General features: G+C 67.1%; 41 protein-coding genes (1 of these 41 running past the window's edge). 12 read left to right on the top strand and 29 right to left on the bottom strand.

From position 1 onward, the window contains the following. Positions 1-1,132: 1,132 nt before the first annotated feature. Positions 1,133-1,831 carry a Crp/Fnr family transcriptional regulator gene (locus IT41_RS10620; RefSeq protein ID WP_052081405.1) on the top strand — a complete coding sequence of 233 codons (699 nt, stop codon included), beginning with the start codon at positions 1,133-1,135 and terminating at the stop codon, positions 1,829-1,831. Here the strand turns inward: IT41_RS10620 and IT41_RS19445 are convergent. The 3 genes from IT41_RS19445 to IT41_RS10635 are packed head-to-tail and all read right to left on the bottom strand — an operon-like array spanning position 1,782 to position 5,696. Further along, positions 1,782-2,582, bottom strand: coding sequence for an adenylate/guanylate cyclase domain-containing protein (locus IT41_RS19445; RefSeq protein WP_052081407.1), 801 nt, complete (start codon positions 2,580-2,582; stop codon positions 1,782-1,784). The two genes, IT41_RS10620 and IT41_RS19445, sit on opposite strands and share 50 nt — an antisense overlap. Continuing rightward, entirely contained in the window at positions 2,575-3,468 is an 894-nt protein-coding gene (locus tag IT41_RS10630; RefSeq protein WP_036741009.1) for a hypothetical protein, read from the bottom strand. Before IT41_RS10630 ends, IT41_RS19445 begins: the two co-directional genes overlap by 8 nt. Next, positions 3,465-5,696 (bottom strand): pyridoxal phosphate-dependent decarboxylase family protein, encoded by a 2,232-nt coding sequence (locus tag IT41_RS10635; RefSeq protein WP_052081409.1) that lies wholly within the window; start codon positions 5,694-5,696, stop codon positions 3,465-3,467. The genes IT41_RS10630 and IT41_RS10635 overlap by 4 nt, the downstream gene beginning before the upstream one ends. A gap of 343 nt (positions 5,697-6,039) precedes the next feature. Here IT41_RS10635 and IT41_RS10640 point away from each other — a divergent pair, with 343 nt between their 5' ends. The 4 genes from IT41_RS10640 (at position 6,040) to IT41_RS10655 (ending at position 10,297) form a co-directional block, all read left to right on the top strand. Then, complete coding sequence (locus tag IT41_RS10640) at positions 6,040-6,987, top strand: TAXI family TRAP transporter solute-binding subunit (protein WP_036741011.1); 948 nt, start codon at positions 6,040-6,042, stop codon at positions 6,985-6,987. Between the two features lie 68 nt (positions 6,988-7,055). Next, positions 7,056-9,149, top strand: a complete 2,094-nt coding sequence (locus IT41_RS10645; protein WP_036741013.1) for a TRAP transporter permease — start codon at positions 7,056-7,058, stop codon at positions 9,147-9,149. Then, positions 9,146-9,508 carry a DUF1850 domain-containing protein gene (locus tag IT41_RS10650; RefSeq protein ID WP_036741086.1) on the top strand — a complete coding sequence of 121 codons (363 nt, stop codon included), beginning with the start codon at positions 9,146-9,148 and terminating at the stop codon, positions 9,506-9,508. Before IT41_RS10645 ends, IT41_RS10650 begins: the two co-directional genes overlap by 4 nt. Positions 9,509-9,715: 207 nt before the next feature. Then, positions 9,716-10,297, top strand: coding sequence for a CAP domain-containing protein (locus tag IT41_RS10655; protein ID WP_081967528.1), 582 nt, complete (start codon positions 9,716-9,718; stop codon positions 10,295-10,297). A gap of 87 nt (positions 10,298-10,384) precedes the next feature. Here the strand turns inward: IT41_RS10655 and argC are convergent, their stop codons facing one another. Further along, on the bottom strand, positions 10,385-11,413 hold the full coding sequence (gene argC / locus IT41_RS10660; RefSeq protein ID WP_036741089.1) for an N-acetyl-gamma-glutamyl-phosphate reductase: 1,029 nt from the start codon (positions 11,411-11,413) through the stop codon (positions 10,385-10,387). A 222-nt stretch (positions 11,414-11,635) separates the two neighbouring features. Here argC and panB point away from each other — a divergent pair, with 222 nt between their 5' ends. Together panB and panC are read left to right on the top strand one after the other, a co-directional pair. Further along, positions 11,636-12,466 (top strand): 3-methyl-2-oxobutanoate hydroxymethyltransferase, encoded by an 831-nt coding sequence (panB, locus tag IT41_RS10665; protein WP_036741090.1) that lies wholly within the window; start codon positions 11,636-11,638, stop codon positions 12,464-12,466. Next, a complete protein-coding gene (gene panC / locus IT41_RS10670; protein ID WP_036741015.1) occupies positions 12,463-13,314 on the top strand; it encodes a pantoate--beta-alanine ligase in 852 nt (283 codons plus the stop codon). The genes panB and panC overlap by 4 nt, the downstream gene beginning before the upstream one ends. 55 nt (positions 13,315-13,369) lie before the next feature. On the opposite strand, the gene IT41_RS10675 is transcribed toward panC, so the two are convergent. From IT41_RS10675 to IT41_RS10750, 15 genes are all read right to left on the bottom strand, one after another. Beyond that, on the bottom strand, positions 13,370-14,515 hold the full coding sequence (locus IT41_RS10675) for a hypothetical protein (RefSeq protein ID WP_139221649.1): 1,146 nt from the start codon (positions 14,513-14,515) through the stop codon (positions 13,370-13,372). A 365-nt stretch (positions 14,516-14,880) separates the two neighbouring features. Further along, positions 14,881-15,891 (bottom strand): type VI immunity family protein, encoded by a 1,011-nt coding sequence (locus IT41_RS10680; RefSeq protein ID WP_081967529.1) that lies wholly within the window; start codon positions 15,889-15,891, stop codon positions 14,881-14,883. A 242-nt stretch (positions 15,892-16,133) separates the two neighbouring features. After that, positions 16,134-20,357 carry a DUF6531 domain-containing protein gene (locus tag IT41_RS10690; protein ID WP_036741023.1) on the bottom strand — a complete coding sequence of 1,408 codons (4,224 nt, stop codon included), beginning with the start codon at positions 20,355-20,357 and terminating at the stop codon, positions 16,134-16,136. 76 nt (positions 20,358-20,433) lie between these two features. Beyond that, the gene (locus IT41_RS10695) at positions 20,434-20,868 is read right to left on the bottom strand and encodes a DcrB-related protein (protein WP_036741025.1); all 435 of its coding nucleotides are present in this window, start codon (positions 20,866-20,868) and stop codon (positions 20,434-20,436) included. Positions 20,869-20,879: 11 nt separating this feature from the next. Next, entirely contained in the window at positions 20,880-22,907 is a 2,028-nt protein-coding gene (locus tag IT41_RS10700) for a type VI secretion system Vgr family protein (protein WP_081967530.1), read from the bottom strand. 278 nt (positions 22,908-23,185) lie between these two features. Beyond that, on the bottom strand, positions 23,186-25,075 hold the full coding sequence (locus tag IT41_RS10705; RefSeq protein WP_052081411.1) for a serine/threonine-protein kinase: 1,890 nt from the start codon (positions 25,073-25,075) through the stop codon (positions 23,186-23,188). Then, positions 25,065-25,832 (bottom strand): PP2C family protein-serine/threonine phosphatase, encoded by a 768-nt coding sequence (locus IT41_RS10710; RefSeq protein ID WP_036741026.1) that lies wholly within the window; start codon positions 25,830-25,832, stop codon positions 25,065-25,067. The genes IT41_RS10705 and IT41_RS10710 overlap by 11 nt, the downstream gene beginning before the upstream one ends. Further along, positions 25,829-26,503 (bottom strand): type VI secretion system-associated protein TagF, encoded by a 675-nt coding sequence (gene tagF, locus IT41_RS19450; protein ID WP_052081412.1) that lies wholly within the window; start codon positions 26,501-26,503, stop codon positions 25,829-25,831. Before tagF ends, IT41_RS10710 begins: the two co-directional genes overlap by 4 nt. After that, a complete protein-coding gene (gene tssM / locus IT41_RS10720) occupies positions 26,482-30,126 on the bottom strand; it encodes a type VI secretion system membrane subunit TssM (RefSeq protein WP_081967532.1) in 3,645 nt (1,214 codons plus the stop codon). The genes tagF and tssM overlap by 22 nt, the downstream gene beginning before the upstream one ends. Further along, the gene (tssL, locus tag IT41_RS10725; protein WP_074948085.1) at positions 30,123-31,799 is read right to left on the bottom strand and encodes a type VI secretion system protein TssL, long form; all 1,677 of its coding nucleotides are present in this window, start codon (positions 31,797-31,799) and stop codon (positions 30,123-30,125) included. The genes tssM and tssL overlap by 4 nt, the downstream gene beginning before the upstream one ends. Further along, positions 31,799-33,133 (bottom strand): type VI secretion system baseplate subunit TssK, encoded by a 1,335-nt coding sequence (gene tssK / locus IT41_RS10730; protein WP_036741027.1) that lies wholly within the window; start codon positions 33,131-33,133, stop codon positions 31,799-31,801. Before tssK ends, tssL begins: the two co-directional genes overlap by 1 nt. 109 nt (positions 33,134-33,242) lie before the next feature. Next, positions 33,243-39,446, bottom strand: a complete 6,204-nt coding sequence (locus IT41_RS10735) for a hypothetical protein (protein ID WP_139221650.1) — start codon at positions 39,444-39,446, stop codon at positions 33,243-33,245. A 252-nt stretch (positions 39,447-39,698) separates the two neighbouring features. Beyond that, on the bottom strand, positions 39,699-41,867 hold the full coding sequence (locus IT41_RS19455; protein ID WP_052081419.1) for a M23 family metallopeptidase: 2,169 nt from the start codon (positions 41,865-41,867) through the stop codon (positions 39,699-39,701). Between the two features lie 4 nt (positions 41,868-41,871). Then, on the bottom strand, positions 41,872-42,660 hold the full coding sequence (locus IT41_RS19460; RefSeq protein WP_052081421.1) for a peptidoglycan-binding domain-containing protein: 789 nt from the start codon (positions 42,658-42,660) through the stop codon (positions 41,872-41,874). 9 nt (positions 42,661-42,669) lie between these two features. After that, positions 42,670-43,086, bottom strand: coding sequence for a DUF1036 domain-containing protein (locus tag IT41_RS10750; protein WP_231564732.1), 417 nt, complete (start codon positions 43,084-43,086; stop codon positions 42,670-42,672). Positions 43,087-43,277: 191 nt separating this feature from the next. On the opposite strand from IT41_RS10750, the gene IT41_RS10755 reads away from it, so the two are divergent. Genes IT41_RS10755 through IT41_RS19465 form a run of 5 tightly spaced genes read left to right on the top strand, consistent with a single transcriptional unit; the run spans position 43,278 to position 46,241 of the window. Further along, positions 43,278-43,721, top strand: a complete 444-nt coding sequence (locus IT41_RS10755) for a hypothetical protein (RefSeq protein WP_036741031.1) — start codon at positions 43,278-43,280, stop codon at positions 43,719-43,721. Continuing rightward, the gene (locus IT41_RS10760) at positions 43,721-44,359 is read left to right on the top strand and encodes a MotA/TolQ/ExbB proton channel family protein (RefSeq protein ID WP_036741032.1); all 639 of its coding nucleotides are present in this window, start codon (positions 43,721-43,723) and stop codon (positions 44,357-44,359) included. Before IT41_RS10755 ends, IT41_RS10760 begins: the two co-directional genes overlap by 1 nt. A gap of 3 nt (positions 44,360-44,362) precedes the next feature. After that, entirely contained in the window at positions 44,363-44,857 is a 495-nt protein-coding gene (locus tag IT41_RS10765) for an ExbD/TolR family protein (RefSeq protein WP_052081422.1), read from the top strand. Beyond that, the gene (locus tag IT41_RS10770; RefSeq protein WP_052081424.1) at positions 44,854-45,249 is read left to right on the top strand and encodes an ExbD/TolR family protein; all 396 of its coding nucleotides are present in this window, start codon (positions 44,854-44,856) and stop codon (positions 45,247-45,249) included. Before IT41_RS10765 ends, IT41_RS10770 begins: the two co-directional genes overlap by 4 nt. After that, the gene (locus IT41_RS19465) at positions 45,246-46,241 is read left to right on the top strand and encodes a hypothetical protein (RefSeq protein WP_052081427.1); all 996 of its coding nucleotides are present in this window, start codon (positions 45,246-45,248) and stop codon (positions 46,239-46,241) included. The genes IT41_RS10770 and IT41_RS19465 overlap by 4 nt, the downstream gene beginning before the upstream one ends. Here IT41_RS19465 and tssH read toward each other — a convergent pair. The 10 genes from tssH to IT41_RS10825 all read right to left on the bottom strand — a co-directional run. Beyond that, entirely contained in the window at positions 46,238-48,871 is a 2,634-nt protein-coding gene (gene tssH / locus IT41_RS10780) for a type VI secretion system ATPase TssH (protein WP_036741033.1), read from the bottom strand. The genes IT41_RS19465 and tssH overlap by 4 nt on opposite strands. Then, complete coding sequence (gene tssG / locus IT41_RS10785) at positions 48,868-49,869, bottom strand: type VI secretion system baseplate subunit TssG (protein ID WP_052081429.1); 1,002 nt, start codon at positions 49,867-49,869, stop codon at positions 48,868-48,870. Before tssG ends, tssH begins: the two co-directional genes overlap by 4 nt. Then, positions 49,866-51,776 (bottom strand): type VI secretion system baseplate subunit TssF, encoded by a 1,911-nt coding sequence (tssF, locus tag IT41_RS10790; RefSeq protein WP_036741034.1) that lies wholly within the window; start codon positions 51,774-51,776, stop codon positions 49,866-49,868. The genes tssG and tssF overlap by 4 nt, the downstream gene beginning before the upstream one ends. Next, complete coding sequence (locus IT41_RS10795) at positions 51,773-52,288, bottom strand: type VI secretion system baseplate subunit TssE (protein WP_175496405.1); 516 nt, start codon at positions 52,286-52,288, stop codon at positions 51,773-51,775. Before IT41_RS10795 ends, tssF begins: the two co-directional genes overlap by 4 nt. 173 nt (positions 52,289-52,461) lie before the next feature. Further along, complete coding sequence (locus tag IT41_RS10800; RefSeq protein ID WP_036741038.1) at positions 52,462-52,959, bottom strand: Hcp family type VI secretion system effector; 498 nt, start codon at positions 52,957-52,959, stop codon at positions 52,462-52,464. A 38-nt stretch (positions 52,960-52,997) separates the two neighbouring features. Continuing rightward, a complete protein-coding gene (tssC, locus tag IT41_RS10805; protein WP_036741041.1) occupies positions 52,998-54,488 on the bottom strand; it encodes a type VI secretion system contractile sheath large subunit in 1,491 nt (496 codons plus the stop codon). Beyond that, entirely contained in the window at positions 54,488-55,009 is a 522-nt protein-coding gene (tssB, locus tag IT41_RS10810) for a type VI secretion system contractile sheath small subunit (protein WP_036741043.1), read from the bottom strand. Before tssB ends, tssC begins: the two co-directional genes overlap by 1 nt. Before the next feature lie 65 nt (positions 55,010-55,074). Beyond that, positions 55,075-56,403 carry a type VI secretion system ImpA family N-terminal domain-containing protein gene (locus tag IT41_RS10815; protein WP_036741045.1) on the bottom strand — a complete coding sequence of 443 codons (1,329 nt, stop codon included), beginning with the start codon at positions 56,401-56,403 and terminating at the stop codon, positions 55,075-55,077. A 31-nt stretch (positions 56,404-56,434) separates the two neighbouring features. Continuing rightward, entirely contained in the window at positions 56,435-57,583 is a 1,149-nt protein-coding gene (tagH, locus tag IT41_RS10820) for a type VI secretion system-associated FHA domain protein TagH (protein ID WP_036741047.1), read from the bottom strand. A 6-nt stretch (positions 57,584-57,589) separates the two neighbouring features. Continuing rightward, positions 57,590-57,671: the 3' portion of a DUF6931 family protein gene (locus tag IT41_RS10825; RefSeq protein WP_036741048.1), read on the bottom strand. 503 nt of this gene lie beyond the right edge of the window; 82 of the gene's 585 nt are visible here — the last part of the coding sequence; its start codon lies beyond the right edge, outside the window; the stop codon is at positions 57,590-57,592.

A 57,671-nucleotide genomic window follows, 5' to 3' on the forward strand; every position in this document is an offset into this window, starting at 1 on the left:
CGGTCTGATCCGTCCAGATCCAGCAGTCTGCGCGACCGCAGGTGCCGCTTGCGGCAGAAAATCCTTGTCTAGCGCTCGGATACAGGCGATCTTCACCTCAAACGACACGCCACTTGGGGAATGCAGGATGATATTGCGGTCGGAAGTCAAAGACATGATATGGTCCAGGAATTAGGGCTCCGTCCGGCGACGGAGGCTATCCGCGCCGGCGAACCGGATCAGGTTTGCAGGAGGTTGCTGCCGCAGTTCAAACGAGCGAAGGCATGGGATCGCAGCCCCGCAGGCAGCTGGTGCGATGCCTAGGAAAACGGGATCGGGCCGCGAGAGGCAGTCCGACAGCACCATATTTTCCAACCGCTACGCCGTGATCGTCATATCACCTCCGCGATGTGTGAATTTACCGTCGCCACCGGCCCCGACAGGGATCAATCACAGGTGGCAAGCTGTACAAAACAACAACTTTACGATGACATATGTCCCATGCCCGACCGGAATCATCAAGCGCCTGGCCAGGGCGACCCGACGGCAAATAACTGCAGTTTTAAATAACGGCGTGATAACACGACGAACTTGTCGGAGGGATTTCCGCCGATTCACAAGAATGTCAGCGCAGGACCCCGCGAGGCCGCGCCGGCAAGGCCGGGGAGGCGCGCGGATCGGTGCCATGGACGATATGACCGGGGATCATGTCGGGGAATGACGCGGGCGGAGGGCCTTCTCGCGCCCTGCGAGGCGCCGTCCCGGCGGGGCATACGCCGCATCGCCAATAAGATCAGCGGGACGGGCCACCACACCCCGCCCCGCCGACTGAACAGATTACTCGCAACCTACCCGGAAGCCATGTGCGCGCGCGGGCTCAGCGCCCTGCCCCGCGTCCGGGCCGCCCTCCGTCCGGACACCGAGACCGGGCGGAGGGTGCTTCCTGAACAATGACAACTCGTTAACAACAGGCTTTCTTGCGACAATGCCGGACCGGGAGGCGGCGCAAGTTCAGCTTTCAAAGGTTGCCCGGAAGATTTCGTCCCGGGTAAGAACAAAATGCCCCGGATCGCTTGCGCCGGCAGTGACATTTCCCACATCCGGACCAATAAGACGCGAAACTGGCGATTTTTTTCCGGCGGGGGATCAGGGAATGCAGCTGACCGGCAAGGCGCGCGAGATGTTCATGGCGGTGGCCCGCGAACAGGCCCACCAGCCCGGCGAAACCCTGATCCTCGAAGCGGATGCCGGTCGCGCGGTCTTTCTGATGCTCGAGGGCGAGGCCGACGTGCTCGTGCATTCCCCCGAGGGGCGGATGGTCATCTATTCCCGCGTCAGCCCCGGCGAACTGGTCGGCGTGCTGGCGGCGGTCGATGGCGGCGCGCGCTCGGCCAGCGTGGTGGCGCGCGATGCCGGCCGCGCGGCCTGGGTCGCGCCGCACGATTTCCAAAAGCTGCAGCGGCAGCCGGATTTCGCGCATTGGCTGCATCTGGATTTCGCCGAGCGCATCCGCAGCCTGTCCGAACGGGTCTATGAATTCGGCACGCTGCTGGTGCGCGAAAGGCTGGTGCGCGAATTGCTGCGCCTGGCCCAAGCCGGCAAGCCGGGCGACGGGCCGCATGTGCTGGATCCCGCGCCGGGCCATATGGAACTGGCCGCCCGCATCGCCACCCATCGCGAAGCCGTCTCGCGCGAGATCAGCCGCCTGACCCGGCTGGGCCTGCTGCGGCGCAAGGGCCGCGCGCTGCATATCCCGTCCTGCGCCGCGCTGGCGCAGGCGCTGGATCAGGAGGATCGCCCGGTCACGACAGCGCCGTCACCCGGACCGGCTCGTCAATGCCCTTCAGCGTGACCTCGCGCAGCGCCCCGGGCGCCGCCTTCTGATCGGCGGCATCGCAGACCGCCTCGGTCACCAGGATCTGCCCCGCCTCGGCCAGGGTCGAGACGCGCGCGGCGATGTTCATCGCCTGGCCAAAGGCGCCGACCTCCTGCAGCATGCCGCTGGCGGCCGAAAACGTGCACAGGAATGCCGGCCCGGTATGCAGCCCGATGCCGGCGCGGATCGGGTCGCTGCCCTGCGCTGTCCGGGCCAGCGCCTCGGCCACCTCGCGGGCGGCGGCCACCGCCTTCCGCGCGTGATCGGCACCGCTGAACCCGGGCGGCCAGACGCCGATCACCGAATCGCCCTGGAATTCCAGCACGAAACCGTCATGGCGCCACAGCGCCTCGACCACGGTGTCGCGCATCCGCGCCACCGTCTGGGCATAGGCCGCCGCGCCGATCCTTTCGCCAAGCGCGACCGAGCCGCGCAAATCGCAAAACAGGATGCTCAGCGGCACCTCGGCGCCGCCCGGGAACTGTTCGATGAACCTGTCGCAGGCATTGCAGAAGCGCGGGTTGCGGTTCGAGGGGCGCAGCCCGATCCGCCGCGCCACCCAGCCGCCGAACCCGCCAAAGGGCGCAAAGCACAGCTTGCAGCGCGGCACGCCCGGCAGCATCCGGTAGCGGCGCTGCTTTCCGGCCAGCACCGGATGCCCGTCATGAAAGATCTGCCGCCACAATTCCTCATTGCCGATTTCGGGTTGCGAGGCGTTTTCAGGCATGGCTGGCTCCGACGATATATTCCGCAGGCGGTTTCGAGGCATGGATCGCCTGATCCTCGGGGCAGACCGGCAGTTCCTCGCTGTTGCAGACCCCCGTCGCGCACCAGGGCGAGGGGCCGGCGGTGACGGTCAGCGCCGGCTCGCGCGGCAGGCCGCGATAGTCCAGCACCAGCTCCTCCCCCTCCTTGATCGGGATATCGCAGGGAATGCGGATCTCGCCGGTATCGGGGTCGCGCAGCGTGATCGAGGGCACGCTGACCACGATGCCCGATTCCAGCATCTCGGGCGCGATCCAGTCGGGCGCCGCCGACAGGCTGAGCACATGGTCATAGCCCGGCCCGAACAGCGGCTGGCCGTCCTTTCCCGGCGCGATCAGCGCCGTCTGAAGATTGGTCATATGCGCCTCGGCCCCCTTGCCGAACATCAGGTAGCTGGCCTTTTCCGGCAGCAGATCGGCATGGGAAAACGGGCGGAAGGTGACGATACGCTCGACCGTGACCGGAATTCCGCCGAAAACCGGGCGCACCACGTCCGGCGCCCAGGGAAAGGGCGAATCGGGCGGGAAATCCGGCAGACCCTGAAAGATATTTCCGGTGAATTCCGACCGCAGCCCCGCCGCCAGCGAGGGGATATTGAACGCGTCGCCGTCGTCATTGGCCAGCACGAACAGATCGCGCGGAAACTGCGCCATCACCCGGCGCAGCCCGGCGGCGATCTCGGGCGGCAGCGAAAAGCGCAGCACAAGCTGATATTTATGCACCTCTTCGTGGTACTGCGTCATATGAACGCCGAAAAAGGTTTCCGCCCCCAGAATGGTAAAGGCGTGCTGATGCAGCACATTGCTGACCGGCGGCGCGTCCGGGTCGGGTGCGTGACAGGGTCTCATCTGCGTCCTTTCTGGTCGCTGTGCAGCCGCAAGCCGTGTTCATCGCAGATCCGGGCGGCGGCATCCCGGGCCGTCGCATCAAGGATCTGCATCAGGCGCGGGATGAAATCCCCCTCGGCCGTGGCGGTCAGGAACGGGTTCTGCTGGGTCGAGATCAGAAAGCGCACGCCCATGCCGGGCGGCGCCACGACCCCGGCACGGGCGGCGAAACGGTCGATGAAATCCTGCCCATAGGTATCGGCGGTGAATTCCGAGGCGGTGACGAACATCGGTTTGTCGGGCAGTTCGCCCGGCACCACCCTTTCCAGGCTCAGCGCGTGAAAGATCGCCTCGTTCAGCCGGTTCATCAGGCCAAGATCGCGATTCAGCCCCTGAGACGTGCGGAAATTGAAGGCATAGGTCACGATGCTGGTATCCGAGCCGATTTCGCGAAACAGCCGCATCAGCGCGGGATCGGCGCGCAGGCGCTCCAGCAGGATGTCATCCTCGACGCAGGCGATTTCCTCGCGCAGGCGGCGGGTTTCCAGCGCGACGGCCTCGGCGCCCTGGCCGCGCCGCTCGGCCGGCAGGCGCTGGAACGGGGTGACGGTGATCGCCCCCTCGGGCGGGAAATGCGCCACCAGCGCGGCATAGAAACGGCGGCTGGCAAAGATGCATTTGGCCAGCAGCCGGCCATAGCCCGACTGGTCGGGCGGGATGACGGCATGGGACAGCCAGACCGCGGCGGGCGCGGCGCCGGGTTTAGATCCCTCGATACCATAGACGCCCATGCTGGGCACCACCCCGTCGTGAAACACCACCGGCGCGGTAAAGGTGACCAGATCGCGCATCGTGCCGTCGCGATAACACAGCGCCCCGGCCGGATAGGGGATGAACCCCGCCTTGTGCGGGTCCACGGTCAGCGTCTCGCAGCGGGCGGCGGCGTGGAACCGCCCTTCGACGGCAGCGCCCAGATGCATGCCCGGCGGCGCATCCTTGTCGCTGTCGTCGATGATCAGATCATCCGCCCCGCCCAGCTTCGAGGGCCGCAGCATGGCCGCGAAATAGCCCCCCCAGGCGGCATCGGCATGCAGCGCGAAGGACAGGCCCCGGCCGGTGAATTCGTCGCGCAGATCGGCGATCCGGTCCAGCGGATCGACCGCGCCCTCTTCGGTCGTGCCCAGCACGCCCACCGCCATCATCACCGGCTGGCGGCGGCGCAGGCAATCGTCCAGGATGCGGCGCAGCGCGGGCACCTCGATCCGGCCATTGTCATCGACCGGCAGGCTGACCCGCGCCGCGCGGCCCAGCCCCAGCAGCGCCGCGCCCTTGGGCCAGGAATAATGCGCGGTCGCCGGGGTCAGGATCAGCGGCGTCGGCAGATCGGGCGCATAAAGGCGATGCATCTCGTGCAGGCCGATATCCTGGACATTGCGATCGGCAAGGGCGGCGGTCACATCCGCGGCCGTGACCCCGGCGGCCCGGGCCACCGCCCCCGAAAGATCGATCACCGCCTGCACCGGCAGGTTCATCAATTGCCACGGGTCCAGCTCCAGCAGCTTCTGCCTGCCCTGCGCATGGGGTACCGACAGATCGCGGGCCGCCGCCAGTTGCGGCACCTCGCGCAGGGCGGCGGCGATCGCCAGCGGCAGGTATTTCAGGTTGCGCGCCGCCCAGATCGCCTCGGCATTGGCGACGCTGCCGTCGCAGGTGATATGCCCCCAGGGCTGGCGCTCGGGGTGGTCGAAACCGACCATGCGGCACAGGTCGCGGCCGACCTCGATCTCAAGGAGCGTGGTCACCGGCGAGGCCTCGACCGCGACATTGTTCTGGTTGAACAGCAGCCCCGCGAAATAGCCCGCGACGCCCGGCAGGGTCGTGTCCCAATACATATGCGACTGGTTGCGATAGCTGGAGAGCGGGATCGAGCCGGCCATCGAGCGGATCATCCTGTCCAGCTGCGCCTTGATCAGCGCCACCGTGTCGTGATGGGCGGCGGTTCGGAACAGCTCGTCCCGGCCAAGCCGCGGATCCCCGGGCGCGTAATCGCGCCGCGCGGCGACATGGCCCGAGATCGCCTGATCGACCAATGCGCGCAGCACCTGCTCGTTCTCGGCCTTGGGACCAAGGAACCAGGCCGAGAGGGCGCCCGGCGCGGCCGGCGGGCTCAGTGCGAACAGGCGGTCTTGCGGCTGCCCTGCGGCATCATCCAGCGCGGCGAGCAATGCGGGATTGGGCCGTCCGGTCATCGGTCCTCAGCGGGTTCAGCGAATTAGGCAGTTTTGCCTACTATGCGCCGACGCAGCCGGGCTTTCAACCACATTGCCGCGCCGCGTCGAAAAAAACTCCATTATTTATATCGGCTTACGGAAGGCAGGATTCGCGGCCGCCGCAGCCGCAGGATGGCCGCAATGCGGCGGACGCGACCGCCCGGCCGGCGCCGGATCCCGCCGGATATCGCGACGCCCCGGCGATAATTCCTGCCTGAAATCAGCCTGACGACGCTGATCGCGGTTGCCGTACGCCATCAGTTTGCGACAAACTTCCCCCGGGCCTGCCGCGAGCGCGGGCGAACTATCAGGGGAGGACAGCATGTCCATTCGTTTCACCTATGCCGCAACCATCGCCGGTGCGCTGGCCCTTGCCAGCCCCGCCGTCCAGGCGCAGGAGTTCATCAATATCCTGACCGGCGGCACATCGGGCGTCTATTACCCGATGGGCGTCGCGCTGTCGGAAATCTATGGCGAGAATATCGAGGGCGCGCGCACGCAGGTGCAATCCACCAAGGCCTCGGTCGAGAACCTGAACCTGTTGCAGCAGGGCAAGGGCGAGCTGGGCTTCGCGCTTGGCGATTCGGTGAAATACGCCTGGGAGGGCAATCAGGAGGCCGGCTTCAAGGCGCCGCTGGACAAGCTGCGCGCCATTGCCGCGATCTATCCCAACTATGTCCAGATCGCCGCCCTGAAAGAGGCGGGCATCACCACGATCACCGACATGGACGGCAAGTCGCTGTCTGTCGGCGCGCCGAAATCGGGGACCGAGCTGAACGCCCGCGCCATTCTCGGCGCGGCGGGCAAGAGCTACGAGGATCTGGGCAAGGTCGAATACCTGCCCTTTGCCGAATCGGTCGAGCTGATGAAGAACCGCCAGCTGGATGCGACGCTGCAATCCTCGGGGCTGGGCAATGCCGCGATCAAGGATCTGGCCTCGTCGCAGGAGATCACCATCGTCTCGGTCCCGGCCGAGATCGTGAACGCGATCGGCGCGCCATATGTCGCCGGCGCGATCCCGGCCGGCACCTATCAGGGCCAGACCGAGGACGTGCCGACCGCCGCCGTGGTCAATTTCCTGGTCACCCATTCCGAGGTCTCGGACGAGACCGCCTATCAGATGGCCAAGCTGATCTTTGACAACCTGGACAAGCTGAAGGCCGCCCATAGCGCCGCCAATGGCATCGTGCTGGACAACGCCCCCAAGGGCTCGCCGATCCCGCTGCATCCGGGCGCCGAGCGCTTCTACAAGGAACAGGGGCTGCTCTGACCGGGCGGCCAGGGCTTTGACAAGGCCGTGACGGCCCCGCCGGGCCGTCACCCGACGGGAGGAAGATGATGGAAAAAACCGCCGACGCAATCCTGCAGACGCCGCCCGATCCGGACGGCCACGATCCGCTTGGCGCGGGTTTTCCGCCCGGCAGCTGGGGGCTGGCGCTGTTCTGGCTGGCGGTGGCGTTCTCGGTCTTTCAGATCGCGCTGGCCGCGCATCTGATCGACATGCCCAGCCAGATCGCGCGGGCGGTTCATGTCGGCTTCCTGATGGCACTGGGCTTTCCGCTGCTGGCCCATGCCAAGAAAATGGGGCCCGTCGCGCGCGGACTGACCCTTGCGCTGGCCGCCGTGGGCATCGCCATCGCCGCCTATCAATGGGTCGAATATGCCGAGCTTCTGCTGCGCGCGGGCGATCCGCTGGCGCGCGATATCTGGTTCGGCGTCGCCGCCCTGATCGCCGTCTTCGCCGCCGCCTGGCTGCTGATGGGACCGGCGCTGCCGATCATCTCGGGGCTGTTTCTGGCCTATGCGCTGTTTGGCCAGTACCTGCCCAGCCCGCTCAACCATCGTGGATACGATTTCGCGCAGGTGGTCGAGCATATCACCTATGGCACCGAAGGGATCTACGGCATCCCGATCTATGTCTCATCGACCTATATCTTCCTGTTCATCCTGTTCGGCGCCTTTCTCGAAAAGGCCGGGATGATCAAGCTGTTCACCGATGTCTCGCTGGGGGTGGTCGGGCATTATACCGGCGGCGCGGCCAAGGTCTCGGTACTGTCCTCGGGGCTGATGGGCACCATCTCGGGCTCGGGCGTGGCCAATGTCGTGACCACCGGCCAGTTCACCATCCCGCTGATGAAGCGCTTCGGCTATCGCCCCGCCTTCGCCGGCGGGGTCGAGGCGACCGCCTCGATGGGCGGGCAGATCATGCCGCCGGTGATGGGCGCCGTGGCCTTTATCATGGCCGAGACGCTCGGCGTGGAATATGTCGAGGTCGTCAAGGCCGCGCTGATCCCCGCCATCCTGTATTTCCTGGGCGCCTTCTGGATGGTCCATCTGGAGGCCGGAAAGCGCGGCCTGCGCGGGCTGAGCCGGGACGAGCTGCCCTCGGCCCGCAAGGCCCTGCGCGAGGGCTGGTATCTGGTGCTGCCGCTGGCGGTGCTGGTCTATCTGCTGTTTTCCGGCTACACGCCGCTGTTCGCCGGCACTGTCGGGCTGGCGCTGACCGGGCTGCTGATCCTCGGCGGCTCGGTCGTGCTGGGCCTGCCCGCCGGGGCGATCCGGATCCTGTTCTGGGTCGTGCTGGGCATCGTCGCCGCCGCCTTCTTTCGCTACGGGATCTGGGTGGTGGTGACCGCGCTGGCGGTGCTGGTCGCCATCTGCGCCACCTCGAAAGGGGGGCGCGAGACGCTGGCCATCTGCCGCGACAGCCTGGCCGAAGGCGCCCGCACCGCGCTGCCCGTCGGCATCGCCTGCGCGCTGGTCGGCGTGATCATCGGCGTGATGACCCTGACCGGCATCGCCAATACCTTTGGCCAGTTCATCGTCGGCGTCGGCGAAAGCAGCCTGCTGCTGTCGCTGATCCTGACCATGATCACCTGCATCATCCTGGGCATGGGTATCCCGACGATCCCGAACTATATCATCACCTCGTCGATCGCCGGGCCGGCGCTGCTGGAGCTGGGCGTTCCACTGATCGTCAGCCATATGTTCGTGTTCTATTTCGGCATCCTTGCGGACCTGACCCCGCCGGTGGCGCTGGCCTGTTTCGCCGCCGCGCCGATCGCCAAGGAAAACGGGCTCAAGATCAGCATCGAGGCGGTCAAGGTCGCCGCCGCCGGCTTCATCGTGCCCTTCATGGCGGTCTATACGCCGGCCCTGATGATGCAGGATGGCGGGCCGCTGGCGGCGTCGATCGGCTATCTGCCGGCGGTGCTCTATATCGTCGCCAAGGCCGCCATCGCGCTGGCGCTCTGGGGTTCGGCGGTGATCGGCTGGCTGGGGCATCCGCTGGCCGGCTGGGAACGCGCGCTGGCCGTCGCCGGCGCCTTCACGCTGGTCGCCGCCATGCCGCTGACCGATGAGATCGGCTTTGCCCTGGCCATCGCCTTCGCCGGCCTGCTGTGGTGGCGCCGCCGGCAGGCCGCCGCATGAGCACCTGCCTGCTGGCCGGGGCCATGGCCGTCGCGCTTGCCCCCGGCGGCGGCTTTTCGCTGGAATGGAGCCATTCGGTCGAAAAGATCAGATGGCACGAGGAATGGCAGGTCACGCCCGGCGGGCTGCGCCTGACCCGCGCCGCCATCCAGGGCCATGGCGCGGGCATGGAGCCCGGCCCCGATGCCCGGCTGGAGGACGGCTGGCTGGTCTGGCAACCGCAGCTGCCGCCGGTGCCGGAACTGGTGCTTGCCGCCTCGGGCGCGACGGGCGGGGGATGGCGGCTATGCGGGGCGGATTGCGTCGAGCTGGGCGCGGATGCGGGCAGGGCGATCACGCTGAAGCCATGCCCGCCCTAGGGCCGGAACCCGCCCCGTCATTGGCGCGGATCGGATTTTCCCACTGCCCGGTGACGACAATCCGTCCCCGACCTGTCGCGGCAACGAGATCTCAGGTATGTGTCCGCCGGCCCCGGTTGATTGCGCTGCCGTCATGCGGCGGGATTTACTTGATCTTAGGATTCCCTAGATACCGTTCCCGAAACGAAAAAACGGAGCCTCCGCTCAATGCGCCTGCCGAGTCTGTCCGCCCTTGCCCTTATCGTCCTGCTGTCCGCCTGCGCCGAACAGCCGGCCGCAACGGTGACCCCGCCCACGCCCAGCCCGGTGATCGGCCTTCCCGGAAAGGTCGTGCGCACCGACGGCAACCAGGACCTGCAGCTGATCGAGCGCGGCGCGGCGCGTTGCAACCTGATCACCGCCGAAGAGATCGGCCGCGCCCTGATCGCCACCAATAATGCCCGCGCCGGGCAGGGTTTGAAGCCGCTGCAGATCAACAGAAGCGCCCAGGCGGCGGCCGAGGCCCAGGCCTGCGACATGGCGAATCGCGGCACCATGACCCATGCGGGCAGCGCGACCAAGGGGCCGTCCGCGCGGATCAAGGCCCAGGGCTACAAGCCCACCGTCACGGCCGAGAATATCGCGGCGGGACGGTTCAATCTGGATCAGGCGACGATGGAATGGGTCGCCTCGCCAAAGCATCTGGCCAATATCGTGATCCCCGGCCTGAAAGATTTCGGCACGGCCTATGCGACCGGCGCCGATGGCAAGACCGGGTTCCATGTCGCGGTCTATGCGCAGCCACGCTGAGACCCCGGGCACAGGGGGAACCACCTTTGCCTCTGTCTGGCAGCGCCGTGCCGGGGCACGGGCAAGGGGCTGGCCTTCTCAGGCTGGCTAGGGAAACAGCGGCGCCAGCATCAGCCCGGCGGTTTCCTCCAGCCCCAGCATCAGGTTGGCGTTCTGCAAGGCCTGACCGCTCGATCCCTTGCACAGGTTGTCCAGCGTCGAGACGACCAGCGCGCGGCCGGAAATCCGGTCGCCCGTCACGCCGATATGGCAGAAATTCGACCCCTGCACATGCGCCATCGCCGGCAACTGCCCGAAGGGCAGCACCACGATAAAGGGCTCATCGGCATAGGCCGCCTGCAGCGCGGCATGGACGGCCTCGGCCTCGCCTTTCAGGTAGCACGATGCCAGGATGCCGCGATTGACCGGCACCAGATGGGGGGTGAACTGAATGTGCACCGGCCGCCCGGCAATGGCCGAGAATTCCTGATCGAACTCGCCCAGATGGCGGTGCTTGCCGCCCTGGGAATAACCCGCCACATCGCCGGAGCGCTCGGCGAACAGCATGTTTTCCTTGAGCGAACGCCCGGCGCCCGACACGCCGTTCTTCAGATCGCAGATGATATCGTCGATATCGATCAGCCCCGAGCCGATCAGCGGCCGCAGTGCGAATTGCACCGTCGCTGCGTTGCAGCCGGTGCCCGCCACCAGCCGCGCATCCCTGATCTGGTCGCGATAGAATTCGGTCAGGCCATAGACGGCCTGCGGCTGGATATCGGGCGCGGCATGATCCAGCCCGTACCACTTCCTGTATTCCGCCGGGTCGCGCAGCCGGAAATCCGCGCCCAGATCCACCACCTTGACCGACTCCGGCAATTGCCCGACCAGCGGCTGGCTCAGCCCGTGCGGCAGCGCGCAAAAGACCAGATCGATGCCGGAAAAGTCGATCTCCTCCATCCGGACCAGCGCCGGCAATTGCAGATGCCGCAAATGCGGAAAGACCGCATCATAGCCCTGCCCCGCCTTTCGGTCGGCCGACAGCGCCGCGATCCTGATCTGCGGATGGGTCGCCAGCAGGCGGACCAGTTCGGCACCGGTATAGCCCGATGCTCCCAGGATGGCGGCGTTCAGCGTCATGTCGGTCACCACATGAATTGCGATCGTCCCGGCCTTGCGGGACCTGCAACGCAGTAGGCCCCCGCGACCGGTCATGTCAAGAATACTGCCGGGCCGCGGCCTGCCCAGGGTTCGATTCCTGCCCGCATCCGCAGAAAAAGGAACAGAAATTGCGGGACAATGACGGTTTGATCCAATATTCCCCTTACGGCGATGACCGGCAGCCAGAACGGAGACCGACTGATGAGCGCGACCCCCGACCGCACAGCCCGCCTGGGCGCGAACGATATCCGCGCCCGCAAGGGGGCAGAGCCCATCGTTTGCCTGACCGCCTATACCACGCCCATGGCCAGGCTGGTGGACCGCCATTGCGACCTTCTGCTGGTCGGCGACAGCCTGGGCATGGTGGTGCATGGCCTGCCTTCGACCGTCGGCGTGACCATGGAGATGATGATCCTGCACGGCCAGGCGGTGGCGCGCGGCGCCTCGCATGGCTGCATGGTGGTCGATCTGCCCTTCGGCAGCTATGAACAGGGGCGCGAGCAGGCATTTCGCAATGCCGCCAGGCTGATGGCGGAAACCGGCTGCCAGGCGGTCAAGCTGGAAGGCGGCCGGCACATGGCCGATACCGTCGCCTTTCTGGTGCAGCGCGGCATCCCGGTCATGGGCCATATCGGCCTGACGCCGCAATCGGTGAACACGCTGGGCGGCTACCGGGTTCAGGGGCGCGGCCATCACGAGGCCGAGCGGCTGGTGGCCGATGCCGTGGCGCTGGCCGATGCCGGCGCCTTTTCGGTGGTGCTCGAAAAACTGCCCGAGATGCTGGGCCGGCGCATCACGCAGGAAATTCCGGTCCCGACCATCGGCATCGGCGCCGGCGTGGATTGCGACGGGCAGGTGCTGGTCGTCGACGACATGCTGGGCCTGTTTGCCGATTTCCGGCCCAAATTCGTCAAGCGCTATGCCGAGCTGGCCGCCACGGCCGAGGCCGCGATCACCGCCTATGCCGCCGAGGTGCGCGCGCGGCGCTTTCCCGGTCCCGAGCACAGCTTTGGCGAAGGCAAGCCGGCATGAGCGCAGAGATCATCCGCTCGCTGGCCGAGTTGCGCGCCCTGACCCGCACCTGGAAGACGCGCGGCGAATCCATCGGCGTGGTGCCGACCATGGGCGCGCTGCATGAGGGCCACCTGAGCCTTGTGCGGGCCGCCAAGGCGCGCTGCGCCCGCGTCGTCGTGACCCTGTTCGTCAATCCGCGACAGTTCAACAATCCCGAGGATCTCGCGAATTACCCCCGGACCGAGCATGAGGATGCCGCGCTGCTCGACCCGCTGGAGGTCGAGGCACTGTTCGTGCCCGCCCCGGACGAGATGTATCCGTCCGGCCATGCGACGGTGATTTCGGTTTCCGGCGTCAGCGAGCCGCTGGAAGGCGCGCATCGGCCCGGCCATTTCGACGGGGTGGCGACGGTGGTGACGCTGCTTCTGAACATGACGCAGGCGGATTACGCCTTTTTCGGGGAAAAGGACTGGCAGCAATTGCAGCTGGTCCGGCGGCTGGTCGCCGATCTGCGGATGCCGGTGGGGATCGTCCCCTGCCCCTGCATCCGGGCGGCGGACGGGCTGGCGCTGTCCTCGCGCAATCAGCGGCTGTCGCCCGGCGCGCGCGCCCGGGCCGCCGCCCTGCCCCGCTCCCTGACGGAGGCCGCCCGGCGGATCGAGGCTGGAGAGCCAGTCGCGACCGCGCTGGCCGAGGCAAAGGCGACACTGGCCGCGGCCGGTTTCGGCCCGGTCGAGTATCTGGACCTGCGCGACGCCGAAACCCTGACCGCGCCCGTCTCCGGCCGGCCGGCCCGGCTGCTGGCTGCGGCCTGGCTGGACGGGATACGGCTGATCGACAATCTGGCGGTCGCATTGCCCGGCTGATCCGGACCTTTCGCAGCGCGCATCCGCCAGAGGTCCGACCCGGGTTCGGGGGCAGCTATGCGGATACCGGGTCCTCGGCGCCGGGTTTGGCGCAGGGCGGCATCGGGCAGCGATCGGCACTGGCCGGCAGCGCCATCGCCGTCCGCCGGCTGCCGCTGCGTTCGCTGGCCAGGATCAGGCTGGCCCCCGGCCCCGCCGAGATGCCCGCCACCACCGATAGCAGCGCCGACGCCGCCCCGACATCGCCCACCGCCTGCGCCGTCGTCAGCACCGGCAATTCTGCGGCGTCGGGACCCAGTGCGGAAATCACCCGGCCCAGTTCCTCGGCCCGCCAGCGGCCGCCCGAGGCGTCCGAGATGATCCGCACGAAGCCCGGCGCTTGCGCAATGCTTTCCCGCGCCGCCTCGGCCAGCACGTTTTCGCCGGGCTGCGCGCCGCCCTCCGGGGCATCGGGCTGGATGTCCTCAATCCCCGAGGCGCAACCGACAAGACGCGGGCAGCCGTCATCCGCCCCGTTGCTGGGCGCGACCAGCATGCAGACCGCCGCCTCGGAGGGAACCGCGTTCCATGGGCTGTTGCGGTCGCGCAGCTCGCCCCGCGCGGCCAGCATGTCCAGCACCATCGGCGCGACCAGCGTATCGGCGGCGGCAACATAGATGTGGCGTTCCTTGTCGCGCGCGAATGTGTGGGCCGCGCGCTCCAGCGCCGCCAGACCCACGGCATGTTCGCCAAAGATCATCTGGACCGCGCTCATGCCGTCGAATTTCAGCCTTGCGGCGGCGGCGGTAAAGCGTTCGCGCATGCCGGGATAAATGCCCAGCAGCAGCGGCAGGGCCAGGATCAGTTCGGCGCGCGCGGGCTGCATGCCCCGGGCAATCTGCGCATCGCGGCAGGCCGCCCAGGCGCGTTGCACCAAAAGCGCCACGCGCGAGGCGAAATCGACATGGTCGCGCAGCCCCGAGGCCCAGCACATGATCTGTCTTTGCCCGTCCCGTCCGACCCAGCGGGGATGGCGATGGAAATGCGGCCGCCCCTCGACCAGCATGGCGGCCTGGGCAAGGCTGTCGCCATCGGCCGCCGTCGCAAGCCCCCAGGCAAGGATCGAGACGCCGTTCATGTCGCGCGGCGCGGCGCGGCATCGCGTCGCCGCCGGGTCACCGGCCGGATCGCCGGGAATGGCGCGCTGTCTTGAACCTCGCACATCTCAAACAACCGAATGCTCGCCCAGCCCTGGCAGCACGGGAGATGCTGCGACCACCATTCCCAATCCAGCAGTAACACGCGCAGATTGTATCTCAGTGCAGCCCGAAAAAACGGGGCGGCACATCATATTTCCGGCACGGCGCGCTGGTTTGACGCATAATTTCCATTTTTCATATCGCAAAGCCGAATTTTTCCAAAGGCCGATCTGGATCGAATTTTTCCGCCGCTGAGCCATGCAGGCATTGCATCTCTCCCGGAGGTGGTGCCGATCGGACCCGGTATCGGACATAGCGCGCCCCATCGCGGGTGATCGCTGCGCGATGCGGTAACCGCCGGGCACCCGGCGGCTCGGGGCCGCGAGGCTCAATCCTGAAGGTCGAAGCGGTGCAGCCAGTTCAAGGTCTCTTCATAGGCATCCAGCGGGCGGGGGACCTCGATCAGATCCATGGGGTTCTGCTGATAATCGTCGAAGCGCAGCGCCTGAAGGGCATCATTCACCACCCGATAGGCCTTGGGGATATCGCCCATGTTCACGTCGCCGGGCTGCGGCTCGGGGCCGGCGCGCAGCACGATGCCGCCGGGATAGTCCAGCACCGATATGCCGGGCGGCATACCCTCGGGGCCGGGACGCTCCATTACCCCGGCCCAGGCGGCGGCAAGCCTGCCGGCCAGCGCCTCGCGCCCCCCCAGCCGCGCCAGGATGCCATCGCCCAGAATCGTCAGCCAGTTGATGCCCGAGATGTTGCGCCCGCCACGGCCCTTGGCCGCGACCGGATAGGGCAGCAGGCAATTCAGCCCCGGAAACCGCGCCAGATAAGGCCATGCCATGCCCCTGCGGCTGCGGTCGCTGCCGAATTCGTGAACCGGCGCAATGCCGGCCAGCCCGTGCATCGGCCGGAGGATCGCGCACCAGTCCAGCAGCGCCGCAAGATAGGCCTCATCGCCGGTGGCCAGAAAGGACAGTGGCACCGCCGCGTCAAAGGTCGAGATCGCATCCGCCCCCTCTGATCCGGCGGGCAGTTCGGCAACCGCCTGCCATTTCGGCGGCGCGACCGGCAACGAGGTCAGATGCGGCGAATAGGCCTCGGTCGCGGGGTCGATCTGCTCGACCAGCGCATGGCAGGCCGCCGGGAAATCCACCGCCGCGATCGGCCGCAGCTCGACCGCCGCGCCGGGCTGCATATGGGTGATGCGGCGGGTGGAAAGCCGGTGAAACCGCGCCATCGCCTCGACCACCGCATGGCGCGTCTCGCGCCGGTCGCCGCGATCCAGAAACAGCCGGGCCTGCAGGCCGAACCCCATGGCTGGCTGGCCGGTGCGCTGGTCCGCGACAAGCAGCTGGTCGAATTCTATGTATCGGGCCGGTCTGTTCATGGCTTCGGGCAGATCACGGCAAGGGGCGCGATCGGTTGCCGGAAAACCGGGCGTTCATCGGGTTGAGCTTGCCTGTCCATTCCGGATTGATGCCAAACAATTGCAAGGATTACATCGCCCTATCGTCACCCTGACGGCCATGAAACGCAAGTCGCGTTTGCGGACAGGGCAGAATCCCGCCGCCCCGCGGAAAGCTTCGCGCCAGCCCCGGCAGGCGGGTGAAAAAGATCCACCTCCCGGCCTCAGTAACCGCATCGGTTCAGGCTGGGGCGGACGCCATTCCGGGCCTTGTATTCTACCATCCGCCAGGGCTGCCACTGAGGCATCTGCGCGAAGCTGGCCATTTCCGCCATCTGCATATGGTCATTGTCACGCATGCAACAGGCTTGCGAATAGCACCCGATCGGGGTGGGATTGCCGGTCTCGGCGAAGGTCGGGATGCGGCAGGGGCCACCATCCGGCGCGCTTTCGCGGATGATATGGCCACAGGTGACGCGGGTTCTGGCCGGGGATGTGCCGTGCAGGGCCGCGCCCGGCATGACACTGGGCTTGGGGTATTTCCCGCCGCAGGCCTGCAACAGGCCGTTGCGGTCGTAGCGGCCGCGATTTGCCTGACGGAAATCGTCCCGCAGGTCCAGCCCCCAGGGATCGACCCAATATTGCGGATTGGGCACGTAGCGGGCCAGAACCTCGCCACCGGCCAGACCGATCGGGTCCTGATTGATATAGCAGGCCGAGGCCGGGTCGTAATGGCGGAAACGGTTGTAATGCAGCCCGGTCTCGGCGTCGTAATACTGCCCCTGAAAGCGCAGGTTGTTTTCGACCCGCTCGACATAGACGCGGCCGATCCCGCCCCAGGCCTTCAGCGCGACCTGCCAGACCAGCTCGCCGCGTTCATTGGTCAGCTCCTGCGGTGTCCCCAGATGGTCGTTCCAGTACAGCAGCACCACGCCTTCGTGTTCCGGCGAGCGGCGGCGGATCTGGGCGGCCGGGCGAAAGCTGCCGGGTTCGTGGATATAGACCACGGCAAAGGCGTCCCCGGGCCCCGACATGTCGCCGCGCCCCTCGGCCAGCAGATTGTCGCCATCCCACAGAAACCAGGTGGTTTCCTCGGCGGTCAGCCGGGCCTCGGGCGGCGGGGCCGCCGTGTCCGAGGCGTCATTGGCGGCGACCAGCGGCGCGGTTTCCTCGCGGTGGTATTTCAGCACCCGCCGCCCCAACGCGTCATAGGCGAAATGCGTGGTGCGATAGACCCCGCCCGAGGTCTCGCGCACCTCGGCAAGCTGGTTCATGTCGTCGTAATCGAACTGATAGACATGCCGCCCGCCCCAGCCGCGCCGCATCTCGATCCGGTTGCCGGCATCGTCATAGCGGTAATGCGCATCGCCGCGCATCAGCAGCCTTCCGCCCACGACCGAGGCATTGCGCACGCTTTCCACCTCGGCCAGGATATTGCCCGCCGGATCAAAGGCAAAGACCTCGCGCGTGCCGCCACCCGAGACGCGGCGCAGCTGTTCGCGGGCATCGTATTGAAAGGCGCGGTCGCCGCGCACCAGATCGCGGATCGTGCGGATCAGGCCGACGGTATCATAGCCATAGCTGCGGCCAAAGACCGGCCGGTCCTGTTGCCGCCGGCTGGCCTGCTGCCGCTCGATCCGGCCCTGCGGATCGTAATCGGTTACCATGCTGACATGGCCGCCGTCGCGGCGGGTTTCGCGCCCCATGCGATCGCGGCTCAGGCGCAGCACCTCGCGCCCCTGAAAGCTCAGCCGTTCGAAGCGGCCACCCGGGTCGTAGCCATAGCCCACCACGCGCCCGTCGGGCAGCATGGTGCTGATGCGTTCGCCGCGCAGGGACAGGGCATGGGCGATTTCCGCCCCGCCCTGGGTTTCGCGCAGCACCAGACCGCGCGGATCATAGACAAAGCCGACGCGCCGGAACGGGTTTTCGGCCAGGATCAACCGGCCCAGAGGATCATAGCCATAGCGGGCCCAGGCCCCGTCCGAGCATTGCCGCTGCAGCAGCCGCCCGCTCGGGTCGCGGGTCAGATGGTGGCCGCGATGGCCGTCCTCGTGGCGGATCACATGGCCGGCCGCGTCATAGTGATAGCGCTGGCGGCGACCGTCAAAGCCGATCTCGCCGATCAGCCGCTCGGCGCGGTCGTATTCCAGCGCATGGATCTCGCCGGATTCGTTCTGCAGGCCGATCAGGTTCATTTCGCTGTCATAGCTGTAGCGGAATCGGGTCCCGTCGGGATTTGTGCGCAGCGCGGGACCCGGCAGGCCGGCGAAATCCCAGGCCGTGCGCTGACCGGCCGGATCGACATATTCGATCAGGCTGCCATCCGCGTCATAGGCCATGCGCGTCGCGCGGCCGTCAGGGGCCAGGATCTCGACCAGCCGGTCATGCACGTCATAGCGATAGCGCGAGGTTCCCGCGCCCTCGATCGTTTCCTCCTGCACGCGGCCGAAACCGTCGCGGCGATAGCTGACGCAGCCGCCCGTCGCGCCGCGTTCCTCGGCCAGCCAGCCCTGTTTGGTCCAGCTGTAACGCGCCAGCGCGCCCTCGAGATCGCGAATGACCAGCGGCAGGCCGCGCGCGTCGCGCAGCGCCAGCACGGTGTGCCCGGTCGGATCGGTGAACGATATCAGGTTGCCGCGCGCGTCATAGGCCGACAGGCTTTCATGGCCCATCGCATCGACATGACATGCCACGTTATGGAAATTCGGACTGGCCGGATCCTGGCTGGCATAGAGGAAACGCTCGCGGGCGCCACACTCGTCCTGAAACCAGACGAGCCGCCCGAATTCGTCATGGCCGCTGTGTTGGGTGCAGCCATTCGCATCGGTGCTCAGCGCGCATTCGCCGAAGCGGTTGAACTTTGCCGTGCTCAGCGCGCCCATCGGCGAAAGGCAGCGCGTGACAAAGCCGTGCCGGTCCCAGAAATAGCGCTCGACCTGGTTCTTGCCATTGCGCACCCAAGTATAAGACCGATCCGGCTCATAGTGGATTTCGCGCATGTAGATGCCGCCATCGCCCCAGGTGCGGGTGCAGCGCGCCTCGGTTCCGGCGGCGGGATCGTCCCATTCGAAATAGAAGGACAGGCCGCTGCGCCGCGTCTCGCGCACCAGCAGGCCCTGGTAATAGGCGTAAAGAAAGGCCGAGCCGCCGGCATTGCGCGCCATTTTCAGATCGCCCGCCGGATCGTAGCTGTAGCTGACCAGCGTCACGCGCGCCCGGCCATCGGTACGGGAAATCTCGGTCACCCGGCCGGCGGGGTCCAGCGCGAACTGATAGTCGATGCCGTCGCTGGCGCGGATATTGACCAGCCCGCCACGGGAATCGTAGCTGAGCGCCACATGGTTGCCATTGTCGTCGCCAAGCGAGGTCAGGCGGAAATATCCCGCACGGCCCGGCCATGCCGCCAGTCGCCGGACCAGCCCGTCGGCCATGCGGATCCGCCAGCCGGTTTCCCCGTCGCGAATCGCGGTCAGCTTTTCGGCACGGTGATAAAAGCTCTGCCCCGGCTGCAGGCGCGGCAGCAGGACCAGCCGGCCATGTTCGACCCGCAGCACCGCGTAGTCGCCGCCCTCGACCAGTTCCATGTCCAGCGGGTGATGCCACTTGCTGCCCAGGCCCCCGTTCTGATCCGAGGAGGACAGCCAGAACCGTTCCCAGGCGACGGGCACCGGGCCGCCCATGGTGAAATCCGTCTCGGCGCTGTAAAGTTCTCCGGTGGCGACATCGACCGGGTGGCCGGTAAAGGTGCGCCGGTCAGGCGCCGGCCCGAAACGCCCGGCAATGCTGCCGCCGATCATGCCAAAGGCGGCCTCGCCGAGCCGGCGGCCGGCTTCGCCGCCCGGCACCGCCTCGCCGATCATGCCGCCAAGCGGGGCCAGAACGGCGGTCGCTGCCAGCGGCCCGGTCCGCGGGCCGGCGACGCCAGACGCGCAGCAGCCGCCCGCGACAAAGGCCGCCGCACCGCCGGACATGAGCGCCATGGCGCTGCCGGCGATCACCATGCCACCGGCCAGGCCGATCATCGGCTGGGACAGTTCGCGCCCGATGGGCAGATAGGCCAGCGATTCCGCACCGACGAGGATATGCCCCAGACCCGAGGCAATGGCCCCGTCGCATTCCGTCCGGTCGCTGCCGCGCGCGGCCGGATAGCCGTTGATGAAAACGCTGTCGCTGCCCATGGCGATGCGGCCGCGGCCGTGATCCTGGCAACTGACCGTATCCAGCACCGCCCGCGCCGCCGGAAGCCGGTCCGGCCCCAGATAGACATTCGTCGCGCCGGTCAGCACCGGCCCCTTAGCATTGGCCGGCCCCTCCCCGCCATGCCTGCCGGCAAGCGCGCCCGCCACCGCCGTGGCGACCGCAAGCGCCTCCCCCTCGGTGGCAAGCGTCGCGGCAAGTGCCGCAGCCGCCCCAAGACCGGTGGAATCCCCGACCAGGAACCCCATCAGAGCCGAAGAATGTTCAATCTGGTGACCGATATGTGCGGCAGCCAGAGGGGCGGGCATCGGCGGACGACCTCAGTTAGTTCCAGCTGACGGACTGGAAGATGCTTTCGAATACAGACGCAAGCTCGTCGAAGTTTTCCCTCGCGGCGGTGGCGACGACCGTGTCGACCATGGCCCCGTCCGGATCGGCCTGAAAGAACAGCTGGCGCTGCTTCAGCACCACCGATTGCGGTGTCATGGCAAACACCAGTTCGACCGCCGGGCGGCCGCCGAATTCCACGTTCTGGCGGCTCATCAGGTCGAAATTCCTGACCTGGGCCATCAACCCCCTGAGCTGGCGGTTCACGAAACCGTCCAGCGTTTCACCCTGCTGCAATTCCCCGCGCGAGCACAGCAGATTCGGCAGCACCTGGTAGTTGGCCGAGGGCGGCGCCACCCAGGTGATCATGCTGCGATCGGCCCATTCATCGGGCAAGGTCAGGGTAAAGCTTTCGGTGCGGCAGGTCGACATGGCGCCTTGGCTCACAGGTTGGGGGCGCGTTCGCGCGGGTTGATGAAGGTCTCGGCCCCCTCGATGACGACCCGCCCCTCGGCGATCAGGATGTAATTCGTGTCATTCGCTTTCAGCATAATGCTTGGCGCATCCAGCACAACCGCGGTGGCGGCGCGGACCCGGACGCCGCCGGTTTCCGAGATCGTGACGATATCGTTGTTGACCGTCGTATATCGCCCCGCCGCCAGCACCCTCACCTCTTGCTTGCCATTCGCGACGGTAACCGAGTGATCGCCGTTGGTCACCGTGGTCGCATCGTCGCCAGTGACGGTTTGCGCGCGCGCGCCGGTCACGGTCAAGCCCATATTGCCACCGATGGTTTCGGCATGATCGCCGCCGACGCTGAGCACCTTGTCCGCGCCGATCGTCTCGGCATGGTTCCGGCCGATGGTGATGGTCTTGTTGCCGCCGACATTCTCGGTCTGGTCATTGCCGACGGTTTTCCGTCGGTCATGGCCGATCTGGTGGCTCTGGTCATGGCCGATGACGGTCTCGTGGTCCCTCTGCGCATGCAGATAGACCTGTTCGCGCCCGGCCTGATCCTCGAAACTGATCTCGTTGAAGCCCTGACCCTGATGCGTGTTCGAGCGCCAGACCGTTCTGGTCCTGGCCGCAGGCAGTTCATAGGGGGGGGCGTTCTGGCCGTTGAACAGGCAGCCGGTGACCAGCGGCTTGTCGGGATCGCCATCGAGAAACTCGACCACCACCTCCATGCCGATGCGCGGGATCGACATGCCGCCCCAGCCGTTGCCGGCCCAGTTCTGGCTGACCCGGCAGCGCATCGAATTCGCCCCTTCCAGATCCCAGTGGAACCGCACCAGAATGCGGCCATATTCGTCGCAATCTATCTCGCCCTCGCCGACCACGAAGGCGGTCTGCGGGCCGCTGACCAACGGCGCGGCGATGCGGCGCGGCGGCGCCATCGGGGCACTGTCGGGCATCATTGTATAGCTGCCGGAAAAGGCGTAACCCTCGCCGCCCGGCCCGCCCGAGCCATAGGCTTCGCTGACGAAACGATAGCGCGCCGAAAGGCACAGATAGCGCTCGCCGGTGCCGGGCACCGGATCGCCGGCCAGCGACACCAGCATCCCCGCGCCCAGCGACAGGCAGTCACCGGCGGCGCGGTTGCGCCGGTCCGCGCCACGTTCCTGCCGCAGGCGCAACCCGGCCATGGCCCGGCCCTGGTCCTGGTCCTGGTAATCGCCCGGCCAGTCGAAGCTTTCGATCTGGCCCTGCGCATGGGTGGCGTCGCCCAGACGATCCGCCTCCATCGTCGCGGCCGGGGTCTTGAAATTGTAATCCGTCAGCCGCACCGCGCCCGAGGTCAGGTTGCGTTCGGGCGCCCATTCCCAGAAATGCTCTTCCTCGGCCTGATGATGGCCGTCATGGCCCTTATAGGGCCGCTCACCGATCGAGGGATGGGCCAGCACGTCATCGGTCAGCACCAGCGTATGGCTGCCGGCCTCGTGGCGGAAATGAAAGCTGATGCCGGCGCGCTGCATCTGGCGGCGGGCGAAATCAAGGTCGGATTCGCGGAACTGCACCGTGTATTCCAGCGGCCGGTAATCCTCGGACAGTTTCAGCTCCAGCGCCGGATCGCCCAGTGTCGCATAGTCGGAAAACAGGGCGCGCAGGATCTGGACCACGGTCTGGTTGTGAAAGATGCGCAGATTGCGGCGCCGGCCGGCCAGCCAGAACCATGGCCGCAGGACCAGGTCGTAACGATGCCCGTTCTCGCCGGCACCAAGCCAGCGGCCCTGCGTCACGATGCCATCGAAATGGCGCCGACCGCGGGCGCCCTCGACCGTGACGGTGGCATGGCTGCCCATCAGCGCGTCGAAATCCACATCGCCGGACGCGGCCAGCGCCTCGACCCGATATTCGAACAGCTCGTTGACATGGTCCGCGCCGTCGAACCGCAGCAGGACCAACGCGTCCGCGCCCAGAACGGTCGTCAAACGGCCAAGACGCTGAACCTGGCTGTATGGCGCGTTCATGGGCACTCCGGGCGATGATTAAAATTAACTAACACAGCAAGAGACAACATGTACAATCTACGGGTTCTTTTTCACTGGGCATATATGTTTTTGACAATACAAAGTATTCAGACAGAAAATGACGTCGGAACCGCGATGGTCGGGCACCGCGCTGTCCGAACTGCCTAGTTTATCGCGAATCATGCCGCCTGTGCCATAGGCGGCAAAAGGCGGATTCGGCAAGATATTGAAATTCCAGCGACAAATCGTCGCGCCCAAATCCGGGCGAATTGCCGGGCCTAATTCGGCGCGGGCCCTTCGCTGCCGGTCTGGGCCCGGACGAGCCTGAAGGCGACGGCGGGATTCGCGCCGGATTCGCGCAGTTCCCCAAGCACGGCGGGCAGCAGCTGCGCGCCGGCCACCCCCGAGGGCGTCGCCGCGACCTGCGTCAGCGGCTGGTCGCTGACCAGCGCCGCCAGAAGATAGGGTCCGGCAGGCCCGCCGGCATCGTCCGACAGCGCAAAGCCGAAGCCGCGCACCGCCTGATCCGGCCCGGCAAGCTGCGCGTTCAGGTCATAGATCTCGCCGGTCGGCGCGACCAGAAACAGCCACAGGCTGCGACCCGGCTCGACACTGACCGAGCCCCGCATCTGCAGCCTGCCGCCCGCGAGGCCAGTGTCCAGCCGCAGCTCGGGGGCCGGGGCCGGACGACCCGCGACCTCGCGCAGGAAATCCACCGCCGGGCATTGCGCCCGGTTCACGGCTTGCGGCAACACGCCGGGTCGGGTGCCAAAGGCCTGCTCATAGGCCGCGATCAGCCCGGCGCTGTCGAAGGGCGCGGCCGAGACAAGTGCGATCATGCCGGCGCGCGGCCCCTCGGACAGGCGCGTGGCCAGGGTGCATGGCGGCAGCGGCTGGCTGGCCAGAAACCCCTCGCGCGTGGTCGGGTTGCGCGCCACCAGCCCGGCGACCGCCACCGGTGCGGGATCGGGGGATGGCGGCACCGGCGCGGGGCGCGTCTGCCACCAGAGCAGCCCGCCCGCCAGCGCGATCGCCGCCGCCGCGCCCGCCGCCCACAGGGCGCGGGGCACGCGCTCCGCCGCCTCCGGCGGTGCCTCGGGCCGCGTCGGCGCGGGCGGTGCGGACAGCCCGGCAAAGGGACTGGCCGAGGCCCCGCCGGTCACCGCATCGCCATCGGCGCGCTGCCACAGCGGCAAGCGGTAGCGCGCCGGAATCAGCGACGGGTCGTCCAGCATGCGCAGCACCACGCCCATATCGGGCGGGCGCGCGGCCGGAGCCGGCTCGAGCATGTGCTGCAGCAGCGGAAACAACCGGTGCGAAATTCCGGTCAGATCGGGTATCGACTGCCGCGCGGCCGAGGCCGACACGACGGAATCGCCCATGTCCAGCGCGGTGCCGCGCGCCACCGCCGCGATCAGCAGGCCAAGGCCATAGACATCGGTGCGGGGGCCGATCTCGCCCCCGGCATGGCCCAGCTGCTCGGGCGCGATATATTTGAACTTGCCGGCAAAGCGCCCTTCGAGCCCGTCGCCCAGTTCGGTCGAGCGCGCGATGCCAAAGTCGATCAGCACCGCCTCGTCGACGCGGTCGTGGCGCAGGATGACATTGTCGGGCGACAGGTCGCGATGCGTCACGCCGGCGGCATGGGCGTGATGCAGCCCGGCCCCGATGCGGCGCAGCAGCGCGATCACCTCGGGTTCGGACAGCGGCCCATCCTCTTGCAGGCGCTTGCCCAGATGCCGGCCCTCGACGAATTCCATGATCAGGCAATAGCGATCAAGCCCCTGATCCAGAACAAAATTATGATAGCGTACGATGGCTTCGTCGCGCAATTGCACGAGGACGCGGGCCTCGCGCCGGAACAGGTCCAGCACGGCCCGGTCCCGGGCCAGGTTCGGCAGGATGACCTTGACCGCCACCGGGTCGCCGGTAAAGACGTTCTCGGCGCGATAGACCTCGCCCATGCCGCCGGCGCTGACCAGCGACAGGATGCGGTAATTGTTGTTGATCAGCGCGCCCTGTTCGACCAGCCGGGGCGCCGTGGCCTCGGGCTCGGTATCAAGAATGGTCCTGTCGCCCGTCGCGGCCGGCACGGCATCGGCGATCACCGTGCGCTCGGCGGCCTCGGCCCCCGGGCCAGAGGGCGGATCGGCATCGCTATTCGACATCCTCATCCCCGGACGGCGGCACCGCCACGCAATCGATCACGATCACGCTGACATTGTCGCGCGCGCCGCGCACCAGCGTCTCGTTGATCAGGGCGCTCGCGGTGTCCTGCACGCTGGGCGAGCGGGCGACGAAACCGGCGATCTCGTGATCTTTCAGATGTTCGGTCAGCCCGTCCGAGCACAGCAGGAATCGGTCACCCGGCTTGATCACGCCGCTGGCCACCTCGGGGCGGGGATCATCGCCAATGCCGATGGCCCGGGTGATAACATTGCGACGCGGCGCGTTGCGCGCCTGATCCGCGGTCATGGTGCCGGCGGCAACCATCATCGCCACCTCGCTGTGATCGCGGGTCAGCGGCGTCAGCCGGCCCTCGCGCATCAGGTAGATGCGGCTGTCGCCGGCCCAGATGCAGGCCAGTTCCGAGCCATGCAGCAGCAGCGCCGCGACCGTCGAGCCGGCCCCGCGCAGGCCGCGCTCGCCGGCATGGGACAGGATGCGCTGATGCGCGCGGTCCAGCCGCTCCAGCACCCGCGCGCGCTGGTCCTGGGCGCTGATCGGCACACCCAGCGAGCCAAGTTCCTCGACGATGATCCGGCTGGCGACATCGCCCGCCTCGTGGCCGCCCATGCCGTCGGCCACCGCCCAGATCCCGTATTCCGGCAGCGCGGTAATGCTGTCCTCGTTCTGCTGACGCACGCGGCCGCGGTCGGTCAGCGCTGAAAAATCATAGACCAATGCACTCTCTGTCGGACTCATTCGTCATCCCTTTCGAGCTGTCCGCCGGAAATCAACCACCCCAATTCCTCCGGACCGGGCCAGCCCTGACAGGCCAGCAAGCCGGAGGGGCCGCCGCCGGGTCCGGAAAACCACCAGTAACTGCGCGAGGCCGTCGCATGGGCGTGATCGGTCGCTGCCAGCTGCGCAAACAGATCCCGTGCCGAAAGCTCGGGGTTCACCGCCCAGAAGGTCGGCCAGGGCGGCGCCGCGCCTTCGGGCGGCGCGGGCAGCGCCAGTTGCTGCAATTCGTCGCGCGGCTCAAAGCCGGGGGCGGCCAGCAGGCCGGCCAGGCCGTTCAGCGCCGCCTGATAGAAATCCTGCGCGCCATCCACGACCGGCGGCAAGCCCCCGGCCTGGGTGATGAGCAGCGGGAAACGTCGCCCCGTCCGGTCGCGCGACGGCATCCAGGCGCCGCGCAGCGGCTGCATGCCGGTGAGCGCCGGGCCGATCCAGAAGCGCAGCGGCGGCGCGGCATCGAAACGGGCCTGCCAGTCCGGCCCCGCCGCGTCGCGCCATGCGCCCAGACAGGTCTGCGCCCAGTCGGCAAAGCCCGGCCAGCCCGCGCCCAGCCCGGCCGAGATGAAATCGCCAAAGCCGGGATGCTTGCCGTAAAGCCCTGTCGCGCCGTCTAGTCGATGCTCTGCGGACATTCGAAATCCTTGATTTCCGGCATGGTAAAGGGGTTCGAAATGGCGTTGATGGTAAAGTCATAGGTGATGTTGCGCCCGCCCAGCATGAAGGTCGCGCGCAGCACGTCGCCGCGCTGTTCCTTGTAGCTGGCGGCATCCAGCAGTTCCATGAAGGTCCAGGAACTGCCGGTGAACCCGACCGAGGAATCGCGCGCCAGCGGCGGCAGCAGCCGCAGCCCGGTCGATTTCCCTTCGCCCGGCCAGACCAGCGTGCGCGGCATCGAGCCGCGGGTGGTCTCGATCCTGGTATCGTTGATCACCAGCACCGCCGATTCGACGGTCGGATGGGCATCGACCTGCTGCACGGTGACCTCGACCGCCGGGCTGGTGCCGCCGCCGGCGAAAAAGGCACGGCGGATGCGCTCGGCCCGCTCGAACTGGCGCAGGGTGTTCAGCGACAGCCGCCCGGCGATCGGCTTGTCGGCACGCCATGTCAGCCCCTCGGGCGAGCGTTCGGCATAGGGTTCCAGATATTCGGTGAAATAGCGGTCCATTTCGCCGCCCGGGCCAAAGAAGCGCGCGAAATTGTCGATCGACAGGCTGCGCGATGGCGAGCCAAAGGGATAGGCGCCGATGATCGTGTCGCGGCACATGAAGGTGATGCGGTCGGTCAGCGCCCGGTTCATCACCTCGATCGAGGCATCCGACGCGCCCGAGCGGAAATCGCTTTCCGCCCTGGTCACCATCTGCGCCAGCGGCTGCGGCAGCTGCGAATTGTATTGCGTCAGCGTATTGAGCAGCGTCGGCAGGGCGGCGGCGGCCTGGTCCGGGTTGTCCTCGGCCATGCGCAGGTTTTCCCAGATCGCGCCCAGATTGCCCAGAAGCGTATCGACCGGGCGGCGGCCCGGCTCGCCCTCGGCCAGCAATTGCCAGTTTTCAAAGGCTTTCGCGATGGCCTCGATCGGGGCGGTCACGCTGTTCGAGGCGCCGCCATCCTGCCCGCCGCCGCCGGCCCGCGCGGCAACCTTGCCGCCCTGCTGCGAGGCCGCGTCCATCAGGATGCGCTGCACCCCGGTCGAGCGCGACTGCAGGCGCGAGGCAAGCTGCTTGCCGATGGCGCCGGCCATGCCGCCGCCGGCGCCTTCGTCACCGCCCGCGCCGCCCTGCAGCAGCGTCGCCGGATCGACCCCTTGCAGCTCTTCGTATTCGCGCGGCAATTGCGTCTGGCTGGCCACCGCATTCACGAGGCCGAGCAGCGGCGAGGCCGAGGCCGAGGCAGCCGTCCCGAGCGCCGCATATCGCGGCTTGTCGGCAACCATGGAATTCAGCGTCAGATTGTCCAGCACCCTGTTCCAGGCGGCGATGAAATCGCCGCGATAGCGGTCCAGCAGATCGCGGTCCAGCCGCGCCAGACGGCCCTCGATCTCGGCCGGGTCGGCGAAATCGCCCAGCACCCACTGGTCGCGGCGCAACTCCTCGCCGACCACGGCAAGCTGGTCGTAGAAATAGCCCCAGAAACCTTCATAGGTATAAAGCCCCGGCACGGTCAGGTCGGCCAGATCGCTGCCGTCGCGGGTGGCAAAGACCTGCGTCGCGGCATTGCCGCCCGCCGCCTCGACCAGATTCCAGTCATCCAGCCCGACCGCCACGGCGCCGTCCCTGATGATCGCATAGGCCTGTTCGTCCAGCGGCAGTTGCGCAATGGCGGCGCGGGCGCGGTCCACCGTGGTCTGGTCCAGCGTGACCTGGATGTCGCGCCGGTCGTCCAGCACCAGCATCGCCTCGAGATGCCGCTTCAGCTGGTCCATCTGGTCCAGCCCGGTGCGGCCCGGATAATCCGCGCGCCAGCTTTGCGCGAACCATGCCCGGATGGCATCGTCATCGGTCGTCTCGCCCTGCTTGCCCAGAAGCAGATAGACCTTGAGCGCGCGATAGATCTCGGTCATCTCGGCCGAGCGGATGATCTCCGGTATCTTGCGCTCAAGATCCAGGATCAGGCGCGGGCGCATCATGCGCTCCAGCGCGCCGGCATAGGTATCGGTCGCGACCCGGTTCAGGCGGTCGCGCTGGCTCAGGCCAAAGCCCTCCCACAGGCTGGGTTCTTCGCTGTCGCCATAGCCGGCCGGCATGGTGGCCAGATCGTTCAGCAGCGGCAGCACCGGGGTCAGGTCCGGGTCGTCGATCACGTCCTTCGACAGTTCCTCGGCGGCGGCGCGGCGCCAGGCGTCGGTCTCGGCCTCGGCGGTGCGGACGAGTTGCGTGTTCTTCCAGAAGCTGATGCCGACGGCGCTGGCGGCGCCCAGGGTCATGATGGCGACGACGCTTAGCGCCACGCTGCGCAGCACCAGCGCCCGGCGCACCGCCTTGCGGTCATGCGACACCCAGCCCTGTTCGGGAAAGACCACGCCGCGCAACAGGTCGTGGATGAAGAAGCTTTTCCCCCGCCCCGACATGAAGCCCGAGGCGAAGCCGCCAGCGCCCGGCTCGTTGATCGCGCCCAGCACCTGGTCGATGGGCGTGCCCTCCTGCGTGCCCGAGGTGAAGTAGAACCCGCGCAGGATGGCGTTCGTCTTGTAGCGGGTGGGCTCGAACACGCGGCGCAGAAAGGCGCCGACATTGTCGCGCAACAGGGTCATCTGGCCGGGCAGGCCGAAAATCGCGATGCGGGCGACGCCGTCGGGTTCCTCGGACAGACGGTCGATGATCTCGTCGGACAGGCGCGACACGAGGCGGTCGAATTCGGCCGGCACCGCCTCATGCGTGATCGCCTTGCGATCGGCTGTCCGGAAGGTCACGCCCCAGACCAGCTTGCGCCGGTTCAGGCTGAAACTGGCGAAATATTCCCGGAAACCGGCGATCAGATCGGCCTTGGTGAACATCACATAGACCGGAAAGTCGATTTTCAGCTGCTCGTGCAGTTCCGCCAGACGGGCGCGGACGGTCTCGGCATGGGCCTGCAGGGTGGCCGCGTCCTCCTGCATCATGTCCTCGACGGAAAAGGACAGGATGACGCCATTGATCGGCTGGTTGGGCCGGGTGCGCTTCAGCAGGTCGAGGAACGCATCCCAGCTGGCCTTGTCGGCGGCCTTGTCGCTGTCCTGTGTGGTATAGCGCCCGGCGGTGTCGATCAGCACCGCATCCTCGGCGAACCAGAAATCCATGTTCCGCGTGCCGCCGAAGCCGGACACCGCCTGCGTCTGGGCCAGCGGGAAATCCAGCCCGGAATTGGCCAGCGCCGTGGTCTTGCCGGCGCCGGGCGGGCCAATGATCACATACCAGGGCAGATCGTAAAGCGAGGCCGCGCCGCCCGATCTTTTCAGCACCGCCAGCGCCTCGGTCATCTTTTCGGCCAGGATCTTGCCGTCGCCCTCGGGCTCGGCGGGGATCATCGCCTCTTCGATCGCCCGCGCGGCGCGGACCCGGCGGCGCCAGCGCAGGATCAGGACGGTCAGGAAAATGCCCAGGATCAGCCCGATCAGCACCAGCCGCCAGGTGATCCCGATCAGGGGACCCCAGCCGGTCATCGGCCCGCCGATCCAGATCGCGGCGCAAAGCGCGCCGATGCCCAGAACGGTCACGGTCCAGCGCCACCAGCCATGTTTGCGCCAGCGCGGAGTCGGAATGTAAATGCCCAGCAATCTCAATTCGCGACCTCCGGCACCGGGGCGGCGGGCGGCGCATAGGTGCCTTCGCGCGCCAACATGATCTCGACCCGGCGATTGTCGGCCCGGCCCTCGGCCGTGCTGTTGTCGCCGACCGGGTCGTCCTCGCCCCGGCCTTCGGTCGTGACGCGGGTGGCATCGGTCAGAAGCGGGTTCAGCACGGTCGACACCGCATCGGCGCGCGCCCTGGAAAGCTGGTAATTGTCCTTGAACCGGCCCCGGCCGGACAGCGGCACATTGTCGGTATGCCCCTCGATCAGGATCGGGCCCTGTTCGGCGTTCAGCACCTCGGCGATGCGGGCGGCAAGCTGGGCAAAGCCGGGCTTGACCTCGACCGAGCCGGTATCGAACAGTTGCAGATCGCCCACCCGGATCGCGATGTAATCGCCCTTGGCATCGACCGAGACGCTGCCATCCGCGATCTCGTCGCCAAAGGCGGCGCGGATGCGGTCAAGCTGCGGGATCGCGGCGACAAAGGGCGCGCTCTGCACGGTGCGGTCGATCTGGATCCCCGACGCGCCGATCGCGACATCGCGCAGGCTTTCGGCGGCAACGGCGGCATCGCGGTTGATCAGCGTCAGCAGGGTCGCGAACAGCCCGACCAGCGCCAGCGCGGCGATCCCCGCCACCGCCGCCACCGGGATCGAGGCGAAGCGCCTGCCCCTGCCCTGCACCACCGGCTGCCACATGACCGAGATATCCTCGTCCGGGCGCGGATGGACGCGGCGCAGGCTTTCATAGATGGCGCTGCGGATGCGCGACAGTTCCGCCGCGCCATTGGGCATGGTGCGGAACTGGCCCTCGAATCCCAGCGACAGGCAGACCAGCATCAGTTCCAGCAGGTTATAGTTCTGGGCCGGGGCCTGAAGGGCCTTTTCCGCCTCCTGGAAAAAGCCGACGCCGGAATCGCGCTTGTGAAAGAACCGCGCGACCATGGAATATTGCTGCCAGTTGCCGCGATCGCCGCCGGGCAGGTTCTGCACGATATCGTCCGCCGTGCCCGACAGCGCGTATTTCGCCACCAGCGCCTCATGCGGGTTGATACCGGCGGAAAGCGCATTGCGCTCGAACCGGTCGATTTCGCGGGTGACATGCTCCATCAGCGGCGCGACCTGCAATTCGACCAGCCCGGTGCGCAACCGGCCCAGCAGGATCAGGAGGCTCGCTGCAGCCGCCAGCAAGGGGTTCGAGGAGGAGGCCGCGCCCAGATCGCGGACCCGCAACGCCTCGGCCAAGGGGATGCGCGGCGCGTGGCTGACCATCCCGGGCTGCTGCGCGTCCAGATCGGGAAAGAAGCCGCGCTGATCCGGCCCCGCCGCGCGCCCGATCTGCGACGGGTCGCCGTAATTCGGCCAGGGCGAGCCCGAAGGGCCCGCGCCATGGCCCTGCCCCGGCTGCGGATATGGCTGGTATCCCTGCGGCGGCTGGCCCTGCGCCGGCCGGGCCGGGCCGCCGATCCAGGTCGAGCCCTGCCCGCCCCCCTGCGGCGGCGGGCCAAAGGGCGAGCCACCGTCCTGCCCCGGCGGGCCGATCCGGGTCCGGCCATCGTCGCGCCCCGCCCCGGCCTGCGGATAGGTCCAGGCGTCCCGGCGCGGCGCGCCCGGCAGCGGGCCGCCGAACACCGTCTTGTCGTTGTCGTCACCCTTGCCTGCCATCAGGACCTCTCGGGCACGGCCCACAGTTCCAGTTTCAGATGCGGCCAGTCACCGGCGAAATGCATGCCGATGGCCGGCGCGGTCGAGAATTCGCGCCATAGCGGCGAATTTCGCTCAAGCCGGAAATACACGTTCGAGGACAGCACGCGGATCTGTCGCGGCGGGTTCGGCAGATGCTGCAAGCCGATGCCCGGCAGGTTGTTGTTCACGATTTCCGACATGCGGGTGTTCGGGCCGACCTTGCAGAGCTCGGGGAATTGCGACTGCACCTGGGTCAGGGGCTTGGCGCTTTCCACCTCGATGATGAAAGCCGCCTCGCGGAACAGGTTGCGGTCGGCGACCTCGGCCAGATAGGAGTTCTGCCGCACCTGCCGCAGCGGCAGACGGATCGCGCGGCCGACATCGCGCGACAGCAGGCGCTGGATATCGGCCACCAGCTCGGCAAAGCTTTCCCTGGGGTTTTCGTGGTCATAGGGCGGGTAATCCGGCGCATGGCGGTTGCCGCTGTCGAAGGTCGTCAATTCGCCGGCCAGCGCGACCAGTTCGCGATACAGCGCCTCGGGGTGGACGGCGAGCGTGCGCGACAGGTGGCGCATGACGCCGATCTGGCGGTTCAGCGCCATCAGCATCAGGTAGTCGCTGGCCTGCAAGCCGCCCCCGGCCGAGGGGTCCGTCGCATAACGCGCGAGGCTTTCCAGCCGCGCCTCGATCCAGCCGATCACGCGGGTCAGATAGCCCAGGATCTGCGGATGCGCGGCAATGACCAGCGCCGGCGGCGGAAAGGTCTCGTCCAGCGTGACGACGCCGTCGCGCACCTCGGAGATGCGGGCAAGGCGCAGGTTCTGATAGCCCGGACGCGGCGTCTTGCGCACCGCCAGTTCCAGCCGCGGCACAGCCAGTTCCAGCAATTGCTCGATCCGCGCCGACGAGGCGCTGTCGCTGACGGTTTCCGTGATCACGCCCCAGCGGGTGGTCGCGCCCTCCTCTTCATGGGGCGAGGCGTCGCGCATATTGGGCGAACTGTCGGGCAGGGTCAGCCAGACGAACTGGCCGGCGGCATCCTCGGGCACGCGGACCGGCAGCGGCAGCGGCCCGGTGCCCGGCGCGTCAAAGGGCGTCCCGTCCGGCATGATGCCCGACACGGCACGCAGCGCGATCATGCCCTGCTGCGCCTGATCGCGGTCCAGGACCAGTTCGCCCACGCCCCAGGGATAGGGGGTGATCAGCCGGGTGCGGGCGCTGACCAGATGCTCGTGATAGCGGTCGGCCTGCTGCAGATGCTGCGGCTGAAGGAAAAGCCCTTCCTTCCAGGCGACCTTGCTGAACCAGGACATGCGTCACTGACCCCCAAAAAAGACTTCGTTACAATGCCGCCGCCGCACATGCACAGGACAGGCCCGTGACGGTTGGCGCAGACTAACGGCGCCCCGGACCGGAAGCCAGTCAGAATTGCCAGCGCAACTGGCCGGATACGCCGACACTGTCCAGGCGGTCGCCGTAACGCGCATCGATCCGCGCCCCGGCGCTGAGCTGGCGGCCCCGCGATTTCGGCCCCAGCACCTTGATCCAGTTGGCGCCGATGCTGATCTCGCCATAGGATCCCAGGTTTTCCGATTCCAGCCTTTGCGGCGTGAATTCCGCATCATTGTCCCGCCGGAAAACCGAGATCGTCGGATCGGCGAAATCCTTGTACCAGGTGCCGGTGACAAAGGTGGACAGCGCCGAATTTTCGCTTTGCTGTACAAAGGTTTTGGCAAGCGTCGCGCCGACAAAGCCGATCTTGCGGCTGCTGTCGTCGAAGATGACGCGATAGCCGTCGTCGAAGGCGATGGAATCGGTGGACATCTCGGACCAGGCAAAGCCGAGCGTCGGCACCACGGCCCAGCCGCTTTCGCCGATCAGGACACCATAGCTGACCGAGCCGCTCAGCGTCCAGGCATCGCTGGAGAAGTCGGTCTCGCTCAGCCCCAGCCCCGCGCGGCCGGCCACAGGGTTGTTTTCGATGGTGAAATCGGTCTTTTCGATCCGGTATTGCAGATCCGCCTGGAAGGCTCCGCGGGTGGCGGTGGCGTAGACGCCGACATAGCGCTGTTCGAAATCGGTCGAGTTATAGCTGGTCAGCGTCCCGCTCAGGCTGCGCGAATTGTTCGGATCGATGGCGTAAACCGGCTGGTTCGTATCGCCGCGGTTGATCCCGCCCAGCACGCCGAAGGCCATGTCCCAGCCGCCGAAACGGTCATCGAAACAGGCCAGATCGGTGCCGACCTGCATACCGTAGTAATCGGCCGTGATTTCGCTCGACACCCTGCTGATGCCATTGCTGGTCGAGCCGTCCGCCGTCGCATGACCGCCGGTGACCCGGCCCCAGCTGCCCACCCCGCAGGGCTTCTGCTCATCCTCATAAGCCAGCGCGGTCACAAAGGGGCTGGTCGGGCGGTTGATGACCGAGCCGATCAGCGATTGCGTCAGCGCCACATTGCCAAACAGCGCGCCGATTGCCGGGTTGGTCTGGCTGACCAGAACCACATCCCCGCCCCGGCCAAGCTGCTCGACCGAATAGACGATCCGCTCGGAGATCGAGGGCAGATCGCTATGGCTGAAGTCAAAGCTGTTCTCGGCGCGGAACGCCTCGTCGACATCCATCAGCGTCAGCCGGTTGTCGCTGGCCAGCACCGCGTTTTCATCGACGAAGTTCAGCTCCAGCGCATAGAGCCCGGTCGCGGCACCGCCGTTGATGACGATCCGGTCGGTGCTTCTTGCGGCGACATCGATATCCAGACGATATTCGCCACTGCCGTCAAGGCCGCCGACGCGCAGGGTATCGCCGGCCAAATTATCCTCCAGGTTGATCACGCCGTCATTCGTGAGACGGCCGCTGACGGCCACGCCCCGGCCGTCCACATTGACGCTGCCATTGTTCAGCAGATCGCCGTCCAGCCGGCCGCGCAGACCCAGCTCGACGTCGTCACCGCCGACCACGGTCCGCCCGGCCGTGACGCGCTGCCCCGCCGCGATATTATAGTTGCTGTCCAGCTGCAGATCGCCGCTGACGCTGAAAGTATCGGAGAGCAGCAGCTCGCCGCCAAGATAGATCAGGTCGCCGTCGATCCTGCCGGCCAGGTCGGCCTCGCCATCCGTCGTCAGCGACCCTTCCAGAAGCCCCGTTGCGGCCTGGGTGAAACTTCCGCTGTTACCCACCGCGCCAGTGATCGCACCATCCAGTTGGACCTCGCCTTCCAGCGCGTTTGTCAGGCCATCGGCGACGCTCAGAGACCTGCCTTGCGCCACATTCAACCCGGCGCCGCCATCATTACGCAGTGCGCCGCGCACGCTCAGCGTCCCGATCACGCCCAGCGTGCCGCCGCTCTGGTTGGTCAGATTGCCGGTGACCCGGCCGCCAAGCGTCGCTGTGCCCGCGTTGACAAGCGAGGCGATGGTGCCGGTTCCGCTGACCGAACTGCTCGCCGCATTGGTCAGCCGCCCGTGCACGATGCCGCCCGACAACACTGTCGAGGCGGCATTTCTGCCGTTGCCATTGACGATATTGCCGCGCACCCGGCCGGCGATCGTTAGCCCGGCATTGTTGGTGATTAGCGAATCTTCATCACGCGGATCGGTGGACAGCACCGTCCCGGCGGCGACCGTCACCTGCCCGTTATTGACCAGCGCCGAAACCCGCAGGTTGCCGGTATCGACGCTGGTGTTCAACACGCCTGTGGCGTCATTTTCAAGTGCACCCACCCGGCCGCCAAGCGTCGCGCTGCCAGCGTTATCGAGGTTGGTGATGGTGCCGGTCCCGGTGACGGCGCTGCCCCGGGCATTGGCTAGCAGCCCATTCACGATGCCGCCGGACAACACTGTCGAGGCGGCATTTCTGCCGTTGCCATTGACGATATTGCCGCGCACCCGACCGGCGATCGTCAACCGTGAATTGTTGGTGATCCGCGAATCTTCATCACGCGGATCGGTGGACAGCACCGTCCCGGCGGCGACCGTCACCCGCCCGTTATTGACCAGTTCCGAAACCCGCAGGTTGCCGGTATCGGCGCTGGTGTTCAGCACACCCGTGGCGTCATTTTCAAGTGCACCCACCCGGCCGCCGAGCGTCGCGCTGCCGGCATTGTCGAGCCTCACGATGGTGCCGTTCCCGCTGACCGAACTGCCCCGGGCATTGGTCAGCAGCCCGCTCACGGTGCCGCCGGACAACACTGTCGAGGCGGTATTGCTGGCGTCGCCATTGGTGATATCGCCATGCACGCTGCCGGCGATCGTCAGCCGGGAATTGTTGGTGATCCGCGAATTGGCATCTTCCGGATCAGTGGACAGCACCGTCCCGGCGGCGACCGTCACCTGCCCGTTATTGACCAGCCCCGAGACCCGCAGGTTGCCGGTCCCGGCGCTGGTATTCAGCACACCCGTGGTGTCATTGGCGAGCACGCCCACCCGGCCGCCAAGCGTCGCGCTGCCGGCATTGTCGAGCCTCACGATGGTGCCGGTCCCGGTGACCGTGCTGTCTGCGGCATTGGTCAGCGTGCCGCTTATCACGCCGCCGTCGATCTCGGTCGTGGCCGCGAACCGATCGTCGCCATTGTTCAACCCGCCAGTCAGCCTGCCCTCGATCAGCGCCGTGCCGCGATTCTTCACCACCGTGCTCGCGATCAGCTTGCTCTCGGCGGCAACGGTCAGCACCCCGCGGTTGACGATCTCGCCCGCCACCGAGCCGGCCAGCACCGCCCTGCCGTTATTCGTCAGCCCGCGGGTCAGCGTGCCGCTGCCTTCGATCAGGCCTTTGCCCCGGTTGGTGACATCGCGGCTGATCGTGCCGCCGTCCAACTCGGTGGTGCCGGAATTGTCCAGCCCGCCCTCAAGCGTTCCGGTGATCGTCGCGCTGCCCCTGTTTTCTACCGCCGCGTCCGAAGTCAGCGTGCTGCCGACGGTGACCGTCAATGTCCCGCTATTTCCAAGCGAGGCAACCGTCAGATCACCGCGCGTTGTCAGCGCCCCGTTATTGGTCAGCCCGCCGGTCAGCGTGCCGCTGCCTTCGATCCGGCCTGTGCCCCGGTTGGTGACATCGCCGCTGATCGTGCCGCCGTTCAGTTCAATGGTGCCGGAATTGTTCAGCCCGCCGGCAAGCTCGCCCGCCAGAACCAGTGCGCCGCTGTTCGTCACCACGTTATCCGAGATCAGGGCCCCCGCGCCCCCGATATCGAGACTGCCGATATTGCTGAGCCGCTGAACATCCAGAGTGCCGCTTTGCGTCATGGTGCCATAGTTGACGACAGTGCCCTGCACCTCTCCGTCAAGCGCCAGTTCCACGGCGGAATTGTCCGCGCCATCGGTGCCGTTGGTGATATCGCCGATCACGGTGCCCGTGCCGGTCAGGCTGCCATCGTTCTGCACGTCTCCGGTCAGGCTGCCGCCCTGCATCGACACCGTGCCGCTATTGTCCAGCCCTCCGGTCACCACCCCGGTGGCGGCAATCGTCAGCGACGCGCTGTTGTCGATGCCGCCGGCCGAGGTCAGCTGCCCGCCGACGACCAGCTCGGCATCGTCCTGATTCACCACCGAATTCGCCGAAACCGAGGTGCCGTCGGCGATGTCGAACTGGCCCGAGCCGGCATTCGTCAGCCTGTCCACCCCGGTCAGATTGCCCGCGGAATCGGGATCGGTGCGCAGCAGGAATTCGCCCTGGTTGCTGACGTCGCCGCCATTCATGTTCAGGGTGGCCGAGACATTGACCACGCCGGTATCCATGTTGAACAGGCCGCCCGTCTCGAACTCCGAATCTTCGCTGTAGACCAGCCTGTCGTGATTTTCGAGATCGCCGATCACCTCGACATTGGTGATCGTGCCCGAAAGGTTGACGAACCGCTCGGTCTCGATCCGCATCGTGTTCGCGCCGGTGCCATTGACATCGGCGTTGTTCACGAAACGACCATTGACGGTCAGCGTGACATCCAGCCCTGCGGTCGAATCCAGCGTCACGAGATTGTTGTTGGTCAGATCGCCGGTGATCTGCGCATCCGAGATCACGGTCATCGCGCCGTCATTGACGATATCGCCGGTGATCGCGGCGCCATCCAGCGTCAGGCGGGCGCCGTTTCCGTTCAGCAGCCGGTCATCGGGATCGGTGCCGGTGATCTCGACCGAGCCCAGGACCTCCATCTCGTCCGAGTTGACGATCCCGCCCGCCGAAACCAGCGACCCGGCCACGCTCAGCATGCCGGAATTGTCGATCACGCCGTCCGAGGTCAGGCGATCCCCCGCGTTTACCGTGGTCTGGCTCCCGGCGAATGTCGTCAGGCTGCCCAGCGTGACATCGCCGGCGGTTTCGACGGTGCCTTGGTTCCTCAGCCCGCCCTGAATGTCCCCGGCAATGTTCATTTCGCCGGTATTTTGGACATTGGCGGTGATGACCGCATCGGCGCCCATGTTCACCGTGCTGCCGCCGGCATTGACCAGCCCGCCGACCAGCGTGCCGTCCAGATTGAGCGTCGCAACCGCATTGTCGCCGTTGGTGACGGCGGCGGTCAGCGTATCACCGGCGGTGACCGTCAGCTCGCCGTCATTGATCACCGCGACCGCCGTCAGATCGCCGCCGGTGACCAGCGTGCCCTCATTCTGCAGGGTGCCGCCTGCCCCCGGCGCGCGCGCGCGGATCTCGCCCGAGAACGAGCCGCTGCCCGTGTTCAGGAAATTGCCGATGATCGTGCCGCTGCCTTCGATGCTGCCATTGCTGGTCAGGTCGCCGTCCAGCGTGCCGCCGGAAAACTGCACGACACCGCCGCTGATCAGATCGCCGTTCAGCCTGCCCGCGGATCCGTCCTCCGAGACAAGCTCGGTCCGGCTGTCGCCCGAGGCGATGACCCTGCCGTTCAGCGTGCCGGTGACGGCCAGCCGTCCGGCATTGTCGATATCCTGATCGACGCTCAGCTCGGCACCGGCGCGCACGCTCACCAGACCGGTGGCGGCGTTGCTCAGTTCAACCATGTCGGTATCGTCGCCGTCCTGAGAGACGGCGACGAACAGGTTGCCCGAATTGGTGACGCTGCCCGAGATGTCGCCGGCAACCGTCGCCTGGCCCAGATTGTTCAGACTGCCGGTCACATCGCCCAGCAGCGCGATCTCGGCGCCGGCCCGGTTGACGACGCTGCCATCAACCGCGTTGCGCACGCGGGTATTGCCGCTATTGTCGATGGCGCCCTCGACCAGGCGGTCAAAGATGACCTGGCCCGGACCCGACACATTGATCGTGCCGCTCGACTGGACAGAAGACCGGACTTCGAGCTGGGACCCCGCCGCAACCGAAAGCGAGAGTGTGGCCGCCGTGCTTTGCAACTGGCCGCCATTGATCCGGAAAAACCCCGAATCAACCTGAAGGCCGGCCACGTCGGGCAAATCGCCCCCAACAAGGCTGAGGGTGATCGGCTGCGTCTCGGTGCTGGGCACCGGGTTGTTGCTTTCGGTCAGGATGCCGATCTGGTCGCTTGGCAGCACCCCCGCGTTCTGGCCGCTTGCATCCACCCAGATTTCGCTGTCGCCAGCCCAATCGCCGGATTGCGTTTCGATGGTTCCGTCGCCGGGCGCGACATTGTCCAGATACATCTGCGCATGCGCGACACCCGCCCCATAGGTCAGGGAGGACACGGATATCAGCGCGGTGGTGAGAAGCAGACGGGAACGGCAGAACAGACGTGTGGCGTTACAGGCAATCGGCAACATCGGCGGATGTCTTCTTTCAGCAAGGAGGCAGTGGCAGCGCGATAGTTGAATATTTACAGCCTAGGGTTACTTTGCTTGTCCCGGCGAATACAAGGGCAGATACGCGCATATATGCGGTTTTCAGGGCGATTCTGGCCCGGCAAACACAGGTTTACCAAGGGTCAAGATCGGGGCATGTCAACCCTTGCGGTCCGGGCGCAGGCGATCCATCTCGGCCATGAAGGCGCGCAACTCGGCCGAGGCGGGCAGTTCGGGCACGACCGTCATGGCCGGCGCGGCGGCGCCGCTCATCCGGCGCTCGGCCCAGTTCTGCAACTGGCCGATGGACCAGCCGCGCAGAAACGGATTGGCCGAGACCACCGCCGCGCCCATCACCTCGTGAACCTGCTGGCCGGGATCCGCGCGCAGCGCCAGATCCGCCCCGGCCGGGCCAAGGAAATGCGCCAGATACAGGCGCCCGGCGGAAATCGAATGGCCGCGCGCCCGCAGATAGGCCTCGTTCTCCTGCGCCAGGCGACGAACCATCCGGCGCGACATCTCGGGGTCGAGCCGCAGGTCCAGCAGCTCGCGCCGCGTCATGCCGGCCACCAGATCGGGGCGATAGCTGCGCATCATCCGCAGCCAGGTGCTTTCGATGAACTGCCCCAGCCCGGTGGCGGTGGAGCGCGGATTGCGGGCCCGCGCATTGCCCGCGCTTTCGACCCGGATGATATGGCCGATCAGCGATTCGATGGAATCCGAGGCAAGAACCTCGGTTCCGGCACCGAAATAGGGCAGCGGATCGACCGGCCGGCCATCCTTGAGCAGCGCGAAGGACAGGCCCGGCTGCTGCCCGCCGGACGGCGGCCCGATCTGGCCCAGCACCGCGCCCCGGGCCAGCTGCGCGCCCTCGGACAGGCGCGGCGAGGGCGCGCCCAGCCCGGCATAGCGGCTGACCAGCCCGTCCTCATGCGTGATCTCGACCCGGCCGGGGTCAAGGGCGGTGACCCGCCCGGCCGCGGCGGCCAGCACCGGGCTGCCCTGCGGCGCGGTCCAGAAGACCCGGCCGCGCCCGGCATCGCCACCCGCCTCTGCGGCTGGCACGAAGCGTTGCGACAGCACGCCGCCGACCGGCGGCAGCAGCCCCGCCAGGCCGGCGGCGCGCAGCTGCACGCGGGCGCCGGGGGCGTAGCATTCAAAGCCCTCGGGCGCGGGGACGACATAGCAGCGCCTGTCCCCCGAAGGGCCGGTGACGCCGACGAACAGGACCGCGCCGGGGCGGATCGCGGCCTCGGCCGAATAGATCAGCGTCAGCCGGTCGTCGTCATCGGCATAGCCGTCAAGGTCATGGACCTGCGACATCAGGGCCAGCGCCTCGCCGATGATCTCGGGCGGCACGTCGTTGCGCAGGGCGGCCGAATAGATCACGTCGAGCAGCCGCTGCTGGCCCTGCGGCGCGGTGGCGCCGCGCTGCATCAGATCGGCAAGCAGCGGCTGGTCGGCCCAGGCATCGGCCGCCGGCACAAGCTGGCCCGCCGCCGACAGCGCCAGCGAACCGACAAAGCCCCGCGTGTCGTAGAGCGACAGCTGGATCACCTCGCGGCGCGCGCCGCCCGGACGATAGCGCAATGCCAGCACCGCGCCGGCGGGCAGCGATTCGTCAAGGTCAAGCTGCGTGCGCAGGCGCGCGCCAAGCTGCTGCGCCTGCCCGGCATCGAACCCGTTTTCGGCCAGCAGCGCCTCGGGGGCTATGGGCCGGGCGGTTTCAAGGATCAGTTCGCGCCAGAGCGGCGCGCGATAGGCCGCGTCGCGCAGAAAGGCCACGCCCGAGGCGGCCAGCTGCGCATCCCCCGGACCCGGCAGCACCTCGGCGGCCGCGCCGGCATTCATCAGCCGCTCGCGGCTGCGCTCGGCCTGAAACAGCGCGAATTCCTCGCGCGTCGAGGGCAGCGCCGCGACCAGCCGGCGATCGCGCGGGATCAGGCGGCTGTCCAGCACCGCAAGCTGCACGGCGGGCGTCGCCACGCGGCGCGAGGCGGCCAGCGCGGCAGGCGCGGGCACGAGGGTTTCACCCTGCGTCGGGCCGTCCTCATTCGCCGGGATGATCAGCGGATCGCCTGGAATATCGGCAAAGGTATCGCTGCCCCGGACCGGCGCGATGTCGAACTGGGCCTCGACCTGCGCCATCATTTCGGGGCCGCCATCGCGAAACCAGACCCGCAGCTGCGGCCCGAACTGGCGCCAGCCAAGCCCCGCCAGAAGGGCCAGCAGCACCAGTCCGGCCCCGGCGCGGACCGCCCGGCCACGGCGGCGGCGACGGCGCGCCACCCTGCCCATCTGACGAAAGCGGGGATCGATCTCGGTCATTCGCCTAGCGGTAGATGCCCGCGCCGGTGAATTTGGGATTGATGGTCACGGTTCCGGGCTTCTGCGCCGGCTGGGCCGGTTGCTGTGCCGCCGCCGGCCGGCGCTTGACGGCCGCCGCGCGGCCAGCGCCACCACCCGCGCCGGCCCGCGGCTGCCGTGGCGCGGCCGGGGCCGCCACGGCGGGCGCCGGGCGGGCGATTTCGGGGCAGGTCACCTCGCCACCGCGAAGGATGGCGCGGTAGAGCGGCACCCCGGCCGCCGCCGCGATCTCGATCTGCGCGGCGTCGCGCCAGCGCTCGACCGCGCGCTCGGAACCAGCCCCCCAGGCGCCGTCGATCCGGCCGTCATAGCAGCCCAGCCGCAGCAACTCGGTCTGCAGCGCCTCGGCCAGGCGATCCTCGCGCGGATCGAAAACGCCGCGCCCCAGCAGCCGCTCGAACAGGGCCGGATCGCGCTGGCGGATCGCCTCGCGCGCGGCAAAGGGCATGCCAAGCGCGCCGCGCGGACCGATGCCGGCGAGGATCGCCAGATCGCCCACGATGATCGACGGCCGGGGCATCCCCGCCGCGCGCGGCTGCGCCGGAAGCGCGCCGTCATCGTAACCGACCGGCAGGGCCGGCCCCGCGGCCTGAATCGCCGCGCCCTCGGCGGCGCCGATCACCAGTTCCGAGGGCAGCGCCGAGATCACCAGCCCGGACCCCTCCTGCGGCTGCGCCGGCGCGGCCAGCAGCAGCCAGCCAGCCAGCGCGAGACTGCCGCCAAGGATCCTCGGGATGTCCGGTCGCCTGTCCATGCACCTTTCTCAGTTCGGTCGCGGCGTGACGAATATAGTCCAGCTTGATTGCATCCCGGTGTCAATCTCGGCGAAACGGGCATCCAGATAGCCGCGCAGCAGGCAATCCTGCTGGCCGCTGATCTCGAATCGCCTTGGCGCCACGCACATCGGAATCGACCCCGCCAGGACGTCATTACCGAAAACATCGGTAGCAAAGACATAATAATAACGTGACCCCAGCGATTCGCGCTGCAAAGTCGCGCATTGGTTGGGCGCCACCCGCCACCAGCCCCGCGTCAGAAACGCCTGCCCCTCGCCGGGCTCGGCCAGCGCGACGTTCAGCACCTCGAAGGACTGGTTGCACAGGCGCAGCTCGGCCGCCGCCCCGGCCGCCCCCGCCAGCAGGATCGATCCGGCAAGCGCGGCGCAGCGGATGCGCTTCAACTTCAGGTTGACAGGCCACCGATTGAGCAATGTATTCTGCCGTGTTACAGCCCAAGGGCATAAATGGGATTTCATGACCATGAAACCGATCCTGACCCTGTCCGCAACCGTGCGGCGTTCCGGCACCGGCTTTTCGCGCCTGGCGTTGATGCTGCCCCCAACATGTAACCCCATCCTCTGAAAGGAACGCCATGTCGCGCAATTTCGGAATGTTGCTCGTGTCGCTGTCACTTGCCGTCGCGGCGCCGCTTGGCGCGCAGGAAACGGCCGCCCCCGCCGGCAAGGTCATGCTGGAGCTCAACGGTGCCGTTGACACCGAAACCGGGGCCTGCCGGCTGACGGTGGTGACCACGAACCGGCTGGACCAGGCCATTCAGCGGGCCGCCTGGCAGGTCGCCATCTTTGACAGGCAGGGCGTGGTGCAATCGCTGCCGATACTTGATTTCGGCGGCATGATCGCCGGCAAGACCAAGGTCGCGATGTTCGAGCTGCCGGAACGCAAATGCGCCGATATCGGCCGCATCGTGGTCAATGACGTGGCCGAATGCAGTGGCCCGGACAATACCGATCTGCGCGATATCTGCCTGGGCGGCCTGGCCACGCAGACACGGACGGATATCGATTTCGGCCTGTGATGCGTTGGGATCTGCCTCTCACCACCTGGGCCGTCTTTGCCGCTCTGGCGGCGCTGTCGGTGCTGACGCTGACCGTCGTCATCTTCAAGGTGGCGCAGTTCCGCCGCATGGGCGTCGGCGGGCACGGGCTGGGTGAAACCATCCTGAACGACTGGCTGAACGGCCGCCCCGACGAGGCGCAGCGCAAGGCGCAGGAGGGCCACACCGTCCTGTCGCGCGTTCTCGGGGCGGTCATGTCGGGGCTGCGCGCCCGGCCGGGAGATCCGGCCTATGGCGAGGAACTGGCCCGGCAGGTGGCGCTGTCGGAACTGGTGCGGATGGGATCGCGCATGCGCCTGCTTGAGGCGGTGGTGCAGATGGCGCCGATGCTGGGCCTTCTGGGCACGGTGATCGGCATGATCGACGCCTTCGGCAACCTGGCGCTGAGCCAGCAGGCATCCGATCCGCGGCTGCTGGCGGCCGGGATCTGGACGGCGCTGACCACCACGGCGGCGGGGCTGTCGATCGCGCTGATCGCCTATTTCGTGCTGGCCTGGCTGGACGGCCGGATCGAGGATGAACGCCAAAGCATCGAACTGGCCGTTTCCGCCGCGATCCACGGCCGGATCGCGAAGCAGCTGCCGCCGGAACGGGGCTGAAGGATGCAGGCGGCGCAATCCCTGATGCGCCAGCCCGGCCTTGACCTGCCGATGCGCCGGCGCCGGGCGGTCCGCTTTTCGATGACCGCGCTGGCCGATGTGCTGTTTCAACTGCTGATCTTCTTCATGCTGTCGTCGAACCTCGCGGCCTATTCGTTGCTGCCGCTGCGCAGCGGCGCGCTGCAGGGCGAGGGCGGTGCGGGAACGGCGCCCGCCGCCGGCGCGAAGGTCGTCGCGGCGCAGAATACCGCCATCTGGACGCTGAATGTCGACGGCATCACCGCCGCCGGCCAGCGTTTCGGCATCGACCGGCTGGCGGGGCTGGCCGACGCGCTGGCGGCGCAGGACACCCGCCATGTACTGATCATCCTGCGCCCCGAAGTGCCGGTGCAGGACGTGGTCACCGTGCTCGAGGCGCTGGCCGCGCGCGGCATCGGATCGGTCCAGATCGCCGAGGCGCCGGCATCGCCCGCCAGCCCGGCGGGGACCGCGCCATGAGCCTGCGCCTGACCTCGATCCGTTCGCATCGCGCGCATGTCGACACGCCGCTGGCGATCGTGAACATCGTGCTGCTGCTGATCTTCTACTTTCTGCTGGCCGGTCAGGATCCCAGAGTGAGTTCGGCGCTGAATCTGGCGACCACCTCGGCCCTGGCCCCGGACGGCCTGCCCTCGCCCTTGCTCGAGGTATCGGGGCCCGAGGACTGGCGGCTGGACGGCACCGCCATCCGCCCCGAGATGCTGCCCGGAGCATTGGCCGAAAGCTCCGGCCCGCTGCATCTGCTGCTGGACCGGGATGCGCCCGCCGGGCTGCTGGTCGGGCTGCTGCGGCGGCCGGAACTGGCCGGGCACGAGATCAGGCTGGTCACCATGCGGGGCGGCGGCGGATGATCGGCCAGCGGGCAAGCGGGCGCGGCTGGCTGATCGCCTCGGCGCTATCGGTCGCGGTCCATCTGGGCGCGGCCGGCGCGCTCATCTGGTCGCCCTCATGGCGCTGGACCAGCCCCGGGCAGTCGGCCGATCCGGTCGAGATCCAGCTGACCGCGCTGACCCTGCCGGGCGAAGGCCAGGGGGGCGGGCTGCTGCGCCCGGTCAGCCAGCCGATCCCCGCGCCCAGGCTGGAATCCACCGCCGGCGCGCCGACCACGCAGGCGCCCGATGCCTCGCCGCTGCTGCAAAGCACTGCCCTGCCCATGGCGCCGGCCGAAACCGCCGCCCCCGCGCCGCCCCAGATGCCGGCCGAGCCGCGGGAAAACCCGGCCGAAACCGATCCCGATCTGGCCGATCTGTTCCAGCGCATCCGCGACAACCTGACCGAGCCCTGCCTGCTGGCCCTGCCCGCGCTGACCGAGGACGGGCAGATCAGGCTGAGCCTGCTGGCCTCGGATGACGAGGAGTTTCCCCGCCTGCTGCGCAACCTGACGCAGGGGCTGGAGACCGAACTGACGGGTCAGGCGGTGCTGATCGATCCGCGGCAATGCCCGGCGCTGACATTCGCCCGGCGCGACCTGCGTTATCCGGTCTTTCCGCTGGCCGTGCAATTGCAGTCGCAGGACGTGGCGGCGGGCGATTCGCTGCGCGGAACGATCAGCGGCGCGACCGGGCGCTATGTCACGCTGCTGCTGGTGGATGACAATGGCGTCACCCATGATCTGCGCCGCTTCCTGATCAATTCGGGCGGGCGGATCAGCTTTGACGTGCCGGTGGCGCGGGACGGCGCGGCGCGGGACACGCATCAGCTGATCCTTGCCGTCGCAACGCCCGCCCGCCCGGCGACGATCAGCCGCGCGGCTGGCGAACCGGCCGGGGATTTCTTTGACCAGCTTGCCCGCGAGCTCGGCCGCGACGCGCTGATCGGGGTGGCGAACGTTTATATCCGCTAGGCGAAATCATAGGTGAAACCGCCCTCGGCCACCCTGATCGTGACATCCGACATCGCCTCGCCCGAAACCATGCGCGACAGCACCTGACGCGACAGGTCGGGCAGGATCGAATTGGTGATGATATTGTCGATCATCCGCCCGCCGCTGTCCGGGTCGCGGCATTGCGCGACGATATGATCGATCACCGCATCGTCCCAGACCAGCCGCGTGCCATGCGAATCGCGCATCCGCCGCGCGACCGAGCCCAGTTTCAGCCGGCTGATCCCGCCCAGCACCCCGGCCGAGAGCGGCACATAGGGGACGCTGACGATCCGCCCCAGCAGCGCCGGCGGGAAAGTGCCCAGCAGTTCCTCTTTCAGCGCGGCCTCCATGGTTTCGGGGTCGGTGATCGTGCCTTCGGGCGCCAGCGCCATGATCGTGCCGGTCCCGACATTCGAGGTCATCAGGATCAGCGTATTGCGGAAATTGATCGGGCGGCCGTTGCCATCCTCCATCCGGCCCTTGTCAAAGACCTGAAAGAACAGCTCATGCACGTCGGGATGGGCCTTTTCCATCTCGTCCAGCAGGACGACGGAATAGGGCTTGCGGCGCACCGCCTCGGTCAACCGGCCGCCCTCGCCATAGCCGACATAGCCGGGGGGCGCGCCTTTCAGCAGGCTGACGGAATGCGCCTCCTGGAATTCGGACATGTTGATGGTGATGACGTTCTGTTCGCCGCCGTAAAGCACCTCGGCCAGAGCCAGCGCGGTTTCGGTCTTGCCGACGCCCGAAGGGCCGCAGAGCATGAACACCCCGATGGGCTTTTCCGGGTTGCCCAGACCGGCGCGGGCGGTTTCGACCCGCCGCGCGATCATCTGCAAGCCCTGGTCCTGACCGATCACACGTTCGCGCAGATGCTCGGCCAGCCCCAGCACGGCCTGCAGTTCATCGGCCACCATGCGCCCCGCCGGAATGCCGGTCCAGTCGCTGATGACGCTGGCCACGGCCTGTTCATCGACATGCGGCCAGATCATCCGTTCATCGGCATGGATCTGGCCAAGCTGGTCCATGGCGCCGGTCAGCTCGGCGCGGATGGTTGCCTCGTCGAATTCTTCGCCCTCGCGTTCTGCAAGCCTTTTGCGCAGCGACAGGATCTGTTCGACCAGGGCTTTTTCATCGGCATAGGTCTTGTCCAGATCGGCCAGCTTTTCCTGCGCGTCGGTCAGCCTGGCGCGGGTTTCCTCCAGCCGGGTCTCATCGGCCTCGCCCAGTTCACGCTCGGCCTCGCGGGCGGCGATTTCGCTTTCATAGGATGCGATCTCGGCCCGCAGATCGGCCAGCCGCGCGGGCACCGCCGACTGGCTGACCGCGACGCGGGCGCAGGCCGTATCCAGCAGCGACACCGCCTTGTCGGGCAGTTGCCGGGCGGGCAGGTAGCGCGCCGACAGTTTCACCGCCGCCTCAAGCGCGGCATCCGATATGCGGACCTTGTGATGCGCCTCCATCGGGGCCAGAAGGCCGCGCATCATGTAGCAGGCCGTCTCGATCGAGGGCTCGTCCACCGCGATCGGCTGGAAGCGCCGGGTCAGCGCCGGGTCCTTTTCGAAATAATTGCGGTATTCGGCCCAGGTGGTGGCGCCGATGGTGCGCAAGGTGCCCCGCGCCAGCGCAGGTTTCAGCAGGTTCGCGGCGTCGCCGGTGCCGGCCGCGCCGCCGGCGCCGACCAGGGTATGGGCCTCGTCGATGAACAGGATGATCGGCACGGGCGAGGACTGCACCTCGTCGATGACCGAGCGCAGGCGCTGCTCGAATTCGCCCTTCATGCTGGCGCCGGCCTGCATGGCGCCGATATCAAGCATATGCAGCCGCATGCCCTGCAAGGTTGGCGGCACGTCACCCGCGGCCAGCTTCTGGGCGAAACCCTCGACCACGGCGGTCTTGCCCACGCCGGCCTCGCCGGTCAGGATCGGGTTGTTCTGGCGCCGGCGCATCAGCACATCGACGATCTGGCGAATCTCGTCGTCGCGGCCCACCACCGGGTCCATCCTGCCCTCGGCCGCCTGCGCCGTCATGTCGACCGAGAAGCGGCCGAGCGCGGTCGCGGCCCCCTGCCCCTCGGCCCGCGCGCCGCCCGCCGCGCCGATGCCGGTGCCGTCCATCGGGCGCATGTCCTGTTCCTCGGAATCGGCCCAGAGGGTCCGCGCCTCGGTCCCGATCCGCTCGGCCGAAAGATCGGCAAAGGCGCTGGAATACTGCTCGATCTCGCGGCGCAGGGCGTGATCGTTCAACAGCGCGACCAGCAGATGCCCGGTCCTGATCTGCGCCTCGCCAAAGAACAGGGTGGCATAGGTCCAGGCGTGGTTCAGCGCATCGGCCAGCCGTTCCGAGATGCCGGGCGTTTCGGTCACGTTCTTCTGCAGGCTGTCCATGGCCTGACCCAGATCCCGGAGCACCCGGCCCCGGTCCAGCCCCATGGCGCGCAGCGTGACCGAGATATCGCCCTCCTGATGGGAAATCGCGTGAAACAGCCAGTGGCTGAGTTCCACATTGCGGTTGCCGTCGCCGCGCGCCTGCCGCATGGCCTGCAAGAATGCCTCATAGCCCAGCCGGTTCATCTTGCCGGCGAATTTCTCGATGGTGATTGCGGTCATGCCTGTTCTCTTACGGTCTGCGCCCCGCCGTCGCGGCTCAGCGCGAAACGGGCGACTTCGATATAGTCCGACTGGCGGTCCAGCCCCTCGGGGCGCATGGCGGCCAGCCATCCGATGGCGGCATCGCCGCCCAGCGTCGCGGGCGGGATGGTAGCGGGCGGCAGGGACAGCGCCAGATCGACCTCGACGCATTTGCCCAGATACCAGAACACCAGATCCGCCAGCCGGCCGTAACGCGGCCGGCCCGGCAGAAAGCCGCGATATTCGTCCGGATCGGGCAGGTTCACGCGAATGCAGATCTTTTCATTCACCGATTGCAGCCGCGCGCCCAGATAGATGTCCTGCCCCAGCGTTCCGCCCTGGCCCAGCCCGTGGCGGTCGTCCGGCTCGAATTCCAGCCAGCAGGGCAGATGTTCCTGGATATCGACCGGAAAGCCGAAATAGCCGGCCAGCATCTGGCGCAGCCGCGCGGCGCTGCGCACCCGGCCGCCAAAGACCGGCACCAGCGGCAGCCGGGCGATATCGGGAAAATCGTCATGCTGCCGGAACGCCGGCGAGCCGATCCCGGCCACCGCCGCGACATAGGTGCCAAAGCGATCCTCGTCCGGGCGGTCATGCTGGGTGATCGCATGGGCATCCGACCAGGCGCGGAAGAACAGCTGATAGAACCGCGCCGACAGCATATCGGCGAAATGGACAAAGGCCTCTTCGCCCTCTTCCTGCCAGCGCAGGACCTCTTCGGTGGTGTTCAGCGGCAATGCGCCCTGCGGGCCGAAGAACCCGGTGAACTGGGTACGGATGCGGGGCCGTGCGCCGGCGGTATCGACGGCGTTCATTTCCTGGGCGGGAAAGGCCAGTTGCGGGTCCTGGCCGATATCGACGATATCCTGCGACCGCCGGGTCGAGCGGCCGATGCGCGGCCGGTCGCCGGCCTCGCGCTCAAGGCGGCGCAGCAGGGCAAGGAAACCCGCCGCGCCCGCTGGTCCTTCGCCGGTCATATCAGCGGCCCCAACCCGGTGCGCGGCGGCCAGCGCCTGATCAGCCCACGCTGACGCGAATGGATGACCGTCTGGGTAAAGCTGTTCACATTGGCATATTCGGCCAGGAAACGGTCCAGCACCGCGCCCATCAGGATGATGCCGCTGCCCTCGAACGCGGTTTCGTCGAATGTCAGGGTCAGTTCCAGCCCGCGCGCCGGAAAGAACCCCTCGGGGCGGCGGATCGAGCGGGTGACCGGGCGCGCGGACAGCCCGACCAGCCCCGCCACCTGCGTCTCGGTGACATTGTCCGAGACATCGGCGAACAGCGTCAGGATCTCGCGCAGGCTGGCGGCGCCGTCGCGGCCGAAACGGTCGTCCAGCCCGAAATGGTTCAGCGAAAGATAGGAAATCAGCCGCCAGTAGACATCGCCCTGCCCCATGCGATGCGGGCCGGCGCGCTCGATCTCGGACATGGCCTCGCGCGGCTGGGTCGGGCCGTTCACGCAGGTCAGGGCCATGGCCTGATCGGCCACCATGTTGAAATCGTTCGACCCGGCCAGAGGCAGCGCTGCCGGCAGGTGCCGGTTCGAGCACAGCGTCCGGATATGCAGCCGCTGCGCGCGCCGCCCGACCACCGATTCGGGCGGCTCGTAGATCGAGATGAAGGTCTCGGTGCCGCGATAGTCGTGGCGCAGCCCGGCGCGGCGCTCGGCCTCGGTCAGGCGGCGGGGCTTGCGGCGCGCGGTATAGTAATAGGTCGCGCGCGGGGTCGAGGCGTTCTGCGGCAGCGCATAAAGCGGAAACACCTCGACCCGGTCATGGGCGGTGCCGTAGCTGGCATGGACGCGGGTGATGCGCTGGATCTCGTAATGCGTGATCGGGCTGGAATCCGGGGTCACCACATATTCGTGGCGGCGGTCGTCCAGCCGCACCTGGTTCGAGCTTTCCTCGAACAGGTTGATCGCCGGCGCGCAGTTCAGCCGGATATCGCCGGGCTGGGTCTGCCGCGCCAGCTCGTCATTGGCGCGGTCGAATTCCAGGATCAGCTGAAGCTCCTGCGCCGGAATGCGCGCCAGCATGGCCTCCAGCCTGGTCAGGCGGAAGCCCATGAACTTGCGTGGGAATGCGAAATAGTCGCGCAGGATCGCGAAACCCTCGAACATGCGGCCGTCGCGGTCGAACAGAAGCTCGTCGCGCGCAAAGCCGACCTGTTCGATCTGGTCCGGGCGCAGCCGGACGAATGCCGGGTCGCCATTCGGCCGCAGCCAGCGCAGCGAGGCGCGGGTGACATTGCAATGGATCTGTTCGTAAAGCGCGATGGCGCGCGGATGATCGGCCGAGAAGTGGAAATTCAGCGCATCCGGCGGGTGGCTGGACATCGGCTCGCCGTCGCTGCGCTGCAGGTCGATCTGCAGGCCGGCCTTGGTCCGGCGTTCGGGATCCTGGCCCAGCCCGCCCAGCGTCGTGCTGCGGTCGTGATAGGTCAGCCCGGAAATGGCCAGCGGCAACACCGCCAGCGGCGCGGTCAGGCTGAAGCGGCAGGTCACCCGCTTGTCCGAATCGCGAAACCGCGCATCCAGATATTCGCCACGCGCGAAGTGCTTGCTCTCGCCATCGGCGCCTTGCCGGGTCAGCGGCGGCGCCTGCACGATCATGCAGCTGGGCACCGGCGCCAGCGCATCAGGGAAAATCTGCTCCAGCAATTCGCTGGTGAAGCTGCGAAATTCCTCGTCCAGCTTCAGCTGCACGCGGGCGGCCAGAAAGGCGGTCCCTTCCAGCAGCCCGGCGATGGTCGGGTCGATGTTTTCGCGCAGGACGCCGCCCAGCCGGTCGGCAAGGCCAGGAAACTCAGCCGCGAATTCGGCCGAGCGTTCGTAAAGCACGTCCAGTTCACGCTCATAGGCATCGCGAAAGGCTTTCTTCATGCCTCGGCCTGCATTCTTTTCATGGCGATCTTGCCGGCCGCGGGATCGACCTCGGCATGGAACTGCAACGGGATATCGCTCGGGTCCGAGATCATTTCGGCCAGGATTTCAAAGGTGATGCGCTGGTCCACGGTCGGCGCCATCTCGTCAAGGCGCACCTCGAGCGTTGCGGCACGCAGGCGCGGCTCATTGCTGATCAGCGCCTCGCGGATGGCATTGGCCAGATCGCCGGGCGTGCGGTTCTCGCGCCAGAGCGTGTCCATGTCCTGCAAGCCGTGATTGATGATCGAGCGTCGCACGCGGGGATGGTCGGCCAGATCGACGCAGACATCCAGACGGATCGTGTTCATCAGGCTGGCAATGTCGCGCACGAGGTTGCGGCGCAGCGATTCCTCGCTGGCGCCCTCGCGCCGCTTCTGGCTGAGCAGCGTCAGGTCGCGATCGCCCTCGGTATAGCGGCGCCCCTGATCGCGCGCATCCCGCCGGGCCGCGGAATCGCGAAAGATATGCATCAGGGACATTTCCCGCAGGCCGCCGCGGCCCGGATCCCTGTCAGAAGAGGAACGGCGCGATGTCATGCCCAGCCTCGTTCCGGCCCCGCCGCCCGGGCGGGGCGCGCAAAGCGCCTAAAGAAACAGGGCCAGCATCCGCCGACCCTGTCCCGAACAGCACGAAGGAAACGCTATCAGGCGTTCCATTCCTTGTTCTCGGCGATGTCCCAGCCGGCCAGGGTCTCGGCGCCGGCGGCACCGGTTTCTTCCTGCAGGGTGTAGGCAACCTCGAACTTGCGGAAGTTCAGGGTCAGGGTTTCCTGGATGCGGTCAAGGCCGTCCTTGGCGCCACCGGTCGCATAGCTGGTGATCATGATGTTTTCCATCTTGATCCGGAAATACTCCACCGGTGCGGCACCGCCCGACTTGCGCACGATCAGCTCACCGGATTCGATGTGCTCGCCGCTGGTGCAGCGCTTGATCAGGTCGTTGGTCGCCAGATCGACATACTTGGTCAGGGTGATGTCCTGGACGTTGACCTTGCCGCCGCCGCCGCCCGAACCGATATGGGTGGTACCCGACTGGGTCAGACCCCAGTTCCAGGCCAGAACATCGATCTCATCGCGATGGGTATCATCTTGCGATTCACCCTTGATGTTGTTGGACAGCTTCAGAAAGATATCGACAGCCATTCGATGGGCTCCTTGACTACATTAGACTTTTCAATGGGTTACTTGCCCTTGGGCAGCTTGGAGACGAGCGACATGCCGACATCCATGCCCTCGAGCTGAAAGTGGGGTTTCAAATAGAATTTTCCCATGTAGTATCCGGGATTTTCCTCGTCCTCCACCACTTCGACCTTGGCGCCAGCCAGAGGTTTCTTTGCCTTCTCGCGCTCGGTAGCGCTGTCAGGGTTCCCGGACACATATTTGTTGATCCAGGTTTGCAACTGGGTCTGCAATTGCAGTCGATCGGGACTCTGACCGATCTTGTCGCGCACCATACACTTAAGATAATGGCTGAATCGTGACACTGCGAAAATATATGGCAGGCGCGAGGACATATTGTCCGAGGCAGTGGCCTGTTCATCGACGTATTTCTTGGGCCGGTACAGCGTCTGCGCGCCGATAAAGGCGGCCTTGTCGGTATGCTTGCGGTGGATCAGGCCGATCAGACCGGCCTTGGACAGTTCCGCCTCGCGGCGGTCGGTAATCGACACTTCGGTCGGGCATTTCAGATCCTTGGATCCGTCACCGGTGTCGAAATTATGGGTCGGCAGGTTCAGCACCTCGCCACCCGACTGCACGCCGCGAATCTGCACGGTCCAGCCGTGATCCTTATGCGCGCGGTTGATGTTCACGGCCATGGCATGGGCCGCGTTCATCCAGGAATATTTCGTGCCGGCATGGCCGTCGGTCTCTTCCTCGAAGTTGAATTCCTCGACCACCGAATTCGAGTTCTGGCCATAAGGCTCGCGGGCCAGCACACGCGGCGCGACCAGCGCGACATAGCGCGAGTTTTCCGAATCGCGCAGCCCGTTCCAGGCGGCGTAATCCGGCGTGTCGAAGATTTCCGACAGATCCGGCGGCGTGCCCAGCTCGGTCCAGCTGTCCATGCCCAGCAGCTCCGGCGCCGCGGCCGAGATGAACGGCGCATGCGCCGCCGCCGCCACCTTGGAGATGTCGCGCAGCAGCGACACATCCGCCGTGCCATGGTCGAAATAATAATCCCCGATCAGCGCACCGAAGGGCTTGCCGCCCAGGGTGCCGAACTCGGCCTCGTAGACGCGCATGTTCAGCGGCGACTTGTCCCATTTCGCGCCGGGATGGCGCCGCATCATCTGCTGCAGTTCCTTCTTCGAGACGTTCATCACCTTGACGCGCAGCGAGGCGTCCGTCTCGGAGTTGTTCACGGTATAGGCCAGACCGCGCCACGAGGATTCCAGCTTCTGGAATTCTTCGTTATGGATGACCTCGTTCAGCTGCTCGGTCAGTTTCTGGTCCAGCTTCGACAGCATCGCATCGATGGTGTCGATCACGTCCTCGGCGATCAGGCTCTGGTCGTCCAGCGCCTCGCGGACCAGCGCCACGACCGCGTTATCGACCTCTTTCGCGGCGACATCGGTGCGCGGCTTGATGGTCTGCTTCAGAATGTCCGAGAATTCATCCAGCCCGGCAAGGGCTCCGGCTTCGGCGACGCGGGCCTGCGTTTCTTGCGCCATCAGCTATCCTCTCCGTCAACGGATTTCCTGTCTTCGCGCTCTGCCAGCGCGGCCATCAGTTCGGGATCGTTCAGCAGCTTGCGGATCTGATCCTGCGCCTTGGGCTTGGAATTCATGTAGCGCTGCAGATTGGCCAGGTGCTGGCGCGCCTCGAGCAGCTTTTTCAGCGCCGGGATCTGGCGCGCGACCTCGGCCGGGTTGAAGTCGTCCATGCTTTCGAAATTCAGCGAAACACCCAGCCGGCCCTCGCCATCGCCCAGCTTGTTCTCGACATTGAAAGTGACGCCGGGGGCGACGCTTTTCATGTATTCGTCCAGCGTCGCGGCGGTCACATCGACAAAGTCGCGCTCTTCCATGTCGGGCTTTTCGACCTGCGAGGCATTGCCCGACAGGTCCGACATCACGCCCAGCACAAAGGGCAGCTCGACCATCTTTTCGGAATCGTAGGGGTCTTCGTAGGAAATGTTAACCCGTGGGGGGCGGTTGCGTTTGATAAAATCGGTCGATTTGTCCGAGGCCATCAGGTCAATCCTCCACTGCGCAAGGCAAACGTCAAAACAGTCACCGAGTCAATTCCCCGAACAGATCAGGCTTGTCCGGTTGTCTCCGGGGAAGCCAACAATTCAGCGACGATAGCGTCAAAACGCTTGTCAAGCATTTCCCGGGCTTTTGCAAGCAATAAGGGGATCGGGCTGGCGGGCTCATGCGCATGGAAATATCCCTCGACGCCGAGCATTTGCGCGACCAGATCGGCGCGCCGCCGGATCTCGGGGGCGAGGGCGGGCGGGCCGTCATCCGCCGGCCCCGCCGGCCCGTCCAGACCGTTCCGGGTCAGCGCCTTCAGCCGCTCCATCGGCAGCACGAAGGGGCTGCCCTGACCGATCCGCAGCCGCGCGCCGCCCGCTTCGACCGGCATCAGCACCTCGATCGCCTCGACCAGCGGCTTGCCGACCAGATCGCGCGCCTGCGCGACCAGCACCAGCGCCGGGGATGACGGCTCGTGCCCGGCCAGCCACAGCCGCGCGGCCTCGAGCGCGGCGGCCGCGGCGGCCCGGTCGTCGATCCGCGCCGCCATTGCCGCCGGCACCGCCGCGGCGGGCGGCCCGGCCGGCGCGGCGCCGGGTTCCGCAGGCGCCGGCGCCGGCTCGGGCCGGGTATCGGCGGACCATGGCCGCAAATCGGGCCGCGCGGCGGCGATCATGCCCTGCATATCCGCCAGCGCCGTGCGCAGCGCGGCGAAATCGATGGTCAGCGGCCGCTCGGGATGGCTGGCGGCCAGCTGCTGCATGCGGTGCAGCGCGTCCGAGGCCCGGCTCAGCCGGTCATGGACCGCGTCCACCGCCTTTTGATTGGCCGCCGCCCGCAGCGGCGCCAGCAGGTCGGCGCCGGCCAGATCGCGCTCGGACGCGCGGGGCTCGGCCTTGCCGGTCGCGACCATGAAGCGGCGCAGCGTGACCTCGGAATTCGGCAGAAGCGGCAGATGCAGCAGCGGCATCACCACCACCGGCTGGCTGTTCAGCGAATCGATGGCCGCGCGCCGCTCGGCCCCCTGCGGGTGCAGCGCGTCGGGCCATTGCGCCATCATCGCGGCCATGTCCTCGAGCGATGCGGCGAAATCCTCGAGCCGGCCGGCAAGGATCTGGAACCGTGCCAGCAGGCTGACCAGCCGCAGGTCGCGGGTCCGCGCCAGCAGCCCGGCCAGCGCCGCCGTCTCGGCCGGCAGATCGACCGAGCGCGGATCGAACAGCCGGTCCTCGCGCCCGTCGCCGGCCAGACCGGGGGTGAAATAACGCTCGGGCAGGCGCGATTCGGCCTCGAAATAGTAATCCAGAAACTCGGGATCGTCCTGCCGTTCCAGATCGGGCCCGCAGGGCGCCTCGGGCGAAACCGGCTCAAGAAGGTTGAAAGCTGCCAAATCGGAACCTCGTCAACGGGGATGCGCGGGATCAGTCCGGCAAACCCTCGCGATCATGCGCTTTTCGATAGGCCTGCGCAAACAGGCGGATGAATTCGTCCAGGATGCCGTTTTCGCTGGCGGTCTTGATGTCCCAGCGTGCGACGAACTCGTCCCAGGATCGTGATTTCCGGTTGCCCATCAGCTGCCTGGACTTGATTTCCGCATCGATCCGATTGGGTTCCAGATCCTCGACCAGCGCCAGAAGCGCGGGCTGCAGGGCCGCGAACAGGGCGCTCTGGTGGCGGCGCAGGTCCCACAGCGCGGCATCGAACCCGTCGGCCCCGGTCACGAACCCGGCGCGCGGGCGCAGGAACAGCGCATCCATCGCCTGTTCGGAATCGGGCAGGAATTTCAGCGGATTGTTGTCGGTCGCGCCGCGCATGGTGCGCTCTCCCGCCCGGGTGAAATGGCGGGCGGCGGCCCGGTCCTGCAAGGCCGCCATGATATGGGTGGTGGCCGTGCGCAGCGCCTGGCCCATACTGCGGGCCAGATCCTCGGCCGCGACATCGCGGGCATATTCGACCGGCAGGCCCGCCCCTTCGCAAAAGGCGCGCAGGATGGCGGCCGAATCGCCGCTGTCGACAGCGCTCGGCGGGGCTTGGGCGGGCACCGCCGCCGGGCTTTGCGGCTTGGGCTCGGGCATGGGAAACGGCACGAAATCCTGCGCGAAATCCGGCCCGTGGCGCAGGGTCTCGGCCGGGTAGATCTCGATCGGTTCGCGCAGGGCGCCAAGCGCCCAGGGGTCGTCGGTCACCGGCTCGATGACCGGGTTGTCGACACGATGCGCGGGCAGCGAGCCGGGCGTCATTCCCCCGCCCTGCGGCAGATCGAACAGCGCCACGATCACATATTGCCCGACCTGGAAGCGGTCGCCATGGGCCAGCGGATGCGGCCCGTCCAGCCGGTGCCGGTGCCCCTGCAGGAAGGTTCCGTTGGTCGAGCGGTCCTGCAGCCACCATTTTCCGCCCTCGAAGGTGACGTCGAAATGATGCCCCGAGATATAGCGGCTGGCATCGGGCAGGACCCAGTTCATGCCCGGCCGCCGGCCGACCTGGATGCCGTTTTCCGGCACCAGGATGCTGACCGGGCCGCCATCGTCCAGCACGTGAAAGTTTTCGATCTGAAGCGTCAGGGTCATGTCATATCAGTAGGCGCGAAACAGCGCCTCGGCCATATCGAGAAAGCGGGCAAGGTAAAATGACCGGCGCGACAAATCGGCGCGCGCC

Source organism: Paracoccus halophilus (assembly GCF_000763905.1).
Taxonomy (GTDB): Bacteria; Pseudomonadota; Alphaproteobacteria; order Rhodobacterales; family Rhodobacteraceae; genus Paracoccus; species Paracoccus halophilus.

Excerpts from the sequence above, each read along its gene's own strand:
- tssF (WP_036741034.1), bottom strand. The coding sequence starts at position 51,776 with ATGAAGAAAGCCTTTCGCGATGCCTATGAGCGTGAACTGGACGTGCTT.
- tssG (WP_052081429.1), bottom strand. The coding sequence starts at position 49,869 with ATGACCGGCGAAGGACCAGCGGGCGCGGCGGGTTTCCTTGCCCTGCTG.
- IT41_RS10640 (WP_036741011.1), top strand. The coding sequence starts at position 6,040 with ATGTCCATTCGTTTCACCTATGCCGCAACCATCGCCGGTGCGCTGGCC.
- IT41_RS19445 (WP_052081407.1), bottom strand. The coding sequence starts at position 2,582 with ATGCCTGAAAACGCCTCGCAACCCGAAATCGGCAATGAGGAATTGTGG.
- panC (WP_036741015.1), top strand. The coding sequence starts at position 12,463 with ATGAGCGCAGAGATCATCCGCTCGCTGGCCGAGTTGCGCGCCCTGACC.
- tssC (WP_036741041.1), bottom strand. The coding sequence starts at position 54,488 with ATGGCGCAAGAAACGCAGGCCCGCGTCGCCGAAGCCGGAGCCCTTGCC.
- IT41_RS10795 (WP_175496405.1), bottom strand. The coding sequence starts at position 52,288 with ATGCATATCTTTCGCGATTCCGCGGCCCGGCGGGATGCGCGCGATCAG.
- IT41_RS19460 (WP_052081421.1), bottom strand. The coding sequence starts at position 42,660 with ATGGACAGGCGACCGGACATCCCGAGGATCCTTGGCGGCAGTCTCGCG.
- IT41_RS10765 (WP_052081422.1), top strand. The coding sequence starts at position 44,363 with ATGCAGGCGGCGCAATCCCTGATGCGCCAGCCCGGCCTTGACCTGCCG.
- tagH (WP_036741047.1), bottom strand. The coding sequence starts at position 57,583 with ATGACCCTGACGCTTCAGATCGAAAACTTTCACGTGCTGGACGATGGC.
- IT41_RS10645 (WP_036741013.1), top strand. The coding sequence starts at position 7,056 with ATGGAAAAAACCGCCGACGCAATCCTGCAGACGCCGCCCGATCCGGAC.
- IT41_RS19455 (WP_052081419.1), bottom strand. The coding sequence starts at position 41,867 with ATGACCGAGATCGATCCCCGCTTTCGTCAGATGGGCAGGGTGGCGCGC.
- IT41_RS10770 (WP_052081424.1), top strand. The coding sequence starts at position 44,854 with ATGAGCCTGCGCCTGACCTCGATCCGTTCGCATCGCGCGCATGTCGAC.
- IT41_RS10710 (WP_036741026.1), bottom strand. The coding sequence starts at position 25,832 with ATGAGTCCGACAGAGAGTGCATTGGTCTATGATTTTTCAGCGCTGACC.
- IT41_RS10635 (WP_052081409.1), bottom strand. The coding sequence starts at position 5,696 with ATGACCGGACGGCCCAATCCCGCATTGCTCGCCGCGCTGGATGATGCC.
- tssH (WP_036741033.1), bottom strand. The coding sequence starts at position 48,871 with ATGACCGCAATCACCATCGAGAAATTCGCCGGCAAGATGAACCGGCTG.
- IT41_RS10755 (WP_036741031.1), top strand. The coding sequence starts at position 43,278 with ATGTCGCGCAATTTCGGAATGTTGCTCGTGTCGCTGTCACTTGCCGTC.
- IT41_RS10650 (WP_036741086.1), top strand. The coding sequence starts at position 9,146 with ATGAGCACCTGCCTGCTGGCCGGGGCCATGGCCGTCGCGCTTGCCCCC.
- tssK (WP_036741027.1), bottom strand. The coding sequence starts at position 33,133 with ATGTCCTGGTTCAGCAAGGTCGCCTGGAAGGAAGGGCTTTTCCTTCAG.
- IT41_RS10700 (WP_081967530.1), bottom strand. The coding sequence starts at position 22,907 with ATGAACGCGCCATACAGCCAGGTTCAGCGTCTTGGCCGTTTGACGACC.
- tagF (WP_052081412.1), bottom strand. The coding sequence starts at position 26,503 with ATGTCCGCAGAGCATCGACTAGACGGCGCGACAGGGCTTTACGGCAAG.
- IT41_RS10630 (WP_036741009.1), bottom strand. The coding sequence starts at position 3,468 with ATGAGACCCTGTCACGCACCCGACCCGGACGCGCCGCCGGTCAGCAAT.
- argC (WP_036741089.1), bottom strand. The coding sequence starts at position 11,413 with ATGACGCTGAACGCCGCCATCCTGGGAGCATCGGGCTATACCGGTGCC.
- IT41_RS10655 (WP_081967528.1), top strand. The coding sequence starts at position 9,716 with ATGCGCCTGCCGAGTCTGTCCGCCCTTGCCCTTATCGTCCTGCTGTCC.
- IT41_RS10690 (WP_036741023.1), bottom strand. The coding sequence starts at position 20,357 with ATGGGGTTCCTGGTCGGGGATTCCACCGGTCTTGGGGCGGCTGCGGCA.
- IT41_RS10695 (WP_036741025.1), bottom strand. The coding sequence starts at position 20,868 with ATGTCGACCTGCCGCACCGAAAGCTTTACCCTGACCTTGCCCGATGAA.
- IT41_RS10680 (WP_081967529.1), bottom strand. The coding sequence starts at position 15,891 with ATGAACAGACCGGCCCGATACATAGAATTCGACCAGCTGCTTGTCGCG.
- IT41_RS10705 (WP_052081411.1), bottom strand. The coding sequence starts at position 25,075 with ATGTCGAATAGCGATGCCGATCCGCCCTCTGGCCCGGGGGCCGAGGCC.
- IT41_RS19465 (WP_052081427.1), top strand. The coding sequence starts at position 45,246 with ATGATCGGCCAGCGGGCAAGCGGGCGCGGCTGGCTGATCGCCTCGGCG.
- IT41_RS10620 (WP_052081405.1), top strand. The coding sequence starts at position 1,133 with ATGCAGCTGACCGGCAAGGCGCGCGAGATGTTCATGGCGGTGGCCCGC.
- tssB (WP_036741043.1), bottom strand. The coding sequence starts at position 55,009 with ATGGCCTCGGACAAATCGACCGATTTTATCAAACGCAACCGCCCCCCA.
- panB (WP_036741090.1), top strand. The coding sequence starts at position 11,636 with ATGAGCGCGACCCCCGACCGCACAGCCCGCCTGGGCGCGAACGATATC.
- IT41_RS10800 (WP_036741038.1), bottom strand. The coding sequence starts at position 52,959 with ATGGCTGTCGATATCTTTCTGAAGCTGTCCAACAACATCAAGGGTGAA.
- tssL (WP_074948085.1), bottom strand. The coding sequence starts at position 31,799 with ATGGCAGGCAAGGGTGACGACAACGACAAGACGGTGTTCGGCGGCCCG.
- IT41_RS10760 (WP_036741032.1), top strand. The coding sequence starts at position 43,721 with ATGCGTTGGGATCTGCCTCTCACCACCTGGGCCGTCTTTGCCGCTCTG.